The sequence below is a fragment of the Pseudogemmobacter blasticus genome (assembly GCF_003071405.1).
GTDB classification, from domain to species: domain Bacteria; phylum Pseudomonadota; class Alphaproteobacteria; order Rhodobacterales; family Rhodobacteraceae; genus Pseudogemmobacter; species Pseudogemmobacter blasticus.
The window spans coordinates 2,696,284-2,752,171 of the sequence record NZ_CP020470.1 but is presented as its reverse complement, the minus strand read 5'-3'; the positions used below and the strand labels follow the sequence as shown (position 1 = coordinate 2,752,171).

Here is a 55,888-nt window from a genome sequence, read left to right as displayed (position 1 = left end):
GGGCCCGGTCAGGGGCTTGTCTTGTGGCGTCCCGTCCATGCGCGTCCTCACGCCTTCCCACCGCTCCAACCGTTGACGCAGCGCTATCGCAAAGCGCCGCCATCGCCAATGGAACGGACTTTCGTATTCAGGGTTCGCCAGAGAAGGTTGTTCTCCGGCACGGGCACGGGCTCGGCCGCCTCGGGGCCAAGCGCGGCCGACCAGTCGGGCTGTTCGTCCCGCCGCGCCACCAGCGCCCCGCGTTCCCAGGCCTGACGCGGCAGATCCAGCCGGCGGACGGCGGGCAGCTCCCCGCGCACCTCGGGGCGGGCCAGCAACCAGCCCGCCCGGGCGTCAAGGCGGCCGAAGCCGATCAGCAGGAAACTGTCGAACACCTCGTCCAGCGCCTTGAGCCGCCACAGAAGCGGCGCCAGCAGGGTGTCCAGCAGGCTGAACCCGGAGCCAGAGGTTGCCTGCGCCGATGCCAGAAGCGTCTCGATCCGGGTCAGGCGGCTACGCAGCAGGTGGATCGCCAGATCCAGTTCGCGCGGCGCCTTGGCGTTGCAGACCTGATCCAGCACGGGAAACACCGTCCTGACCAGCGCCAGACCTTCGCGATGTTCGGCCCGGCGGACCGGGTCGCGGGGGTGCAGCGGCTGGTCGGGGTGCAGATCTTCGGTCAGATCCAGCATCGCCAGCGGGTCGCGCAGCACGACCTGCGGCTGCGCCGCGCGGCGGCAGGTCAGCCGCAGCGCCGTGTCATCTGCCAGATCGACCGGCTGGCGCAGCGGCACCCGCTCCAGCGAGGTGCCGCGCACCGCCAGCGAGATTGCCACCGCCTGCGCCAGCGGGTGGCCGTCCGGGGCGGCCAGGCTGAGCGATGGCGCGGTCATTCCGCGGCCACGCGCTGCGCCCCGGCCGCCGCCAGCGCCTGATCCAGATCGGCAAGGATGTCGTCGATATGCTCGATCCCGACCGACAGCCGCACATAGCCCGCCGTCACCCCGGTCTTCGCCTGATCCTCGGCGGTCAACTGGCTGTGGGTGGTCGAGGCCGGATGAATGGCCAGACTGCGCGCATCGCCGATATTGGCAACGTGGTAGAACAGCTTGAGCGCGTCGATGAAGCGGCGGCCCGCCTGATGCCCGGAAGCCAGTTCAAAGCCGACCAGCCCGCCATAGCCGCCGCGCAGCACCGCATCGGCGCGGTTGCGGGCAACCCCTGTTTGCAGTCCGGGGTAGATCACGCGCGAAACCTCGGGCCGGCCGGCCAGCCATTCGGCCACGCGGGCGGCATTGCTGCTGTGCCGTTCGATCCGCAACGGCAGCGTTTCAAGGCCCTGCAACGTCTGCCAGGCGTTGAACGGCGACAGCGCCGCGCCCAGATCGCGCAGCAGCGTGGTGCGGGCCTTGATGATGTAGGCCACCGGACCCAGCGGTTTCGTCGCCTCGACCCAGACCGCGCCGTGATAGCTGGCATCCGGCGTGTTCAGCGCCGGCTGGCGTTGCGGATGCGCCGCCCAGTCGAAGGTGCCACCATCGACGATCAGCCCGCCGATGCTGGTGCCATGCCCGCCCAGATACTTTGTCGAGGAATAGACCACGATCGCCGCGCCATGATCGAAGGGCCGCGCCAGCAGCGGGGCGGCGGTATTGTCCACGATCAGCGGAATCCCCAGCGGACGGCCCAGATCGGCCACCTCGCGGATCGGGAAGACCTCAAGCTTGGGGTTGGGCAGGGTTTCGGCATACCAGGCGCGGGTGCGGTCATCGCTGGCGCGGACAAAGGCATGTGGATCGCGCGGATCGACGAAGCGCACCTCGATGCCCTGATCCTTCAGCGTGTTGGCAAACAGGTTCCAGGTGCCGCCGTACAGGTCGGTCGAGGACACGATGTTGTCGCCCGCCCGCGCCAGGTTCTGGATCGCGAAGGCCGAGGCCGCCTGACCCGAGGCCACCGCCAGCGCGGCAACCCCGCCTTCCAGCGCGGCGATGCGCTGTTCCAGCACATCGGTCGTGGGGTTACCGATGCGGGTATAGATATTGCCCAGTTCGGCCAGCGAGAACAGCGCGGCGGCATGTTCCGTGTCGCGGAACTGGTAGCTGGTGGTCTGGTAGATCGGCACCACGACCGACCCGGTGGCAGGGTCGGCCCGATAGCCGGCGTGAAGGGCAAGGGTCTCGGGGTTCAGGGTCATGGCTGTTTTCCTTCAAAGTTCGGTTGTTGTCGGTTCGCCCAGTCCCAGCGTCAGCCGGACCGTCCAGTTCATCAGCGCGGCGGCCAGGATCAGATCGACGATCTCAAGGTCGTCGAGCCGCTCTTCCTCAAGCCGCCAGATCTCGCGGCGGGTCAGGCCGGGGGGCACCGCGCTTAGCGCCCCGGCGGCGCTGACAATCGCCCCCAGCCGCCCGGTCAGCGGCGAGGGAAGCCCCTCTTCCAGCAGCACCCGCACCTCTCGCGGGCGTTTCAGCCCTTGCACGGCGGCCTGTGCCTGTTCCGCCGTCTGTGCAAAGCAGCCCAACCGCCGGGCCACCGCCGCAGCCGCCAGCGCGCGTTCCCCCGGGGCAAGCCCGGCGCGGCCACCGTCCTGCACCGCCTGCGTCAGGGCAGTTGCCGCCGCATGTGCCATGCCCGCGCGGGAAAACAGCCGGTCCGAGGCCGGGATGCCCGCGCCGCCGCCCGGTTCAAGCCAGGGCAACCAGCCGACCGGCGCGCGATCAAAGGCGGTGGGGCGCCGGTTGGCAGGGCGATGCAGCACGGTGTCAGCCATCCGCCGCCGCCCCTATTCGGCGGCCAGCAGGCTGGCCTGCCGGGCGGCAAGATAGCTGCGCAGCCCGGCCACCACCCGGACCTGGAAGCTGACCAGCCCGATCACCTGCGTCAGCACGACAATGCCATCCCGGGTCCATCCGGCCCGGAGCAGCGCCTCCAGCGCCTCGGGGCCAGCATCGCGCGGATGCAGCGCCAGAAGGTGGGCATGTTCCAGCGCCGCTGACAGCCGCTCGCCAAGCTCAAGCCGGGTCGCGTCATCGACAACATAGACCGGCCCGTCCAGGCTTTCCGCCGACAGCGGGCCTTCGGGAAAGGCGCCATAGGGGCCGGGATGGGCGCTGCCATCGGCCTCATGCGCAATCAGGCGGGCCAGCGGCGCCAGGGCCGGATCGGTCTGGCGCAGCAGGGCCAGGAAATGCGCCCGCGTTTCGGGTTCGTCCTGCAGGGCGGCCACGAAGGCCGCAACCGCGCGACGCTCCAGCAGCGAGACAGGGCCGGCCACCTCGGGGAACAGCAGCAGTTGATAGCTGCGTTCCGACTGCGCCCGCGCCTCGGGCCGGGCGCGGAAGGCACGGCCGACCGGGCTGCCCGGGGCCACACCGGCCAGACGTTCGATCAGGGTCAGGTCATGGTGGGTCATCTTGGGTATGCCTTCATGCCGGTTGCGGGGGTATTGTCCCCTCAAGGTTGCACGGGATGGCGCAAAAGACGACAAAACAGGGCGTGTTTTTTGCGGGCGGTTTGGGGAAGGATCATGCCCGACCGGGCGATGCCAGAGATGGAAGGCGCTGCCGGCGGTTCCTGCCCGGCGAATCGCCTTAATCCAGACGGCCAAACCCGGACTGCAGTTGCAGTTCCGCCGCGCGCAGGGCGGGCAACAGCGCGTCGGGGACCGAAGCCGCGAACCCGGCCCGGGCCAGCCGTTGCAGGGCAACGGCAACCAGTTGATCTTCGCTCAGCAGCCAGGGCGGCGGCAGGATCAGCAGGCGGCGGGCGCGCTGCAGCGCCCCGTCCCGCCCCCACAGGATATCGGCCTTCGGTCCGGCGAAACGCACCGACCAGCCAGCCTGAAAGGCCGGCGCCAAAGCGGCGGCCAGCGCGGGGCGCCGGGCCAGAAACCGGGCGCGGCAGGGCCGTGTCAGCAGCCGCAGCGCAAGGCCGTGGGCAGGTCGGCGTGTCCTGACGCTGGCTTCCATCATCGCAGCCCTGCCCCTGATCCGCGTCGCGGGAAGGCAGGCCGGCCCCATCGCGGCCGGCCTGCCTTCATCTTGCCTGTCATGCCTTTGCCAATCGCCGCACCACGGCGATGAAGCGGTCCACCTCTTCACAGGTGTTGTAGAAGGCCAGGGAGGGGCGCACCGTCGTCTCAAGCCCGAAGCGCCGCAGGATCGGCTGGGCGCAGTGGTGCCCCGACCGGACGGCGATCCCCTCATCATTCAGGGCGCGGCCCACCTGCTCGGTCGTCTGCCCGTCCAGCACGAAGGACAGGACGCTGGCCTTTTCCGCGGCGGTGCCGATGATCCGCACCCCCTTGATCGGGGCCAGATGCTGCGTGGCATAGGCCAGAAGGTCATGCTCATAGGCGGCAATCGCCTCAAGCCCCAGCTTCTGCACATAATCCAGCGCCGCCCCCAGCCCGACGGCATCGGCGATATTGCCGGTGCCCGCCTCGAACTTGTTGGGCGGCGGTTGATAGAGGGTCTTCTCGAAGGTCACGTCGGCAATCATGTTGCCGCCGCCCTGCCAGGGCGGAATGGCATCCAGCACGGCCTTGCGGCCATAGACCACGCCAATTCCCGTGGGGCCAAAGACCTTGTGCCCCGAGAACACGAAGAAATCGGTGCCGATGGCCTGCACGTTGACGCGCAGATGGCTGACCGACTGCGCCCCGTCCACCACTGTCGTCACCCCGGCGGCCTTGGCCAGCGCCACGATCTCATGCACCGGAACCACGGTGCCAAGCGCGTTCGACACCTGCGTGACCGAGAGCAGCTTCGTGCGGGGGGTCAGCAGGCGGGTGTACTCATCAAGGATCACCTGGCCGGTATCGTCAACCGGGATAACGCGGATCTTCGCCCCCTTGCGCGCGGCCAGCATCTGCCAGGGCACGATGTTGGCGTGATGCTCAAGATGCGAGACGATGATTTCGTCGCCCGCGCCGATATTGGCCTCGCCCCAGGTGTTGGCGATCAGGTTGATCCCCTCGGTCGCGCCGCGGACAAAGACGATCTCTTCGCTTGAGGCGGCCCCCAGGAAGAGCCGCACCTTGTCGCGCGCGCCTTCATAGGCATCGGTCGCGCGGGCGGCCAGTTCATGCGCCGCGCGGTGGATGTTCGAGTTTTCGTGTTCGTAGAACCGGGTCAGCCGGTCGATCACGGCCTTCGGTTTCTGGGTGGTCGCGGCATTGTCGAACCAGACAAGCGGCCGCCCGTTCACCCGTTCCTGCAGGATCGGGAAATCGCGGCGGACGGCGTTGACATCCAGCCCGTGATACGGGGCCGAGGCAGGGGCCGCCCTGGGGGTTGCGGGGGCGAAATAGTAATCCGCCCCCGGCGCGGCAGACCGTGCCGGTTCCGCCAGAAGATGCGCCAGATCGCCCTGCCCCGGCAGGCCGAAGCCTTGCGCCGAAACAAGGTCTGGTCCGGGCGGCACCGTCGAAGCCGGGGCCGTCGGCGTGCCGACCAGGAAGTAATAGGCTGGGACAGGAGGGTGCGCAGGCGCGACCGGGGTCGAAACCGGGGCGGCAGCCGGGGCCGGAACGCCCAGCGAATGGCCCCCGAAGCGGCCATTGATGGCAGGCGGCGCGATGGCGGCCAGATCGGGCAACCCGTTCACCGCCACCGCCTTGGGAACCAGCGCCGGGGCCGAAGCGACCCCGGCCACCCCCGATTGCGGCGAGGTTGGCGCCAGATTTCCCCCCGGCACCAGCGCCCCCGGCAGCACCGGCCCCTTGGCAAAGGGGCCAGGGTTCAGCCCGCCGGGCAGCGGATCTTCGGGCACCGGGTTTGAAGGCAGCACATTGCCCCCGCCGCCGGGCAGCGCGGCAAAGACCTGTGCCGCAAGCTGCGTCAGCGTGGCCACATCCGGCAGCCCGGCCGCCCCCGGATCATGTCCGGTAGGTGTCGGGATAGTCATGGAATTTTCCGATCTCAACATCTTCAAGCACGGCCAGCGCATCGGGCGATTGCACCACGAGGCTGCAGTAAAGGCTGATCAGGTATGAGGCGATGGCCGCCCGGTTGATGCCCATGAAGCGCACCGACAGGCCCGGCGACTGTTCCCCCGCAAGACCGGGCTGATACAGCCCGATCACGCCCTGACGCTTGTCGCCCACGCGCAGCAGCAGGATCTTGGTCTTGCCGCCCACCACGGGAATCTTGTCCGACGGCACCAGCGGCAGCCCGCGCCATGTCAGGAACTGCGAGCCGAACAGGCTGACGGTCGGCGGCGGCACGCCGCGGCGGGTACATTCGCGCCCGAAAGCGGCAATGGCATCGGGGTGCGCCAGAAAGAAGGCCGGCTCCTTCCAGACCTTGGCGATCAGCAGATCCAGATCGTCGGGCGTGGGGGCGCCGGTGCGGGTCTTGAGCACCTGCCCCTGCGCGACATTGGCCAGCAGCCCGTAGTCCGGGTTGTTGATCAACTGGCCTTCCTGGGTTTCCTTGATCGTCTCGATTGCCAGCCGAAGCTGTTCCTTCACCTGGTCGAAGGGGCTGGAATACAGGTCCGAGACCCGCGTATGCACATCCAGCACCGTCGAGACGGCATTCAGGAAGTACTCGCGCGGTTTCTCGTCATAGTTCACGAACGTGGTCGGCAGGTCCGATTCATCGCGGCCCGCGCAGGCCACCTCGACGTTTTCGGGGTTCTTCACCGTGTTCAGCCGGTAGATGCCCGCCTCAACCGGCACCCATTGCAGCAGATGCACCAGCCAGCGCGGGCTGATCGTCGGCAGGATGGGCGCGGTCTTGGTCGCATTGGCAAGCTGGCGCGCGGCGTTGTCGCTCAGCGCAGCCTGCGGAAGAAATTCAGCCATGTCTGTCTTGGGCTCCTTTGGGGGTCACAGGGGTAAGAACGGTGGTGGCGACGCCGGGCCGGGGCGGGCGGACGCAAGGGGCGGGCATGGCCGCCCTGCCCGCCAACGGCTGCCGCCCCATCGCTGGCCCGCCTGGCCGGGCGCAAACGTCACGACAGCGCGGCCAGCAGCAGCGCGACGGCGACGTAGCCAAGGCCAAGCGCCAGCGCCACGACCCGCGCACCGCGCGAGGCCTGCGGTTCGATCTCGTCCGGCTCGCCTGCAAGCAGGGCCACAAATTGGGGGTCGTAACCGTTCCAGTACATGTGATGTCCTTTCTTGCCTTGGCCCCGGGCGGGATGAAGCGGAATGCCGGGCCATCAAGAAAAGACTATTCGACTGGTCGTGATTTATTTTTCCAAAGACACAGGTCTTTCAAGAAGATCGTTCTCCTGAAGCGACCGCCGCCTGCGGTTTCATCCTAAAAATAGTGTCGGGACGATCGGTCGCGGTCGGCCTGAGATGCGGGGAGCAAGGCTCGACAGGCGCCAGCCCGGTTGCTGCTTGCGCGCGGTGTCAGGGTTCGTTCCGGATCAGGGCGCAAAGTTCGTTGACCTTGCGGTCCAGCAGCACGCGGTCTGCGCGCGTCTCGACGTTCAGGCGCAACAGGGGTTCGGTGTTCGAGGAGCGCAGGTTGAACCGCCACGCCCCCATGTCCAGCGACAGGCCATCGGTTTCGTCGCGCCCGCAGGCCCCGGCGGCATAGGCGGCATCCACCCGCGCGCGGACGGCTGACGGGTCTGCGACGACAAAGTTGATCTCACCCGAGGACGGGAACGCTGTCTGGCGGGCCGCGACCAGAGACGCCAGCGACTGGCCCGACCGGCCCATCAGCTCGATCACCAGAAGCCAGGGGATCATGCCGCTGTCGCAGCAGACGAAATCGCGGAAGTAGTGATGCGCGGACATTTCGCCGCCATAGACGGCATCATGGTCGCGCAGCGCGGCCTTCAGGAAGGCATGTCCGGTGCGCGACTGGATCGCGGTGCCGCCGGCCTGCGCCACCACGTCGCGCGTGTTCCAGATCACCCGCGGATCGTGGATGATGCGCGCGCCCGGTTCGCGGGCCAGGAAGGCCGCGGCCAGCAGGCCGACGATGTATTCGCCGTCGATGAACCGGCCCTCGGCATCGAAGAAGAAACAGCGGTCGAAATCGCCGTCCCAGGCAATTCCAAGGTCTGCCCCGGCCGCGCGAACGGCTTCGGCGGTGACCGGCTGGTTCTCGGGCAGCAGCGGGTTGGGGATGCCGTTCGGAAAGCTGCCGTCCGGCTCATGGTGCATCCGCAGGATCTGGAGCGGTGCGCCCCGTGCGGACAGGGCCGCCGCGATGGCATCGAAGGTCGGGCCGGCCGCGCCATTGCCGGCATTGACCACGATCTTCAACGGCCGCAGCGCCGCCACATCGACAAATTTCAGCACGGTTTCAACATAGGCGGCCCGCGCCGTTGCGGCGACATCGACGCGCCGGCCACCGGCCCGCGCGGGGCCAAACTCATCAGCCTCGGCCAAGGCCCGGATCGCGGCAAGGCCGGTGCCGCTGTCCAGCGGCGCCGACCCTGCCCGCACCATCTTCATGCCGTTGTAATCCATCGGATTGTGCGAGGCGGTGACCTCGATCCCGCCGTCGGCACCGAAAAAGGTGACGGCGTGATACATCTCCTCGGTCCCGCACAGGCCAAGGTCCAGCACTTCGACGCCCTCGTCGATCAGCGCCCCGGAAACGGCGGCGGCCAGTTCCTCGCTTGAGGCGCGGATGTCGCGGCCCAGCACCACACGCCGCGCCGTCAGCGCCCGCGCAAAGCCGCGGCCAATTCGGCGGGCAATCCCGGCATCCAGATTGTCGCCCAGCCGCCCGCGCACGTCATAGGCCTTGAAGCAGGTCAGCGTCGCCATCAGCCCTTCGCCCCCTGACCCCGGGCGTAGATGTCGTCGTAGCGCACGATGTCATCTTCCCCCAGATAGCTGCCGGTCTGCACCTCGATCAGCACCATCGGCACCTTGCCGGGGTTTTCCATCCGGTGAACGGCCCCAAGCGGAATGTAGACCGACTGGTTCTCGCCCAGAAGCTGCACCTTGTCGCCAACCGTGACCCGCGCCGTTCCTTCGACCACGATCCAGTGTTCCGACCTGTGATGGTGGCTTTGCAGGCTAAGCGCCGCGCCGGGATTGACAACGATCCGCTTGACCTGGAAGCGCGGGCCAAGAACCAACGTTTCATACCAGCCCCAGGGACGATAGTCGCGCGGCAGGGTTTCGGCCTGGCGCTGGCCACGCGCCTTCAGCAGATCGACCGCCTTCTTCACATCCTGCGCCCGGTCCTTCGGCGCCACCAGCACGGCATCCGGCATGGCCACGGCAATCATGTTGTCCAGCCCGATCCCGATAAGCACCTGGCCCTCGGATTCCGCGCGCAACAGGGTGTCATGGCAGTCGATCGCCGCGGCAGGGCCGGACAGCGCCACCCCGTCGGCATCTGCCGGCTGTTCGCGCCAGACGGCATCCCAATCGCCCAGGTCGGACCAGCCGGCCGAGAAGGGCACCACGGCCAGATTGGGCGCCTTTTCCATGACGGCATAATCAACCGAGATCGAGGGCGCCTGTGCAAAGGCCGCAGGGTCAAGCCGCAGGAAGCCAAGGTCGGCGCGGGCGGCGGCCAGCGACCGCTCGACTGGGGCCAGGACATCGGGCGCATGTTGGCGGAAGGCGGCCACCAGATCAGAGGCCCGGGCCAGGAAGATTCCGGCATTCCAGAGGAAGTTGCCCGAAGCCAGCATGGCCCTTGCGCGGTCTGCCTCGGGCTTTTCGACAAAGCGCAGCAGATCGACGGGGGCCCCGTCTGCCCCCGGACGGGCCGCAAGTTCCAGATAGCCATAGCCTGTCTCGGGCCGGTCGGGGGTGATCCCGAACGTCACGATCTTGCCCTGTGCCGCCGCCACCCGCCCCCGCGCCACGGCATCGCCGAAGGCCGCGCTATCGGGGATGGCATGGTCCGACGGGGCGATCAGCACGATCGGATCGGGCGCATCCGGGTTCCGCGCCACCAGCGCCAGAACGGCCACCAGAATGGCCGGCGCCGTGTTGCGCGGTTCGGGTTCGATCAGAATCGTGCCGGGGCGGATGCCCACCTCGGCCAGTTGTTCGGTGACGATGAAACGGAAGTCGGACCCCGTCACGATCGTCGGCGCCGCAAACCCGCCTTGCCCGAACCGCAGCGCGGCCTGCTGGAACAGCGATCTGTCCCCCAGAATCTGCGCGAACTGCTTGGGATACGACTTGCGCGACAACGGCCAGAGCCGGGTTCCCGAGCCGCCGCAAAGGATGATGGGACAGACTTGGTCAGGTTCGGTCATGCTTTTCACACAAGCGCGGTTTCCGCATCAAATCAAGGCCGCAAGCCCTAGCGCCGCGCCACAGGCAGCGCCTTGAGGGTCCATCCCGGCGCGGTGATGCGGCGGGCCTCTGCCTCAGGCCCACTTGCCTTCGAAATCCGCCGGAACCAGCAGGTTCTGCGGGCCAAGATGCGCCACGTCGCGTTCGCCGCACAGCGCCATGGTGACATCCAGCTCCTTGCGGATCACCTCCAGCGCCTTGGTCACGCCGGCCTCGCCCATGGCGCCCAGACCGTGGATATAGGCGCGGCCGATCATCGTGCCGGTCGCCCCCAGCGCCAGCGCCTTCAGCACGTCCTGCCCCGAGCGGATGCCGCTGTCGAGCCAGATCTCGGTCTTGCCACCGACCGCCCGCACGATGGACGGCAGCATCCGGATCGACGACAGCGCCCCGTCCAGTTGCCGCCCGCCGTGGTTCGACACCACGATGGCATCGGCCCCGGCGTCCACCGCCATCTGCGCATCCTCGGCGTCAAGGATGCCCTTCAGCACCAGCTTGCCGCCCCACTGGTCGCGGATGCGGGTCACCTTCGACCAGTCAAGCTTGGGATCGAACTGCTCGTTCGTCCAGGCCGACAGGTCGGCCAGGTTGGTCACGCCCTTCACATGGCCCACGATGTTGCGGAACTGCCGGCGCGGGGTTTTCAACATCCCCAGCGACCAGCGCGGCTTGGTGGCCATGTTCAGGATGTTCGGCAAGGTCAGGCGCGGCGGGCTGGTCAGTCCGTTCTTCAGATCCTTGTGCCGCTGCCCGATGATCTGCAGGTCCAGCGTCAGCACCAGTGCGCTGCATTTCGCCGCCCGGGCGCGTTCGATGATGCGGTCCACGAAATCCTCGTCCCGCATGACGTAAAGCTGGAACCAGAACGGATCGGGGGTCGCCGCCGCCACATCCTCGATCGAACAGATCGACATGGTGGACAGGGTGAAGGGCACGCCGAACCTTGCCGCCGCCCGGGCGGCCAGGATTTCGCCGTCGGGGTGCTGCATCCCGGTGCTGCCCACCGGCGCCAGCGCCACCGGCATGGTCACCGCCTGGCCCAGCATCCTGCCCGACAGAACCCGGTCCGACAGATCACGCGCCACCCGCTGCCGCAGCCGGATCAGCGAGAAATCCGCGCTGTTGTCGCGAAACGTCTGCTCGGTATAGCTGCCGCTTTCGCAGTAATCCCAGAACATCCGCGGCGTCCGCTTCCGGTGCAGGCGCTTGAGGTCTTCGATGCAGGTGATCACAGGCATGCACGGCTCCTTCGCGGGCTGTCCTCCGCCTGTTACCAACGGTGCGAAGGCGCGTCTATGGGGAGCGGGGGGAGCGGGGGGGAAGCGGACGTTCGCTGCTGCCCTAGTGATCACGGTTGCTGCGCCACCCAAGCTTCGGCCTCTTCGCGCGTCTTGAAGCCGACGTCGTACCGCTTATGCAGCACGTCGCGCCCTTCGATCTGCACGACGTCGTACACATCGAATTGTAAGACTTCGCGCCCGTCTGGTGTTCGAAGCTTCTGTTCTTGGATGGTCAGGCGGGAAGGCATGAAGGAACCTAACTTATGATAAACAGTGATCATTGATCGAAGAGCGTTCGTGGTCCAATACTGGCTTCATATTCAGAGTATTGCCCAAGTATGGCCCGGACGGCGGCGGGTGGTAGGGGGTCTGCCAGTTTGTCACCGTTGAATTCCAGAACGCGAAGGACGCGACGGTTCTTTGGGCGTCCATCGGTGTTCTGGAAAGCCCACTGCACTTTCAGGTTGTCCAACACCTCCACATGAAGGGCCTTGTGCTTAACCTTGTGCCAGAATTCGGCGTCTTCGATCACGAAGTAACAGTCCCGTCTGATCTGGTCTTTGCCCTTCCACTGCCGGGTCTTCTGGTCTTCCTTATCCCAGTTCGGTGAGGTGACGTAGATGCTTTCAATAGACACGGACCATCCGGGCGGCTCTTCGTCTTTGGGCTTTCTGGCTGGCTTTTGGGCGCGTTCGGGGAATGAGTTGCGCGGAATCGGGAAGTCGTCGTCTGGTGTGAAGCCCACCCGCTTCACGTCGCGGTCTTCGATACAAGCGGCGTAGAAGTCTGCCCGCGCATCCACGGCATCCGGCAGCGCACCAACATCCATTCCCACCTTCTGGAGTTCCTCGGGGCTTTTCTCAAGGACGCCCCGTGCCATAGCTGCCACGATTTGCGCTGCCTCTTTGCAGGCTTCATCGGCGCTAATCGGCAAGGCTTCTGGGGGACCTTCGATCACGTCAAAATCGGTTTCATCCACCGGTGTTTCGCTTTCCTCCAGGACGCTGTCTATCCGGGCGCGGTGGTCTTCCCCGAAGGACTGCGCCCATTCCGCCGGTGTTCGCCCGGTTAGGCCTTCGACATAGGCCGAACCGACATCGGTATTCAGAAAGCCGAAGACTGCGGCTGTACCGCCCGAAACCCACATGGCGAGGTTTGAAAGGAATGTACCTTCTGCCGGTGGCAATACGATCAGTTCGTATTCAAGACTGCCGTTGAAGAAGGTTTCGTCCAGAGCGTCAATCACCTTCCGGGCACTTTCCGCCGTCTTAATGAAGGTATCCAGCTTCAGGAAATGGTCGCTGACGTCGAAATGAATGTAGAGGCGGTCAGAACGCCCGTCGAATTCCCAAACCAATACGTCTGTCATGCAGCGAATACCCTCCACCGACACACAAAAGCGTAAGGCGCGAAAGCCGTGCCGAGCAAGACAAACTTGACTTGTGCAGGCCATTAGAATGGTCGCACTCGTCGGAGCACGATCAGCATCCGCCGGGCTCGACCGTCCGCAAAGGGCCGAACAACCCCTCCCGCCGCCTCCGCTCCCTCGCCTCAGGCCGAATGCGCGCCTGCGGCCAGGGCGGCCACCTTGGTCAGCACTTCGGCCACGGGTTTGCCCTCGCCGATGTCCTTGACGATGGCGGAGCCCACCACGCAGCCATCGGCGATGCCGGCAATCGAGCGGGCGGAGTCGGGCGTGTTGATGCCGAAGCCCACAATGACCGGCAGGCTGGTAGAGCGTTTGATCCGGGCCACTTCCGGCGCCACATCGGCCGCCTGTGCGGCCGCCGCGCCGGTGATGCCGGTGATCGAGACGTAATAGACGAAGCCGCTGGTGTTCTGCAGCACCTTGGGCAGGCGCTTGTCATCGGTGGTGGGCGTGGCCAGCCGGATGAAGTTCAGCCCGGCCTTCTGCGCCGGCAGGCACAGTTCGTCATCTTCCTCGGGGGGCAGGTCCACCACGATCAGCCCGTCGATCCCGGCCTCGGTCGCGTCTTTCAGGAAGCGGTCGACCCCGCGGGAATAGATCGGGTTGTAATAGCCCATCAGCACGATCGGGGTGGTCTTGTCCCCATCGCGGAAGGCGCGGACCATGGCCAGCACGCGGTCCATCGTCATGCCGCCTTCCAGCGCCCGCTGGCCCGCGGCCTGGATGGTGGGGCCATCGGCCATCGGGTCGGTGAAGGGCATCCCCAGTTCTATGATGTCGACCCCTGCGCCGGGCAGGCCCTTCATCACGGCAAGCGAGGTGGCCTCATCCGGGTCGCCGCCCATGATGTAGGCGACGAATGCCTTCTTCCCCTGCGACTTCAGTCGCGCGAAGGTATCGTCGATCCTGGTCATGGCCGTCCCCGTAGCACCTGTGCGCCTTGGGGTTTCGCACGGGCGCACGGGAAAGATCAATGGCCCTCAGCCCTGCCGCCAGGGGGCCGAGATCATCCAGTGCGTTCCGAACCTGTCCTTCAGCATCCCGAAGCCGTCGGACCAGAAGGTCGGGGCAAACTCCATGATCACCTCGCCCTCTTCGGCAAGGGCCGCGAACACCCGCTTCGCTTCGGGCACCGAGCCGGCGATATGGCTGACCGAAACCGCCTGCTGCGGATCGCCCTTGAATCCCGGCGGGAAATCCGAGGCCAGCAGCATCCGCCCGTCCGTCAACAGCATCCCATGCATGATGGCGTCCGAAGCCTTCATTTCGGCCGTCGCGTCGGGCGCGTCGCCATAGCCCATCAGTTGCAACTCGCCGCCGAACACGGCCTGATAGGCCGTCATCGCCGCACGGCAGTTGCCCTGAAAATGCAGGTAGGGGTCGAAGGACATCGCGGGATACTCCTGTAAACACGTCACGCCACCAGCCTAGCCCTGAGTGACTGAGTCGGAGAACTTGATCCTTCGCCCGCCCGCCCGTAGAAGCGGCCCGTCGCCAATGGAGGGCAAGATGGGTTTCAAGATGGGCATCGTGGGGCTGCCGAACGTCGGCAAGTCCACCCTCTTCAACGCGCTGACCCGCACGGCGGCGGCGCAGGCGGCGAATTTCCCGTTCTGCACTATCGAACCCAACGTGGGCGAGGTGGCGGTTCCCGACCCGCGGCTTGAGGTTCTGGCGAAGATTGCCGGATCGAAGCAGATCATCCCCACGCGGATGACCTTTGTCGATATCGCCGGCCTGGTGCGCGGCGCGTCCAAGGGCGAAGGTCTGGGCAACCAGTTCCTGGCCAATATCCGCGAATGTGATGCCATCGCCCATGTGCTGCGCTGCTTTGAAGACGGCGACATCACCCATGTCGAAGGCCGCATCGACCCGGTGGCCGATGCCGAGACCATCGAAACCGAGCTGATGCTGGCCGACCTTGATTCGATCGAACGGCGCCGCGCGAACCTGGCCCGCAAGATCAAGGGCGGCGACAAGGACAGCCTGGATCAGGACCGGCTGCTGGCCCAGGCCGAAGCGGCGCTGAGCCAGGGACAGCCGGCACGCACCATCAAGGTGGCGGAAGACGATGCGCGGGCCTGGCGGCTGCTGCAACTGCTGACCGCGAAGCCGGTGCTTTATGTCTGCAACGTCGAGGAAGCCTCGGCCGCCACCGGCAACAGCCAGTCGGCCCGCGTGGCCGAGATGGCGGCGAAGCAGGGCGCCGGCACCGTTGTGATCTCGGCCCGGATCGAAGAGGAACTGGCGCAGCTTCCCGAAGAAGAGGCGGCGGTGTTCCTGGAAGAGATGGGCCTGCACGAAGCCGGCCTTGACCGGCTGATCCGGGCCGGCCACGAGCTGCTGGGCCTGCAGACCTATTTCACCGTCGGCCCCAAGGAAGCACGCGCCTGGACCATCGCCAAGGGCACGCTGGCCCCGCAGGCGGCCGGTGTCATCCATGGCGATTTCGAAAAGGGCTTCATCCGCGCCGAAACGGTTGCCTATGACGATTATGTTGCCGGCAAGGGCGAGGCCGGCGCCAAGGAAGCCGGCAAGTTCCGTGTGGAAGGCAAGACCTATGAGGTGAAGGACGGCGACGTCCTGCACTTCTTGTTCAGCGGCTGAAGCCGACCGCAGCCCGACATCACCGCAGCGGACCAGCCCTCGACTTGTTTGGCAGAGGGTTCGCCGTTCCCCATGCGCCCCCTTCCCCGGGGCCGCCGGAGCTTGGCGCGCGCCGGGGCCCGACGGCCGGGCACTGTCTTTGGCACAGGATGCGGAAGCTGCGGCAAATCCACCGTCCCCCATGCCTTTCCGCTTGCCCCCGCCGGCCTTCCCCAATAAACACGCCGGCGGAGACGTGGCCGAGTGGTCGAAGGCACGCCCCTGCTAAGGGCGCAGACCTCTAAAGGGTCTCGAGGGTTCGAATCCCTTCGTCTCCGCCACTTCCCTGCCAACCTGCTGATATAAAGCGATACAACGGTTCGGGAAGGCCGAAGCCTGTGTCGTGGCACAGCAAGCCTCCCTGACACCCCGGCCCCGCACTCTGCGCAACAGATCCGGGTCGCCGCACAGTTGTGGCTCTTGCAATTTGATCAAATCATCCGGCATAGTGTCTGGCGACCAGAGGTGCCAACATGACCGCCGAAACCATTGCCGGACTCCGCAAGGATCGCCTTGACGCCTTTGCCGCGCGTGAGGCGCGGCGCTTTGCGCAAGGCCGCCCGAAATCGGCCGAAGCTCAGGCCGAAGCCGCCGGTTTCTGGCTGGGCGGGGTGCCGATGCACTGGATGGCCGACTGGCCGATGCCGCACCTGCCGGTCATCGCCAAGGCCGAGGGCGCCCGCATCACCGACATCGACGGCTATCAGGTTGATGACTTCTGCCTGGGCGATACCGGCAGCATGTTCGGCCACAGCCCGAAGCCGGTGGCGAAGGCAATCCGCCATCAGGCGCGGCGCGGGCTGACCTATATGCTGCCCTCGTCGGACACGGCCGAGGCGGGACGGCTTCTGTCCGAACGCTTCGGCCCCTTCCGCTGGCAGATCGCCACCACGGCGACCGATGCCAACCGCTTTGCCCTGCGGGTGGCGCGGGCGGTGACGGGGCGGCGCAAGGTGCTGGTGTTCAACGGCTGCTATCACGGCACCGTCGATGACGCGATGGTCACGCTGGATGGCAAGGGCCGCACCATCACCCGGCCGGGCCTGCTGGGCCAGTTTGCCGATCTGGCCGAAGGCGCGGTCTGCGTTGAATTCAATGATCTGGCCGGAGTCGAAGCCGCGCTCAAGGCCGGCGACGTGGCCGCCGTGCTGACCGAGCCGGTGATGACCAACAGTTGCATGGTGCTGCCCGAAGCAGGCTTCCATGACGGGCTGCGGCAGTTGACCCGCCGCTACGGCGCCCTGCTGATGATCGACGAGACGCATACGCTGTCTTCGGGTCTGGGCGGCTATACCCGCGTTCATTCGCTGTCGCCCGACATGTTCATCGTCGGCAAATGCGTGGCCGGCGGGATGCCGACCGCCGTCTGGGGCATGACCGATGACGTGGCCCGCCGCTATGCCGAGGCGAACGCCAACCGCGCCTCGGGCCATTCCGGCATGGGCACCACGCTTTCGGCCAACCCGATGCAATTCGCCTGCCTGCGGGCGAACCTGTCCGAGGTGATGACGGAAAAGGCCTATGCCCATATGGAAAAGGGCGCGGACCGGCTGTCGCATGGGCTGTGGAAGGCGATCGAGCGGCATGGCCTGCCCTGGCATGTGGTGCGCGTGGGCGCGCGGGTCGAATTCATCTGCGCCCCCGGCCCGCTGAAGAACGGCGCCCAGGCGGCAACCGCGCATCAGCCCGCGGTCGAGGCGGCGCTGCATGTGGGCCTTCTGAACCGCGGCAGCCTGATCGCCCCCTTCCACAACATGATGCTGGTCAGCCCGGTCACGAAAAAGGGCCAGATCGACCGGCTGATCGCCAGCTTCGATGAAATCCTTTCCGACCTTTGCCCGAAAGACTGACATGACCGCCGCCGACGCCAGCCCCTCCGGTTCGACCCTTGCCGAAGCCGAGGCCTTTCTTGCCGCCCACCCCGAGATCGAGGCCTTCGACATCGTGCTGCACGATGCCAATGGCATCGGCCGGGGCAAGATCATCCGCCGGCATGAACTTCTGTCGTTCTACAAATCGGGGCGGCACCTGCCGATCTCGATCCTTGGCCTCGACATCGTGGGCGAGGATGTGCACGAGACCGGCCTGATCTGGGATCAGGGCGACGGCGACCTGCGGGCCTGGCCCATTCCGGGCACGCTGGTGCCGCTGCACAACACCACGCCCCCGCGCGGCGAGGTGTTCATGTCTATGTACACGCTGGACGGGGTCAAGATGACCTCGGACCCGCGCCACGCGCTGCAACGGCAGGTGGACGCGCTGGCGGCGGAAGGGTTGCACCCGGCGGGTGCGTTCGAGCTGGAATTCTTCCTGTTGGACAATGACCGCGGGCCGGATGGCAAGATGCAGCCCGCCCGCGACGTGCTGGACGGCCGCAAGTCGCGCAAGACCGAGGTCTATTCGGTGGACCACCTGCACGGGATGATGCCGCTTTTCAACGACATCTATGCCGGCGCCAAGGCGGCCGGGATCACCGCCGAGACGATGATCAGCGAATACGCCCCCGGCCAGTATGAACTGACCCTGCACTACCGCACCGATGTGATGCAGGCCGCCGATGATGTGGTGCGCCTGAAGCGGATCGTGCGGGCGCAGGCGCGGGCGCATGGCGTGACGGCCTGTTTCATGGCCAAGCCGAACGAGGATTATGCCGGTTCGGGGATGCATTTCCATGTGTCCATGCTGGATGATGCCGGCAAGAACGTCTTTGTCGAGCCGGTCGAGGGCCAGTGGAACCCCACGCTTCTGCACGCTCTTGGCGGGTTGCGCGACACCATGGCGGAATCCATGCTGGTCTTTGCCCCTCACGCGAATTCCTGGCGCCGCTTCGCCAGCCAGAGCTATGCGCCGGTCAGCCCAAGCTGGGGCGTCAACAACCGCTCGGTCGCGCTGCGCATCCCGGCGGGCGACATCCGCGCGCGGCGGATCGAACACCGGCCCTCGGGCGTGGATGCCAACCCCTATCTGGTGGCCGCCACCGTTCTGGCGGGCATCCGGCACGGGCTGGCCAGCCGCATCGACCCCGGCCCCGAAACCACCGGAAACGGCTATGAAGACGGGCCGGACCATGCCGGCATCCCGTCCGACTGGAAATCCGCCATCGACGCGGCCAGGGCCTCGGCCTTCCTGAAGGATGCGCTTGGCGAGGACATGCACCGCACCTTTACCGCCATCAAGGCGGCGGAATACCAGCGGGTGATGCGGACGGTCAGCGAAGTGGACTTCGACCTTTATCTGCACACGGTCTGACGCCGGTCACGCCCAGCGGCAGGCCCCGGCGCAGACCGGGGCGGCGGCCACAATCGCGCGGGCGATCAGCGCCGGCACGTCGGGGTGCTGCCCGACAGCGGGCAGCAGGCGCCCGCCAAACCCGGCCTCGGCCAGCGCGGCGGGCAGGTCGGTGGTGACATGGCCGCCCGGCATGGCAAAGAACGGCAGGCAGACCGCATCGGCGCCATAGCCCGTGGCCAGTGCCAGCCGCGGGGTCTGGTCAATGAAGGCGGCCGCAGCCTCGGCCCCGGTCGCGGCGGTGATGCGGGCGGCAAGGTGCCGGGCAATGGCCGAGGGCGCGGGAGATTTCGAAGATCCATGCGCTGCCAGCAGCACCCGCGCGGCACGGCTTTGCGCCGCGATGCGCACCGCCAGATCCTGCACCGCCGGATCGCAGCCGAAGGGTTCCAGCACCTGCCAGCCTGTCGCCCCCGCTTCGGCCAGACGGGCGGGGATCAGGTGGCGGGTGAACCATCCCCCGGCCATGAACAGCGGAAACACCACGCCGGGCGCCCGCCCCGCCGTGGCCCGCGCCAGCGCACCGGGTTCCGCCAGCGTGGCGGCGGCAAGGTCATGGTTCGGCAGCAGGGCGGCCACCCGGTCGGCCAGCCGCGCCAGTTCGGCCGCCGCAGGCAGCGGGTCCGAGGGCTGGCCATGCGCCACGATCAGCGCGGCGGTCATGCGGGCGCCCCGCCGGCCAGCCGGTCGCGGCAATGGTCGATGAAGGCGCGGATCGTCAGCGCGCCCTTCGCGCCCTCGGTCAGCACCAGCCCCAGATCCAGCGGCGGCGGCCCTTGCAGCGGCACCGTCACCAGCGGCTGCCCGTCCGGCGCGGTTTCCGGTGCGGGGCGGATATTGGCGATGGAATAGCCGAACCCGTTGGCCACCATGGCCCGCATCACCCCGATGTCGCGCGTGCGTTCCACGATCTGCGGCTTCCGGCCCAGCGGGCGGAAGGTTTCCAGGAAGTAGTCGGTGGAAAACGGCAGGTCGAGCAGCACCATCGGCAAGGGCGCAAGATCGGCGGGCGTCACGCTGGCACGGGCGGCCAGCGGATGCCCCACCGGCAACAGCGCATAGGGCGGCAGGCTGATCAGCGGCACGAAGGACAGGTCGGGCGGAATGTCCAGATCGTAGGTCAGCGCGACATCCAGCCGGGCCTGCCGCAACCCTTCAAAGATTTCGGCCTGATGATGTTCGGACTGGCGGAAATCCACCTCGGGGAAACGGGCGGTGAAGCTGCGGCGTAGGCCCGGCAGCAGCACCTGCGCAAAGGTCACAAGGCAGCCCACCGACAAAGGGCCGCGCACCTGCCCGGTGATGGCATTGGCCAGATCGTTCAGCCGCCCCGCCGCGGCCAGCACGGCACGGGCCTCGTCCACGAACTGCCGCCCGCCTTGCGTCAGCGACAGGCCCTGCGCATGGCGCCGCACGAACAGCGGCAGCCCGAATTCCTGTTCAAGCTGGGCAATCGCGGTCGAGATCGAGGGCGACGAGACATTCACCCGATCCGCCGCTGCGGCGATCGACCCGGTCTCGCCGACGGCAACCAGGTATTCCAACTGTCGAAGGGTGAAGCGCAGCGCCATGCCGCGCAGGCTATCCGCCCGGCGGGCGGCGGGAAACCCCGTTTGTCACAGCCTATTCGTCGCCCGGCACACCGTACGAAGGCGCCGCGCGCGGGTCACGGGCGCGCTGGACATAGGCCGCCATCTGCGGCGCATAAACCGCCCAGGCGCGGGCAACCTCTTCGATGGGCGTGGCGGCATCGGACCAGTCGGCGCGCAGGCTGGCCACCGGCCAGCTTTCGCGGTCAACGATCAGCAGCCCGGCGGAATGAACAGGCCCCGCTTCGCCCCCGGCGGCGGCCCCGGCCTGCAAGGCGGCGACCAGCCGGTCCCCGAAATCGCCAGCGGCGGCGGCAAAGCCCGCAACCATGGCCTGCGGCACGGTCGGGTTGGCCAGCAGGTTGCCCCCCGCCACCACCCCCGGCCCTTCGGCCAGCGCCCAGACCCCCAGCGTCTGCGCGCCGGAATGGCAAGCGGTGCGGCCCTGCGCATCAACGCACAGAAGCTGGCGATAATCGACATGTGGCGCCTCGGCCACCACCTGCGCCATGGCCTGCGGCGCAGTCGCCCCGGCCTGCATCAGATCCAGCAAGCGCGGCCCAAGGGCGGGATCGGTGATGTTCTGCGTCGCCGCCACCCCCACCCCGGCGCGGGCATGTGCGCAACGCGCGGCAACCGCCGGCGATGAGGACGAGATCACCATGCCGAAACGGCCGGTCGTCGGGCAGCGGGCAAGCAGGGAAAAGGTCATGCGGCAGCTTTCCGGGGCTGGCCGCCGGGGGCGCTTCGCCCCCCGGCGGCGGAAGGGTCAATCGGGAATGACGGCGGTGGCGTCGATCTCGACCAGCCATTCGGGGCGGGCCAGGGCCACCACCACCAGGCCGGTACAGACCGGATGCACGCCGCGGATATAGTCGCCCATGGTGCGATAGACCGCTTCGCGGTGGCGGACATCGGTCAGATAGACCACCAGCTTGGTCACATGTTCCATCCGGCCGCCACATTCCTCGACCAGTTGGCGGATGTTCTGCATCACCTTGTGGGTCTGTTCGACCGGATCATGGCTGTCGATGTTTCTGGCGGTGTCCAGATCCTGCGGGCACTGGCCGCGCAGGAAGATGGTGGTCCCGCGGGCCACCACGGCCTGCGCCAGATCATTGTCCAGCTTCTGCTCGGGGTAGGTGTCTTTCGTGTTGAACTTGCGGTGGCGGATATGGGCCATCATGGTCCTTTCGGGGTGTCTTGCGGCGTCTTGCGGGCCCGGATTCAGGGCATCCGCGAGGCGATCCAGCGGGCGAAATCGTAGTTCGGGCGCTCCAGGTGGCTCAGGGCGCCCGGCGCGGACAGGTCGGCGCAGAGGCCGCGATAGACCCGCTCGACACAGCCCTTGTCTTCCAGGTTCACCTCATCCAGCAGGGTCTTCAACTGCGCCAGATGCGCCGGCGCCTCGGGGTCGGCGATCCAGTCCGCGCTCATCCCGCCGCCGAACAGCACATGCACCCGGCCGGGGCCTTTCGGTGTCAGCGACAGATACCAGAAATAGCCCGGCGTCAGGGTGATCAGCAGGCTGGGATAGATCGCCAGCAGCCAGGTGATCCGGCGTTCGTCGCCTTGCAGGGCGGTGTTCGACGGATGCGCCAGCGACAGCGGCAGCGAATCGTTCTTGACGATCCAGTGGTGGTTGAAGGCGGCATCGCCTTCAGGGCAGGTCATCAGGTTCAGGTCGCAGGTGCCGCCGATGGTGGCCTCATGGCAGACCGGCAGGTGGTAGCTTTCCATGAAGTTCTCGGCCAGCACCTTCCAGTTGGTGTCCCAGTCGAACTCTTCGCGGAAGACCTCGGAATAGGTTTCCATCGGCAGATAGCCGACCAGCCGGTCCACCGCGGCCAGCGTTTCCGCCGGGGGCGGCGCGTCGGGGTTCAGCGTGACCATGATCCAACCGCGCCAGTTTTCCACCCGGATCGCCGGCAGGCGAATCTGGTCGCGGCAGAAACTTTCGTTCCGGGCCATCGCCGGGGCGCCGCGCAGGCTGCCATCCAGGTTGTAGGTCCAGGCATGGTAGCTGCAGACGATGCTGCGCACATTGCCGCGGCCTTGCAGCAGGGTGCTCATCCGGTGGCGGCAGACGTTCGACAGGCCGCGCAAACTGCCGTCACGGTCGCGCAGGATGATGACCGGCTCGCCCGCGATCTCCATCGTCAGATAGTCGCCGGGGTTCGGCAGCGCCTCGGCCCGGCCCGCACACAGCCATTCGGCGGCAAAGATATGGCGGGTTTCCAGCTCGGCAAATCCCGGCGAGGTATAGACCGATTTCGGCATGGCCTGCGCACGTTCGAACGGCAGCGCGACATTGGCACGCAATTCCTGCAAGGCGGGGTCATGGGCGGTCATGTGGCGGCCTTTTGCGAACGGGGATCAGGGGACACAGGAAAGAAATCACCCAGATTCACGTTTTGGAAAAGGACGTTGTGGCAGAGCCGTGATTAGGTTGCTCCTAAGCAAGGGCGAAATGCCGGCGCACGGCGGCGGCCACCGCCTCGGCCAGCACGGGGTTCGCCTCGGGGCCATAGTGAACGCCGTCGATCGGGCTGACGCGAACCATGGCTCCGGCATCCAGCCAGGGCACGCCGATGCGCTGCGCCATCTCGGCGATGCGTGCGCCCAGAACCTGAGATTTCGCCGCCCCGCCCCGGAACATCCCGGCCAGCACGCCGACCTCAAGAACAGGCGGCGGCGCGATCAGCAGAACACCGGGGGCGGCCCCGCCCGGGCCTGCGCCCGAGGTGCGGATCACCCCGACCAGCCGTTCCAGCGACAGGGCGATGTCATCGGCATTGACCGAAAAACGCTCTTTCAGGTCATTGGTGCCCAGCATGACCACCACCGCATCAACCGGGCGATGCGATTCCAGAAGCGCGGGCAGCACCCGCAGCCCGTTGCGATGCGCGCCTTCGATCGGGTCGTCATGCAGCGTGGTGCGGCCGGGATGGCCCTCGGCAATCACCTCCCAATCGGGCAGCAGGGCGCGCAGGCGGCCGGGCCAGCGTTCGCCGGGGCCATAGCGGCCCTGATCGCCCAGCGATGCCACCGGCATCGTGCCATGGGTGTTGGAATCGCCAAACAGAAGCAGGGTGCGTGTCATGTGGTCCCTCATGCAGCCGGGCGCCCAGCTTAACCGGGTCTGGCGGCAGGGAAAGGCCCCAAGCCCTTTCCACTTGGCCAAATACCCCTGGGGGGGGCGCGGAACGCGCGCGGGGGGCAGCGCCCCCGTTGCCCGCTGTTACCGGGGCCGCAGCGCCAGCAGATCCTGCACCGTGCCGGCCGGGCGGCACAGACGGGTGCCCCAGGGCGTGGCAACGAAGGGGCGTTCCACCAGCGTCGGATGCACGATCATGGCCTCGATCAGCCCCTGTTCCGACATCTCGGGCGCGGTCAGGCCCATGTCTTCCGCCGGCGTGCCGCGGGTGCGCAGCGCCTGCCGCGCGGTCAGCCCGGCGTCGGCGAAAAGCCTGCGCAGGTCTTCCGCCCGCCAGCCCGGCTTGCGTGCATCCACCACCTGCGGGGTCAGCCCCGCCTCGCGCAGGGCGGCCAGCACCTTGCGCGAGGTGCCGCAGTTCGGGTTGTGCCAGATCGTGACGGTCATGGGATCACCTCGAATCTATCGACATCCACCAGCCCGTGATCGGTGATCTTGAGATGCGGGATCACCGGCAGGGCCAGGAAGGCCAGTTGCAGGAAGGGTTCCTCCAGCGTGACGCCAAGGCTGTGGGCGGCGGCGCGCAGGGGGATGAGGGCATCGCGCACCTCTTCGAAGGACAGCAGGCTCATCAGCCCGGCCACCGGAAGGGCCAGTTCCGCCAGCACCTTGCCGCCTTCGGCCACGACGAACCCGCCCTCGATCTCGGTCAGGCGGTTGGCGGCCAGCGCCATGTCGGCGTAATCGGCGCCCACGACGGCGATGTTGTGATGGTCATGGCAGACGGTCGAGGCGATGGCGCCGCGTTTCAGCCCGAAGCCCTGCACGAAGCCGGTGGCGCGGTTGCCGTTGCGGCCATGGCGTTCGATCACCGCGATTTTCACCAGATCGCGGTCCAGATCGGGGCGCTTGTCGCCATCGACCGGCGGGATGTCGAAGGTCAGGTGCGGCGTGATGATCTTGCCGGGCAGGATGCCGATCACGGGGGTTTCCACCCGGTTGCCGCCGGTGCGGAAATCCTGCGGCGTCACCCGTGGCGCCTTGACCGAGGCGCGGGCGACGGGCGCGGTGGTCGGCCTTGCGGCAAAGGCGGCGGGGGTCAGTTCCACCCCACGGGCAAAGACGCGGCTGGCGTGGCAGGTTTCCAGACTGTCGATCACCGCGATGTCGGCGCGCTTGCCCGGCGCGATCAGCCCGCGATCCTTGAGTCCGAAGGCCTCGGCCGCCGAGAGGCTAGCGGCGCGATAGACGGCAAGCGGCGGGCAGCCCAGCGCAATCAGGCTGCGGATCATGTAATCCAGGTGGCCATGTTCGGCGATGTCCAGCGGGTTGCGGTCATCGGTGCAGAGGCAGAGATAGGGCGAATGGCGTTCCGTCAGGATCGGGGCCAGCGCGTGCATGTCCTTGGAAACGCTGCCTTCCCGGATCAGGACGCGCATCCCCTTGCGCAGTTTTTCCAGCGCCTCGGCCGCCGTGGTCGCCTCATGCTCGGTGCGGATGCCGGCGGCGATATAGCCGTTCAGATCGGCCCCGCGGAGGAGGGGGGCGTGGCCGTCGATGTGGCGGCCGCGGAAGGCCTGCAGCTTGGCGAGGCAGGCTTCGTCTTTCATCAGAACGCCGGGGAAATTCATGAATTCCGCCAGGCCGATGACCTGCGGATGGTCCTTCAGCGGCAGGAGATCGGCGGCCTCAAGCCGGGCCCCGGCGGTTTCCATATGGGTCGAGGGCACGCAGGAGGACAGTTGAACCCGGATGTCGATCAGGGTTTGTGCTGCGGAATCAAGGAAGTACCGGATGCCGGTCAGGCCGCAGACATTGGCAATTTCATGCGGGTCGCAGATCACCGTGGTCACGCCGCGCGGGCCGACGCAGCGGTCGAATTCATGCGGGGTGACGAGCGAGCTTTCGATATGCAGGTGGGTGTCGATGAAACCCGGCACCAGCACCTGACCGGAAACGTCTGTTTCGCGTATGCCTGTATAGCTGCCAAACGTACCGACGATGGTGTCACCACAGATCGCCACGTCGGTTTCGACCAGATCGCCGGTGATCAGGTCGAAGACGCGGCCGCCCTTCAGCACCAGGTCGGCGGGGGTCAGGCCACGGCCCTGGTCGATCAGGCGGGATAGCGGTTCTTGCATGGGGCACCTCCGGGCGGACAGCAAAGCCGCAAGGCAAGGCGGCGTCCAGAGGGATTGCGCCCCGGCGGTCCGCGTGATTCATCGTAACCGGAAGGAGACCGCGATGCCCACCCATGACCGGCCGCTGCGCGGCATTGCGCTGAAACTTGGCTCGGTGCTGATCTTCATCGTGATGTCGGCGATGATCAAGACGACCTCGGCCCATGTGCCCGGCGGGCAGGCGGTGTTCTTCCGGTCGTTCTTTGCCATTCCGGTGATCGTGGGCTGGCTGCTGTGGCGGCGCGAGCTGTCATCGGGGCTGCGGACGGACAACCCGCTGGGCCATGTCTGGCGCGGCTTTGCCGGGACGGTGGCCATGGGCCTTGGCTTTGCCAGCCTGGGCTATCTGCCGCTGCCCGAGGTGACGGCCATCGGCTATGCCGCGCCGCTGCTGACGGTGATCTTTGCCGCGATGTTCCTGGGCGAGGAAGTCCGCGCCTTCCGCATCGGGGCGGTGGCGCTGGGGCTGCTGGGGGTGCTGATCGTGCTCAGCCCCCGGCTTTCAGTGCTGCACGGCGCCGAGACCGGCCATGCCGAGGCCTTCGGCGCCAGCCTTGTGCTGACCAGCGCGGTCTTTGCCGCCCTGGCGCAGGTGTTCGTGCGGAAGCTGGTGCAGACCGAAAAGACCCCGACCATCGTGTTCTGGTTTTCCGTGACCGCAACCGTGCTGTCGCTGGCTACCCTGCCCTTCGGCTGGGTCTGGCCCACCCCGGGCGAGACGGCGTTCCTTGTCGCCTCGGGGCTGCTGGGGGGTGTGGGGCAGATCCTGCTGACCTCCAGCTATCGCGAGGCGGATGCCTCGCTGGTAGCGCCGTTCGACTATGCCTCGATGATCTTTGCGCTGCTGATCGGCTATTTCATCTTTGCCGAGGTGCCGACGCTGACCATGCTGGGCGGGGCGACGCTGGTCATTCTGGCGGGCATCCTGATCATCTGGCGCGAACGCCGGCTGGGGCTGGAACGCGCCCGCCAGCGCAAGGCGATGACCCCGCAGGGATAGGCTACCCCTGCCGGACGGGGGCGTTCTGGTCGATCAGATAGCGGTGCGACAGGGGAATGGCCGCCGCGCCAAGGGCGCGGGCATCGGCCCCCACGGTGCCTTCGCGGATTACGGGCGGATCGACGCCGGCCAGATCCAGCGCCTTGAACGCCGCTTCGGTGGCCTGCACCAGTTCGGCGCGCACCGAGACAGGCATCCAGCCATCCAGAATGACGGCCTCGATTTCAACCAGGGCGGCGGCGTTCAGCGTGGCATGGGCCAGGCCCTGCGCGGCGCTGGCAAGCCAGCGGTCCAGCAGCGGGCGCGACACCTGCCAGTGCTGGTGCTGTTCCCAGATATGGTCGCTGGATTCGCCCGCCTCCTCCATCGTTTCGGCCAGCACGTTCAGCGAGGCCACTTCCAGCAGCCGAAGCAGGCGGCCATCGGGACCGGGCACCAGCATGGGGCCAACGCCGGCGGCATTGCCGGTGCGGCCCAGGAAAAGCTGGCCGTTCATCACCAGCCCGCCACCGATGAAGGTGCCCAGGTAGAAATGCAGGAAATCCTTGGGCCGGTCGCCGGTGCCGAAGATCAGCTCGGCCCCGCAGGCCGAGGTGGCATCGTTCTGCACATGCACCGGCAGGCCCAGCAGGGCCGACAGGTCGGCGCCGATGTCGCGGTGGCGCCAGGCATCCATCGCCTGTTGCGGGGCGCCGATGATGGTGACCCAGTTCCAGAGCTGGAACGGGATCGCCACCCCCATGCCGGTGACGCGGGCGCGTTCATCCGCGCCCAGCGGGGCCACCAGGGCGGGCGCGGCCTCGGCCACGAAGGCCACCACGGCATCGGGCGTGGGGTAGCGATAGGTCTTGCGGCGGGCGGCGCGGATGCGACCGAGAAAGTCGATCAGGATCAGATCGGCCGACCGGCGCCCGACCTTGAGCCCGAAGAAGAACGCCCCCCCGGCGGCCAGCGACATGGGCACCGAGGGCTGGCCCACCCGGCCCCGGATCGGTTCGCCCCGGGTCAGCAGCCCGTCCTGTTCCAGTTGCCGCATGATGACCGACACGGTTTGCGCCGAAAGCCCGGTCATGCGGGCGATGTCGGATTTCGCCAGCGCCTCATGCCGGCGCACCAGGCTGAGGACCAGGCGTTCGTTATGCGCCCGCATCCCTGACTGGTTGGTGCCGCGCAGACCCGCCTCATCCGGCACGGGTCGCAGGTCGGCGGCGGTGTCGACGGCGTATCTCACGTTTCCCCCCAATCCCCGCCGGTGCGCGGGGTCTGACCAGAGTGCGGAAGAAACGGGCAATCTGTCAATAATAAATCAGAGTGATTTAATTATCTTGACGCAAGGCCGGGAATCGGCTTTCCTGTGCCCGTCGCAGCGGGAGAGACGGGCTGCGCCAGGAATCGAAACGGGGGGCGCCTGCCCCCCTTCCGTGGGAGGAAGCAGATGAAATTCACCACCAAGGCCCTGATGGGCGCGGCCACTGTTGCGCTGCTGTCGGCGGCGCCGGCGCTGGCCGATGGCGTGACCGCGTGCCTGATCACCAAGACCGACACCAACCCGTTCTTCGTGAAGATGAAGGAAGGCGCCGAGGCCAAGGCCAAGGAACTGGGCGTCACGCTGAAAGCCTATGCCGGCAAGGTGGACGGCGACCATGACAGCCAGGTTGCGGCGATTGAAAGCTGCATCGCCGATGGCGCCAAGGGCATCCTGATTGCCGCCTCGGACACCAAGGCGATCGTCGATCAGGTGAAGAAGGCGCAGGCCGCCGGCATGGTGGTGATCGCGCTGGACACGCCGCTTGACCCGGCCGATGCCGCCGACGCCACCTTCGCCACCGACAACCTTGAGGCCGGCAAGCTGATCGGGGCCTGGGCCGCCGCCACGCTGGGCGACAAGGCCAAGGATGCCAAGGTGGGCTTTCTGGACCTGACGCCGTCGCAGCCCACGGTGGACGTGCTGCGCGACCAGGGCTTCATGATCGGCTTCGGCATCGACCCGAAAGACCCCGCCAAGATTGGCGACGAGGACGATCCGCGCATCGTGGGCCATGACGTGACCAACGGGAACGAGGAAGGTGGCCGCAAGGCGATGGAGAACCTTCTGCAGAAAGACCCCGACATCAACGTGATCCACACGATCAACGAACCCGCCGCCGTGGGCGCCTATCAGGCGCTGAAGGCCGTGGGCAAGGAGAACGACGTGCTGATCGTGTCGGTCGATGGCGGCTGCCCCGGCGTGGCGGCGGTGAAGGACGGCCAGATCGGCGCCACCTCGCAGCAATACCCGCTGATGATGGCCGCTCTGGGCGTGGAAGCGATCAAGAAATGGGCCGACGAAGGCGTGAAGCCGCAGCCGACCCCGGGCAAGGACTTCTTCGATACCGGCGTGACCCTGGTCACCGACAAGCCGGCCGAAGGCGTGCCCTCGGTCGATACCGCCAAGGGCACCGAGTTGTGCTGGGGCTGAGGCGGACCGCCTGATCCGAAAATCTTGTGCGGGGGCCGGTGCCCCTGCATGATCCCGCTCGGGGAGGAGGGCGGCCTTCTGGGGCCGCCCTTGTTGCAAGCGTCGGCAGGTTTGCCGGGGGACAAGGGGGGAAGATGAGCCAGCCACAGGAATTCGAGAAGGTTCTGACCGGCAGCGCGACGACCGTCGCACAGTTCGAGGAGCCGAAAAGCGGGCTGAAGAAGTTGCAGCACATGCTGCACGGCAACCCGGCCCTGGTGCCGCTGATCGTGCTGGTGGCGCTGGTGCTGTTCTTTGGCATTGCCAAGGGCGAGCGGTTCTTTTCCGCCTATACGCTGACGCTGATCATGCAGCAGGTCGCGGTGGTGGGCATCCTGGCCGCGGCGCAGACGCTGGTGGTGCTGACGGCGGGGATCGACCTGGCCATCGGCGTGATCATGGTCTTTTCCTTCGTCATCATGGGCAACGCCGTGCTGTCCTATGGCCTGCCCTGGCCGCTGGCCATTCTGGCCGGCTTTGCAATGGCGGGCTTCTGGGGCTTCGTGAACGGCTTCCTGGTGTCGCGGCTGAAGCTGCCGCCGTTCATCGTGACGCTGGGCACCTGGAACATCGTGATGGCGATCTGCCTGATCTATTCCGCCAACGAGACGATGCGCGAAGCCGACCTGACCGCCATCACCGGGGCGCTGCACATCTTCGGCACGCCGATCAAGATTGGCGGCGCGGTGATCACGCTGGGCGTGCTGGCGATGATCGGGCTGTATGTCGCGCTGTGGTACATGCTGAACTACACCGCCTTCGGCCGCCACATCTATGCCGTGGGCGATGATTCCGACGCCGCCGACCTGGCTGGTATCCGCAGCAACAACATCCTGCTGAAGACCTATACGCTGGCGGGGCTGATCGCAGGGCTGGCGGCCTGGGTGTCGATCGGGCGGAATGGGTCGATCTCGCCTTCCACGGTGACGACCGACTACAACCTTCAGGCCATCACCGCGACGGTGATCGGGGGCATCTCGCTGTTCGGCGGGCGCGGCTCGATTCTGGGGGTGCTGTTCGGCACGCTGATCGTGGGCGTGATGAGCATGGGCCTGAACATGCTGAACGCCGATCCGCAATGGAAGGTGCTGCTGACGGGTGGGCTGATCATCGGCGCGGTTGCCGTGGACCAGTGGATCCGCAAGGTCTCGGGCTGAGGGAGAGCGACAGATGGAACCCATTCTCACCGGACGCGGGCTGGTCAAGCGTTATGGCCGCGTGACCGCGCTGGACCATGCCGATTTCGACCTGTACCCCGGCGAAATCCTGGCGGTGATCGGCGACAACGGCGCCGGCAAGTCGACCCTGATCAAGGCGCTGTGCGGTGCCGTGATCCCGGACGAGGGCGAGATCATGCTGGAAGGCAAGCCCGTCCAGTTCACCAACCCGATGCAGGCCCGCGATGCCGGCATCGAGACGGTGTATCAGACGCTGGCCATGTCACCGGCGCTGTCCATCGCCGACAACATGTTCATGGGGCGCGAGTTGCGCAAACCGGGCGTGATGGGCAAGGTATTCCGCCAGCTTGACCGCCCCCGGATGGAGGCTTTTGCCAGGGCGAAGCTGTCGGAACTGGGGCTGATGACGATCCAGAACATCAACCAGGCGGTGGAAACGCTGTCGGGCGGCCAGCGGCAGGGCGTGGCCGTGGCGCGGGCCGCGGCCTTCGGGTCCAAGGTGGTGATCATGGACGAACCCACCGCCGCGCTGGGGGTCAAGGAAAGCCGCCGCGTGCTGGAGTTGATCCTGGATGTGAAGAAGCGCGGGCTTCCGATAATTCTGATCAGCCACAACATGCCGCATGTGTTCGAGGTGGCCGACCGCATCCACATTCACCGCCTGGGCAAGCGGCTGTGCGTGATCGACCCCAAGGAATACACCATGTCCGACGCGGTGGCCTTCATGACCGGCGCCAAGGTGCCCGAGCATGTGATGGCATGACGCCAGACGGGCTGACAAAACTGATCCGCGCCCGCGCCGATGGGCCTGGGCGGTTTCTGGTGGCGCTGGCCGGGCCGCCGGCCAGCGGAAAATCGACGCTGGCGGCCCGGCTGGCGACCGACCTGTCGCCGGGCGCCCGCGTGGTGCCGATGGACGGTTTCCATTATGACGACGCGGTGCTGACCGCGCGCGGCCTGCGGGCGCGCAAGGGATCGCCGCCCACCTTTGATGCCGCGGGCTTCGTTCACCTGATCCGCCGCCTGCGGACCGAGGATGAGGTGGCCATCCCGATCTTTGACCGCAGCATGGAACTGTCGCGCGCGGCGGCCGATGTGGTGGGGCCGGACGACCGCATCCTGATTGTCGAGGGCAATTATCTGCTGCTGGATCAGGCGCCGTGGAACGCGCTGCCGGCGCTGTTCGACCTGACGGTGTTCCTTGACGTGCCCGAGGTTGAACTGGTGCGCCGTCTGACCGCGCGCTGGCGCGACCACGGCAAGGACGACGCGGCCGCGCGCGACTGGATCGCGTCGAACGACCTGCCGAATGCGCTGACCGTGATCCGCGAGTCCCGCCCGGCCGAGATTGTTCTTCGGGGCTTCTGACGCGGTTTTCGGGCCGCAAACCCTTGACACCCCCCGCGATGTGCCCAAGTTGAGGCGAAACCCGCCGCGACGCGCGCGACAGCCGCCCGCCACGCCACGACGAGGAACACCGCCCGCATGTCCCCTGCCCTGATCGCCGCGCTTCCGTTCCTTGGCGCGCTTTTGCCTGCCATTGCCGCGCGGGCGGGCCGGTCGGCGGCGGCGCTGGCGGCGGGGGCCGTGACACTGGCCGCGCTGGCGGGGCTGCTGTCCCATGCCCCGACGGTGCTGGCCGGCGGGGCAGTCACGGCGCATCTGGACTGGGTGCCCTCGCTGGGGCTGGCCGCCAGTTTCCGGCTGGACGGGCTGTCGCTGATGTTCGCCGGGCTGATCCTGGGGATCGGGGCGCTGATCATCCTGTATGCCCGGTTCTACCTGGCCGAGGATGAGGATGTGGGGCGGTTCCTGTCCACGCTTCTGATGTTCCAGGGCGCGATGACCGGGGTGGTGCTGACCGACAACATCCTGATGCTGCTGGTGTTCTGGGAACTGACCTCGCTGTCGTCCTTCCTGTTGATCGGCTGGTGGCAGGACCGGCCCGAAGGCCGGCAGGGCGCGCGGATGGCGCTGGCGGTGACGGGCGGCGGCGGGCTGGCAATGATTGCCGGGATGATGATCCTGGGCCAGATCGCCGGGTCTTACGAGATTTCCGAAATCGTCGCCCGCGGGGCCGAGATCAAGGCAAGCCCGCTGTATCTGCCCGCGCTGGTGCTGATCCTGATCGGGGCCTTCACCAAATCGGCCCAGTTCCCGTTCCATTTCTGGCTGCCCCATGCCATGGCCGCGCCGACGCCGGTGTCGGCCTATCTTCATTCTGCCACCATGGTAAAGGCCGGGCTTTACCTGATGGCGCGGCTGTGGCCGGCGCTGGCGGGCACGCCGGAATGGACGGCGATTGTCGCCACCGCCGGGCTGGTGACCATGCTGGTCGGCGCCAAGATCGCCTTTTTCAAGGACGACCTGAAGGCGCTGCTGGCCTTTTCCACGGTCAGCCATCTGGGGCTGATCACCTTTCTGCTGGGGCTTGGCACCAAGGCGGCGGCCACGGCGGCGATGCTGCACATCCTGGCCCATGCCAGCTTCAAGGCGGCGCTGTTCATGGTGGCGGGGATCGTCGATCACGCCGCGCATACCCGCGACATCCGGCGGCTGGGCGGCCTGGCCCGCGCGATGCCGGTGACCTTTGCGCTGGCCGCGGTGGCCGCGCTGTCGATGGCGGGGATACCGCCGCTGAACGGCTTTCTGTCGAAAGAGGCGATGCTGACCGAGGCGGCGGCAAGCGGGCTGCTGGTGGCGGCGCTGGCGACCATCGGGGCGATGTTCTCGGTGGCCTATTCGCTGCGTTTTCTGGCGCATACCTTCCTGGGCCAGCCGCGAAAGGCGCTGGCGCATCCGCCGCATGACCCCGGCCCCGGCCTTTGGGCGGCGCCGGCGGTGCTGGTGGGGATCGTCATCGCCTCGGGCCTGCTGCCGATGGCGACCTTCGGGCCCTTTGTCGATGCGGCGGCCAGCGCGGTGACGGGCGGGCCGGTCCATGCCCATCTGGCGCTGTGGCACGGGCTGGAACCGCCGGCGCTGTGGCTGTCGCTGGCGGCGGTGGGCGGCGGCCTGATGGTGCTGGGCGGCTGGCCGCGCCTGCGGGCGCTGTGGGATGCCGCCCCGCGCCCCGAGGCGAAGGCGATGTTCGATGCCACGCTGTCGGGGCTGGTGTCGCTGGCCCGCATGGTGACAGACGCGCTGCACGGCGGCGGCCTGCCGCGGGCGCTGGCGATCACCACGGCGGCGCTGCTGGCGGGCGGGGCCTGGGCCTTCCTGACGGGCAGCCACAGCCCCGGCACCCGCGCGATGCTGCCGCTTGAGGCCGCGCCGATGGTGATCTGGGCCGTCCTGATGGCGGCCACGCTGGCGGTGGCCGCGCTGCACCGCAACCGCCTGCTGGCGTTGCTGTTGACCGGGATCGTCGGACTGCTGCTGGCGGCGGCCTTCGCCTGGGCCTCGGCCCCCGATCTGGCGCTGACGCAGATCGCGGTCGAGGTGGTGGCGATCCTGCTGATGCTGCTGGCGCTGAACTTCCTGCCGCGCCAGACCCCGGTGGAAAGCAGCCGGCTGCGCCGCGCGCGCGATCTGGGGCTGGCCGCGCTGGCCGGGGTGGGCACCGGGGCGCTGGCCTTTGCGCTGATGACGCGCGAGGCGGCCTTTGCGCCGATTTCCGCCTTTCACTGGGCGCAGTCCAAGCCGGGCGCGGGCGGCACCAATGCGGTGAACACGATCATCGTCGATTTCCGCGGCTACGACACCTATGGCGAGATCATCGTGCTGGGCATCGCCGCGCTGGTGATCTTTGCGCTGGCCGAAACGCTGCTGGCCAGCCGCAGCGCCACCGCGCGGCTGGCCGCGCTGGACACCGGCGGCAATGCGGGCGATCCGCATCCGGTGATGACGGCGATCGGCCTGCGCTTCCTGCTGCCGATGGCGCTGATGGTGGGGGTGTATCTGTTCCTGCGCGGGCACAACCTGCCGGGGGGCGGCTTTGTCGCCGGGCTGGTCTTCGCCATTGCGCTGCTGCTGCAATACCTGGCCTCGGGCTATGTGTGGTCGTCGCGCCGCCGGCGGTTCGACAGCCATGCGCTGATCGGGGCGGGCGTGCTGGTCGCCACGGCCACGGGGGCCGGGGCCTGGGTGTTCGGCCTGCCGTTCCTGACCTCGGGCTATACCTATGTGAAACTGCCGGGGATCGAGAAGTTCGAGCTGGCCACCGCGGCGCTGTTCGATCTGGGCGTGTTCTTCTGCGTGCTGGGCGCGGTTCTGCTGGCGATTGCCACGCTGTCGCGGCTGGCCCAGCACACGCCCGACCGCGAAAGGAGGGGTGGCTGATGGAGGCCCTGTTCGCCATTGCCATCGGGGCGCTGACCTTTACCGGGGTCTATCTGATGCTGCGGCTGCGCAGCTTTCCGATGATCCTGGGGCTGACCTTCATTTCCTATGCGGTCAACCTGTTCCTGTTCATCTCGGGGCGGCTGCGCAGCGGGGCGGCGCCCATCGTCGGCACGACCGACACGCCGGCAGACCCGCTGCCGCAGGCGCTGGTGCTGACCGCCATCGTGATTTCCTTCGGCATGACCGCCGTCATCGTGATGATGTCGCTGGGCGCCAGGTTCGAAGGCGGCGATGACCGGGTGGATGGCGGCAGCGACGGGCCCGGCAACCGGCCGGAGAAGACGCAATGACCGGCGACTGGATCATTGCCCCCGTGGTGCTGCCGGCGGCGCTGGCCGGGCTGGCGCTGCTGTTCGCGCGGCGAAACCTTGCGCTGGCGCGCGGCATTTCGCTGGCGGGAACGGGCGCGCTGCTGGCGCTGGCGATCTGGGCGGTGGCCACGACCGGCGACCCGCAGGTTTACCGGCTGGGCAACTGGCCCGCGCCCTTTGGCATCGTGCTGGTGCTGGACGGGCTGTCGGCCTTGATGCTGCTGCTGACGGCGGGGCTGGCCCTGACGGTTCTGGTGCAGGCCGTGACCACCGGGCGCGACCGGAAGGGGCCGCATTTCCACGCGCTTTGGCTGTTTCAGGTGATGGGGCTGAACGGCGCCTTCCTGACCGGCGACGCCTTCAACCTGTTCGTGTTCTTCGAAGTGCTGCTGATCGCGTCTTACGGGCTGATGGTGCATGGCGGCGGGGCCGGGCGTTACCGCGCCGGCATTGCCTATATCGCGGTCAATCTGGTGGGATCGACGCTGTTCCTGTTCGCGCTGGCCACCGTCTATGCGGTGATGGGCACGCTGAACATGGCCGATCTGGCGGTGAAGCTGGCCGAGTTGCCGCCGGGCGATCAGGCGCTGATGCGGCTGGCGGCGGTGCTTTTGCTGATGGTCTTTGCGGTCAAGGGCGCGCTGGTGCCGTTGCAGGTCTGGCTGCCCGGCACTTATGCCAATGCGCCGGGTGTGGTGGCGGCGCTGTTTGCGGTGATGACCAAGGTTGGCGCCTATGCCGCCATCCGCTTTGGCACGCTGGTGTTTCCGCCCGGCAATGCCGCCACCGGCGACATCCTGTCTGACCTGATCCTGCCGGCGGCGGTGCTGACCATGGCGGTGGGCGGGCTGGGGGTGCTGGCGTCGCGCGGGGTGGCGCGGGTGGCGGGTTATGCGGCGATTGCCTCGATGGGCACGGCCTTTGTCGCCATCGCGGGCTTTACCGCGCCCGGCCTTGGCGCGGCGCTGTATTACATCGCCCATTCCACCTTTGCCGGGGCGCTGCTGTTTCTGGTGTCCGACCTGGTGACCGCCCGCAAACGCGGCGCGCGGCTGCCGGGCGGGCTGGCCGCGCTGTTCCTGATTGCCGCGGTTGCGGTGGCCGGTCTGCCGCCGCTGTCGGGCTTCATCGGCAAGCTGTTCGTGATGCAGGCCACGGCGGACCATGCCGCGCTGATCTGGTCGGCGGTGCTGGGCACTTCGTTCCTGCTGGTGCTGGGGCTGTCGCGCTGCGGATCAAGGCTGTTCTGGAAGGCGGACGATGCCCCTGCCCCCCGGCTGAGTGCGGGGGAACTGGTCGGGCCGCTATGGCTGACCGTGACGCTGATCGGGATGACGGTCTGGGCCGCCCCGATCAGGGCGCATCTGGATGGCATCGTGGCCGGCCTGCTGAACCCGGCCGCGATCATCGCCGCCAATACGCTGGGGGCCGTGCCATGATCCGCCGCCTGATTCCGCATCCGGGCCTGTCGGTCTTTCTGGCGCTGTTCTGGCTGGTGCTGGCCAATAGCTGGACGGTCGGCAGCCTGATCGTGGCGCTGGTTCTGGGCATCACCGTGCCGCTGATCACCCGGCCCTGGTGGCCGGACCGGCCGCGCGTGGCGCGGCCCTGGCTGCTGGTGCCCTATGCGGTGCTGGTGCTGTGGGATGTGATCGTTGCCAATTTCCAGGTGGCGCGGGTGATCCTGTTCCTGCCGAAGGATCGCATCCGGTCAACCTTCATTGCCGTGCCGGTGGATCTGACCGCGCCCGAGGCGATTTCCATCCTGGCCGGAACCATCACCATGACCCCCGGCACCGTGACCGCCGACTGGGCCGCCGACGGGCGCACACTGCTGATCCACGCGCTGCACGCCCCCGACCCCGACGCCGTGCGCGACGACATCAAGACCCGATACGAAGCCCGGCTGAAAAGGATTTTCGGATGATCCTCGGATATGCCCTGACCTTTGCCATGGGATGCTTTTCGCTGGCGCTGCTGATGAACCTGTGGCGCATCGCCAGCGCCCCCACCATGGCCGACCGCATCCTGGCCGTGGATACGATGACGGTGAACGTGATCGCGCTGATCACGCTTTATGGTGCCTGGATGGGAACCTCGATCCTGTTCGAGGTGACGATGCTGCTGGCGATGACCGGCTTTGTCGCCACCGTGGCCTTTGCCAAGCACATCCTGCGCGGGAGCATCATCGAATGATCCTGATGCTGCTGGAATGGGGCCTTGCGGCCATGCTGGTGGGAGGCGGGATCTTCGCGCTGATCGGAAGCTGGGGCCTGCTGCGCCTGCCAGACCCGATGCAGCGCCTTCATGCGCCGACCAAGGCCACCACTGTGGGCGTCGGCGCGGCGCTGGTCGCGTCGGGGCTGGGCCTGACGCTGACCGATGGCGTCATCTCGCTGCAAGAGGCGCTGGTGGCGGTGTTCCTGTTCGTGACCGCGCCCCTGTCGGCGCTGTGGCTGGCACGGGTGCATCTGTGGCAGCGGGTGCCAAAGGACAGCCTGCCGCCGCCGGTCAGCGGCGACTGGGCGGTGTTTCACGGGGCCGATGCCGCCGATCCCGCCGGGCGGACCGGCGACAAGCCGCCGCGATAGGCTAGAACAGCGCGGCGTTCAGCAGCAGGTGAACGCCGATGGACGCAAGATAGCCCAGCGCCACCGCCCAGCTCCATTTCAGATGCGCGCCGAAGGTATAGACGCCGCGCGCCTGCCCCATCAGCGCCACCCCCGCCGCCGAGCCGATCGACAGCAGCGACCCGCCGGTGCCGCAGGTCAGCGTGATCAGCAGCCATTCGCCGTCGGACATCGACGGGTCCATCGTCAGCACGGCGAACATCAGCGGAATGTTGTCGATGATGGCCGACAGCACGCCCAGGATGACGTTCGCGGTTGTCGGACCCAGGTCGGTGAACAACAGGTCCGAGGCCAGCGAAAGATAGCCCAGCACCCCCAGCCCGCCGACGGCAAAGATGATGCCGAAGAAGAAGAGCAGCGTGTCCCATTCCACGCGCTGCACTTCCTTGAAACTGTCCAGCACGAACTCTTCGTCGTTGCGGCGCTGGCCGGTCAGCCGCAGCCAGTAGGAGAACATCTGCAACAGCCCCAGCCCCAGCATCATGCCCAGCGCGGGCGGCAGGTGGAGAAAGTTCTTGAAGCTGACGGCAATGGCGATGGTCAGGCCGAACAGCGCCACCACGCCCCACATGCCGGGCTTGGCCTTGGCGCGGTCGGTCACGGCGGGGGGCTTTTCGTTCGGGATGGCGAAATACAGGATCGCCGCCGGCACCGCCCAGTTCACCGCCGAGGGCAGGAACAGATCGAAGAACTCGAAGAAGCTGAGCTTTTCGGCCTGCCAGACCATCAGCGTGGTGATGTCTCCGAAGGGGCTGAACGCGCCCCCGGCGTTCGAGGCGACCACGGTCGAGATGCAGCCCAGCGTGACGAAGCGCGGATTGTCCCGCCCCAGCGCCATGACCACGGTGCCGATGACCAGCGCCGTCGTCAGGTTGTCCAGCACCGAGGACAGGAAGAAGGCCAGCACGCCGGTCAGCAGGAACAGCGGCCGGTAGCCCAGGCCCCGGCCGATCAGCCAGGCGCGCAGCACGTCGAAGGTGCGGCGTTCCTCCATGGTGTTGACGTAGGTGATGGCCACCAGCAGGAACAGGAACAGCTCGCCATATTCCTCGATGATCTCGCGCGCGTGGCGGCCGGCGCTTTCGGTATCGCCCATGCCCAGGAAGGCTAGGCCGATCAGAGCCCAGATCAGCCCCGCCGCCAGCATGACCGGCTTGGATTTCCGCATGTGGGTGGATTCTTCGAAGACCACCAGCAGATAGGCGGCCACGAAAATGATCACCGAGGCGATGCCCGCCCAGTGCGTTGTCAGATCAATCTCAGGCATGATGTCGCGAACCCCTCACGGCCCGTCTTGCGCGGGCGCCGTCGCGGCCAGACAAGGCACCTTTCGCGGGGCACCGTCAAGCGGCGGCGGAAACCTGACCATATGGTCAAAACAAACCGCCAATCCGCTTGCCAGCCGCCGGGCCGTCATGGCATCGTCGGCGCCGCGCTTATGCGGGCGGAGGACCCCCGGTTGACCACGCTTTCCCCTGAAACGGCCGCGACCGGCCTTCTGCCGCAGCTTGCCCATGCCCGCAATCCGGGCATGGCGCTGGATCTGGACTGGGTGGCCGGCGTGCAGGCCAATACCTCGGCCATCGAACGGCGCTGCGCCACGCTGGGCGGGCGGCGGTCGGTCAAGAAGGACTGGCAGGCGGCCTGGCTTTTGAAGGCGATCTCGCTGATCGACCTGACCACGTTGTCGGGCGACGATACCCCCGGCCGGGTGGAACGGCTCTGCGCCAAGGCCCGCCAGCCGGTGCGCCCCGACATGCTGGACGCCCTGGGGATGACCGGCCTGACGGTGGGCGCGGTCTGCGTCTACCATGACATGGTGGAAACCGCCGTGCGCTGCCTTGAGGGCACGCGCATCCCCGTCGCCGCCGTTTCGACCGGCTTTCCCGCCGGCCTGTCGCCCTGGCGCCTGCGCATCGCCGAAATCGGCGAAAGCGTGAAGGCGGGCGCGAAAGAGATCGACATCGTGATTTCGCGCCGCCATGTGCTGACCGGCAACTGGCAGGCGCTGTATGACGAGATGCGCGAGATGCGCGCCGCCTGCGGCGAGGCGCATGTCAAGGCGATCCTGGCCACCGGCGAATTGCAGACGCTGCGCAATGTCGCCCGCGCCTCGCTGGTCTGCATGATGGCGGGGGCCGATTTCATCAAGACCTCGACCGGGAAAGAGGCGGTGAACGCCACCCTTCCGGTCACGCTGACGATGATCCGCGCCATCCGCGACTATCAGGACCGCACCGGCCACAAGGTCGGCTACAAGCCGGCGGGCGGCATTTCCAAGGCCAAGGATGCGCTTCTGTATCTGGCCCTGATGAAGGACGAACTGGGTGCGCCCTGGCTGCAACCCGACCTGATGCGCTTCGGCGCCTCGTCCCTGCTGGGCGACATCGAGCGGCAGTTGGAGCACCACCTGACCGGCGCCTATTCCGCCGGCTACCGCCATGCGCTGGCCTGACATGGCCCCGCAAGGCCGGAGGACGCAGAAGACAGGGGCGCTGCCCTCGCGGCTTCGCCGCTCACCCCGGGATATTTTCGTTCTGAAAGAAGCCCGGCGCTGCGTCTTTCAGAACAGAAATATCCCCGCCGGAGGCGCAGGCCGGGGCCGGGCGATCCCGCCCGGGGTCTGGCACGACTGGAGATGACGGAATGACGATCAAGGAAATCTTCGACTCCATGGCCTATGGCCCCGCCCCCGAAAGCAATGCCGAGGCGCTGGCCTGGCTGGCGAAGCACAAGGCCGGCTTCGGCCATTTCATCAACGGCGCCTTCACCGCGCCCGAGGCCCCGTTCGAGACGCGCAACCCCGCCAATGGCGCGGTGCTGGCCACCGTCTCGCAGGGATCGGAGGCGACGGTCGCCAAAGCCGTGGCCGCCGCCGCGCGGGCCTTTCCGAAATGGTCGACCACGCCGGGGCCGCAGCGGGCGCGCGTGCTTTATGCGCTGGCGCGGCTGGTGCAGAAGCACAGCCGCCTGTTCGCCGTGCTGGAGACGATGGACAACGGCAAGCCGATCCGGGAAAGCCGCGACATCGACATTCCGCTGGTCGCGCGGCATTTCACCTATCACGCGGGCCTTGCCCAGTTGCTGGAAACCGAGCGGCCGGGGATGCAGCCGCTGGGGGTTTGCGCGGCGGTGATCCCGTGGAACTTTCCGCTGCTGATGCTGGCCTGGAAGGTGGCGCCGGCGCTGGCGGCCGGCAATACGGTGGTGCTGAAACCCGCCGAATACACCCCGCTGACCGCGCTGCTGTTCGCCGAGATCAGCCGCGAGGCCGGGTTGCCCAAGGGGGTGCTGAACATCGTCACCGGCGATGGGGAAACCGGCGCGGCGCTGGTGGCCCATCCGGGCGTGGCCAAGGTGGCCTTTACCGGATCGACCACGGTCGGCAAGCGCATCCGCGAGGCCACCGCCGGGCAGGGCAAGGCGCTGACGCTGGAGCTGGGTGGCAAGTCGCCCTACATCGTGTTCGACGATGCCGATCTGGACAGCGCCGTCGAAGGGCTGGTCGATGCGATCTGGTTCAATCAGGGGCAGGTCTGCTGTGCCGGGTCGCGCCTTCTGGTGCAGGAAGGCGTGGCGGACCGCTTCCACGCCAAGCTGAAGCGCCGGATGGACGGGCTGCGTCTGGGCGATCCGCTGGACAAGTGCATCGACATGGGCGCGATTGCCGACCCGGTGCAACTGGAGACCATCACCCGCCTGGTGGACGGTAGCGAAGGCCAGATCTACCGCGCTGCCACGCCGCTGCCGCAGGGCTGTTTCTACCCGCCGACGCTGATCACCGGGCTGACCACATCCTCGCCGCTGATGCAGGAAGAAATCTTCGGCCCGGTGCTGGTCAGCATGACCTTCCGCACCCCGGCCGAGGCGGTGGAGCTGGCGAACAACACCCGCTTCGGGCTGGCCGCCAGTGTCTGGACCGAAAACGTCAACCTGGCGCTGGACATGGCACCCAAGCTGAAGGCCGGGGTGGTGTGGGTGAACGCCACCAACCTGTTCGATGCCGCCGCCGGCTTTGGCGGGGTACGCGAAAGCGGCTTTGGCCGCGAAGGCGGGTGGGAGGGGCTGGCGGCCTACCAGAAGCCTGCCCGCAGCCCGAGGCCGCTGAAACCACTGGCCGCCTTCCCCGAGCCGGCCAGCCCCGAGGTACCGGCCATGGACCGCACCGCCAAGCTGTTCATTGGCGGCAAGCAGGCCCGGCCCGACGGCGGCTATTCCCGCGCGATCTGGTCGCCCAAGGGGCGGCTTCTGGGGCATGTCGGCCTGGGCAACCGCAAGGACATTCGGAATGCGGTCGAAGCGGCCCATGCGGCCAGGGGCTGGGGCAAGGCGACGGGCCACAACCGCGCGCAGATCCTGTTTTATCTGGCGGAAAACCTGTCGGCGCGTGGGGCGGAATTCGCCGCCCGCCTGCGCGACCTGACCGGCAAGCCCGGCGAGGCCGAGGTCGAGGCCACCATCACCCGGCTGTTCACCTGGGCCGCCTGGGCGGACAAATACGAAGGCGCGGCCAAACCGGTGCCGATGCGCGGCATTGCGCTGGCGCTGCACGAACCCGTTGGCGTGATTGGCGCGCTTTGCCCGGACGAGGCGCCGCTTCTGGGGCTGGTGTCGCTGATGGGCCCGGCCATCGCCATGGGCAACACCTGCGTTCTGGTGCCGTCTGACCCGTTCCCGCTGGCCGCGACCGATTTCTATCAGGTGCTGGAAACCTCGGACGTGCCGGCGGGCGTGGTGAACATCGTCACCGGCGCGCCGGACGAACTGGCTAGGGCGCTGGCCAGCCACCGCGACGTGGATGCGCTGTGGTCCTTCGCGGCGGCGCCGCTGTCGGCGATGATCGAGCGGGAAAGTGCCGGCAACCTGAAGCGGACCTGGGTCAACAACGGGCTGGCGCGCGACTGGAGGACGGCGGAGGGCGAGGGCCGCGAATTCCTGGCCCGCGCGACCGAGGTCAAGACGGTCTGGGTGCCCTACGGCGAATGACGCTGCGAACCCGCCTGCGCGATCTGTACGAGGGCGAAGGCGAGGCCGGCGACCGCTTCCGCTATGGGTTGCTGGCGTTCGACCTGCTGACCGTGGCCTATCTTGTGGCGGCCTCGTTCCTGCTGCGGGGGGCGCATACGGTGGCGATCGACATCGCCATCGGGCTGGTGTTCCTGGCCGACCTTCTGGCGCGGCTGTGGATCGCGCGCCGCCCCGCGCATGAGCTGTTCAGCCTGTGGACGCTGGCCGATGTGCTGGTGATCGTCTCGTTGCTGTTTCCGCTTTGGGGCGAAGGGCTGGCCTTCCTGCGGGTGATCCGGCTGTTCCGGGTGTTCCACTCGCCGCAGACGCTGGACCAGTTGCGCGACGACATTCCGGGGTTCCGCCGCAACGAACAGGCGCTGCTGGCCGGGGCGAACCTGCTGATCTTCCTGTTCGCGATGACGGCGCTGGTCTATCAGACGCAAAGCGGCGTGAACGACAAGATCGCGAACTATGTCGATGCGCTGTATTTCACCGTCACCACGCTGTCGACCACCGGCTTCGGCGATGTGACACTTGTGGGCACGGGCGGCAAGCTGCTGTCGGTGGCGATCATGATCGTCGGCATCTCGCTGTTCCTGCGGCTTGTGCAGGTGGTGCTGCGGCCGCAGAAGGCGCATTTCCCCTGCCCCACCTGCGGCCTGCGCCGGCACGACCATGATGCCGTGCATTGCAAGGCCTGCGGCACCATCCTCAACATTCCAGACGACGGGGCGGACTGACACCGCTGCGGGGGCGCTGCCCCCGCCCCCCCGGGATATTTGAGGACAGATGAAAGGGGCAGCGTCAGGCCATCCGCGCAGCCATGTCGAGCATCCGGTTGGAAAACCCCCATTCGTTGTCATACCAGCCGAAGACCCGCAGCATCCCTTGCGGGGTGAGGCGGGTTTCCGGGCAGGCCATGACCACGGATTCCGGTCGCGCCCGCAGGTCGGTAGAGACCAGCGGCCGGTCGGTGAAGCCGATCACCCCGCCGGCGGCGCGGAAGGCGGCGTTCACCGCTTCCGTGGTGGCGGGGCGTTCGGTCATCACCTGAAGATCGACGCAAGAGACGCTGGCGACCGGCACCCGCACCGCCTGCGCGATCAGCCGGCCCGCCACCTGCGGCAGCACGCCATCGAGCAGCCGGGCCGCGCTGGTGGTGGTGGGCACCATCGACAGGGCCGCCGCCCGCGACCGGGCGAAATCGGCCGCCGGGGCATCCACCGTGGGCTGGCTGCCGGTGTAGCAGTGCACGGTCGTCATCGAGCCGGTGACGATGCCCCAGCCTTCGTCGATCAGCTTCGCCAACGGGGCCAGCGCATTGGTGGTGCAGCTTGCGTTCGACACGATCCGCTGGCCCGCCAGCACGGACTCATTCGCGCCCAGAACCACGGTGGCGTCCGCCGCGCCGGACGGGCCCGAGATCAGCACCCGCTCCGCGCCGGCGCGAAGCCCGCGTTCGGCCACGTCGCGCGCTTCGGCCCGGCCGGTACATTCCAGCACCAGATCGACGCCGGACAGGTTCAGGCTGGACAGGTCCGCCGTCCGGTGCAGCGGGATGGGCCGGCCGTTCACCACCAGCGCCCCGCCGTCCAGCGCCACCGTGCCGCGCCAGGGGCCGAACACGCTGTCATATTCGAAGAGATGCGCGCACATCTCGGGTGCGGCGATGTCATTGATCCCGACGATCTGCACCGTCGGCCAACGCTCGGGCGCCTGGGCCCAGGCACGCAGCACCGACCGGCCGATCCGTCCGAATCCGTTAAGGAAAACCTGCATCGCGACCTCCACTTCCGCGGGCAGAGTGACCATGGCCCCGGCGCCGGGCAAGGGCTGTCGCAAAATTTGATCAAACGCTTGCGCGGGGCGAATCACCGGGGCCGGCCGGCCTGATCCGCGGCGCCGCAGGGGCGGACGCTGCCGATTTCCCGGGCGTTTCCCCGGCGGAATTGCAACGAACGCACCGTTTCAGCCGCCAATCCCGGGCCGCGCTGCGATGCGGCATCGACAGCGGGCAGAAAAGCGTTTCCATTTCGCGGAACCGGCAGTCTTGGCCGCTTCTTGGCAGAAGGACAGGCATCATGGCCCAGAAACCCCGCGGTCGGCCGCGCAGCGCGCCCGAAAAGCCCGAACAGGCCACGGTACAGGCGCTGGACCGGGCGCTGGCGCTGCTGGAGCATCTGGCACGCAGGCCCGGCCTGACCCTTTCCGATCTGGCCGAGGAGACCGGCCTGCCCATCGCCACCGTGTTTCGCGCACTGGCCACGCTTCAGGCGCATGGCATGGTCGAGGCGCAGGAACCGGGGCAGTTCTGGCACATCGGCCCCGGCGCCTTTCGCATCGGGTCGGCCTTTCTGCGCCGCACCGATGTGGTGGACCGCGCCCGCGCGCCCATGGAACGGCTGATGCGCGAAACCGGAGAGACCGTCACGCTGGGGGCCGAAGTGGCCGATCTGGTGACGATCCTGGCGCAGGTCGAGGCGCAGGCGGGCATCCGCACCTTCCACGCCCCGGGCAGCACGCTGCCGATGCACGGCTCGGCCCTTGGCAAGGCGCTGCTGGCCTGGCTGCCCGAAGACCGGGTGGCCGGCATCCTGGACCGGCAGGGCCAGGCCCGGCTGACCAGCCTGACGCTGACCAGCGAATCGGCGCTGTTGCGCGATCTGGTCCGCAGCCGCGACCGCGGCTTTGCTATTGACGATCAGGAAGGGGCAGAGGGCTTGCGGGGCGTGGCCGCCCCGGTGTTCAACGCGCAAGGTTTGCCGGTGGCGGCGCTGGCCATCACCGGCCCCGGCTTTCGCTTCGGCCTGTCCGATGCCCAGCGCGCCGGCGCGCTGGTGCACGCCGCGGCAGAGGCGGTGACCGACGGGATCGGCGGCACCGCGCCCTGAGACGCCTTAGCTGACGCCGGCCACCCGGGCCTCAAGGTGCTGCACCAGACCCGGTTCAAGGTTCAGCGCCGCGGCCAGCATGGCCAGATAGCCTTTTTCTTCCAGCGACTGATCGTCGGCCACCAGGAGCGAGGCGGCATAGATCTCGGCCGCTTCCTCAGGCGAGCGGGCCAGGCCGGCGATACGGCGCACGTCCAGCGGGGCATCCAGTTCGGCCTTGATCAGGGCTTCGGCCTCGGCCTCAAGCCCCATGCGCTGCAAGGCCTCGTCGATGCGGGCGCGTTCGTCGGGGGTCACATGGCCATCGGCCTTGGCCACCGACACCATGGCCTGCAGAAGGCGCGCCGACAGGTCGTTCGCGGCGGTGCTGTCGGAGGGCAGGAACACCGTGCCTTCGGCCGCGGGCAGTGTCACCGGGTCTGCGGCCGGTTCCTTGCCCTTCTTCCAGTCCTGCCAGGCCTGATAGGCCAGCCCGCCGATCAGGGCCGAGGCCCCCACCTTGGCGCCGGTGCCCAGGATCTTGCGCCCGCCGCCGGTCAGCAACAGCCCCAGAAGGCCGCCCGCAATGGCGCCCTTGCCCAAGGCGGACTGGCCGTCCCAGGTCTGTTTCGCCTTGTCGGTCAGGCCTTGCACACCCTGACCGCCGGTCAGGTTATCCAGCAGGGATTTCGCGTTGAACATTCTTGCACCTTTCTTGGCAGCATCGGCCCGGTCATGTCGGACCCCGTATGTGGGGTGCCGGAAACAGCCTTGCAACGGTTTCGGCAAGGATATGCCATGGCGGCACGCAGCTCTGGACGGCTTGACGGAAATCAACGACCTTTTCGACTCTGTGATATAGGATTTCGGCACGGGCGCGGCAGGGGTCGCACCCGGTCTCGGATCAGGAGCGCCGGCCCCGGCGCGCCCTGTTCAACGGAGCCTCGCATGGCAAACATCGCCTCTCTCTCCGGCCTGACACCCTTGCAGGACGCGGGCACCTGCCCGCATACGGACTGCCGCTTTGCCTTTCCGCTGCCGGTGTTCCTGGACGAGGACACCGCCGTCGTTGACACCCCGGCCCAGGCCGAACGCCTGCTGCACCGGCTGCGCGCCGTGTTCCGCGCCCGCGGCTACCGGACGGTCACGCCGCGGCTCGTCTCGGTCGAGATTCCGCGGAACGGCCGCTTCCGACTTTGGGTGGACTGGATCGGCCAGGGCGGCACCGGCGACCAGACGCTGTTCCGCACCGTCTGCTTCAACCACGGCACCCTGGAAGACAACGTGACCCACATGATCCGGGTGGAAGGCCTGGCCGCCCGCCGCACCGCCAACCGCCGCAAGGCGGGGTGAGAGGGGGGGGCGGGGCGGAAAGCAGACGGATCACAGGCCGCGTGGTAAACTCGGCACTGGGCAAAACGGTCATTCGCCCAGCACGTTAGGCCGTCCTCCCATCGAGCGTGAAGCCCCATCGCGAACATCCGCCCCGGGCTTCAGTGACGCGAACGGGATGAAGATTTCGCTGCAGAGCTTTATCCTCTGCAGCGAAATATTTCAGACAGCCAGAAAACCATAGCGAGGCGTTACGTGCCAGTTAGACAGCCTTGGGTAGCATCCTATGCATCCCCCTCATTGGGTCTCGGCAATTCACTTTCGACATCTTTTGGATCGCAGTTATCAACGAAGAAGTAAAGCGTCGAATCAATTACCTTTACCCTACGGGTCCCCCGATCGTAATCGAACAAGGGAGGCGATATATTCGCTTTCTCTTGCAGCGCACCTAAGCGTTGCAACATGGCCGTGATGTCGGAGTTTCTAACATTCTCGGAGAGAGGATGGATAGCTTTTATTTTTGAAAGCAACGCTGCCCTCTCGATACCATCCTTCAGCTCATTATAGTCACTGTTTATGATAACAAGAATAAAATAGTAGGGCAGGAAAAGCGCAGCTTTTCCTTCGGTTGCGGTCATCGTTCGCTGGCCGACAGCGATAGATTCCAAGCTGCGAATGTGCCTAGCAGAATATTCAGCAATCTTGGAGGATACAGCAGCTTCCAAGCATTCTACTCGATCAACCTCGAATAGTTCTTTGGGACGCTGATTTATACCGTGCTGGGCGCATGTCTTCTGCAGGAGTTCTTGGGCGACTCCTATACTGCCATGAGCCTTGCTGATTATTCCTCTGCTTATGTCCTCGCTGAACCTAACGTTAAGATGGACTTCTCCGGCATGAATCACCTTGAAAAAATCATCTTCAACCCAAGGCTCAACAGGAACTTCCGCTACCCGATCCTGCAGGTCGCCACAATATTGAGCAAGCCGATTTCCTTCCCGCCAGACTCCCAAGATAATGAATCGGATCCCCATCTCTTCGAAGGTCCTGATGTCGAAGGCAAGCTGGCTTTGGACCTCCGGGCTTAAATAATGGAAATTCTCTAAAACGCAAAACTTCCTTGGTAACTTGAGAAGAAGCTCCGCAACATCCTGAGCAGCTTCCAAGTTAAATTCTATGGTTGAACGTGTTTCCGTATCGGACCGCGCCCGCAAAATTTCTCCAGAGGGGCCGAGCTCCGCGCCTCCGATCCATGGCAACTTAGCCTTAAACTTCGCAATCGCCCCGAGCTTAACACCTGTATCGGCTTTGGTTTGCGTCTCAGTCACAACCTCTACGTCTTGCTGACGAAGGAGAGCCCTATAGATATCGCCTATACTCGATGCAGGCCCGCAATGAACAGTCACTCGATCCTGATGGGGAATGTGCTGATCAAGAAGCGCAGACTTTCCTTGTTTAGACGAGCCGTAGATGACAATCTGCCGGGTGCCCGAGATTGCGTCCTGTAAAGCCTCGTCCACATGTTCTCGTTGCACATAACTCAAAATTGGATCTTTGGACACCCCAAATACTTGCTTCAGTTGAGCCATGCCATTCCTCGGTGCGTCTTGTTACAGAGGATCTTCTACGGGAAACGGTTGGCTCCGTCTAGGAAGTCAATCTATGTTCGCGAAGGCGGGAAAAAGTGTGCTGATGACAAGTCTGCTTAGTCCAATCCGCGACATTGCGGCGGATGCTAAGCTGCCGAAAGGTCAACGTCCCGTTCCGCAACGTGGGCCGGTGTCCACCTGTTGCGCCGACCGTCCGCAAAGGTCCCTCCTCGCCATGCCAAGCTCGATCTTGCAGGGTCGAACCACGCAGCAGCTATGCGTTCAAAACGCAGCGGACCTGCCCCCCCTGCAATGCGTCTGGTTCACCAGCCTGACCAGCCGCCAAGGACGCCTGACATTCGACAACGGGGGAAGGATGGTGGCGAGGGGGGGACTCGAACCCCCGACCCTGCGATTATGAGTCGCATGCTCTAACCAACTGAGCTACCTAGCCACTGGCGGGCGGATTACGCGGGCCGGGTTGGGGCGTCAAGGGGGAAAAGGGCCGCTGCGGGATCGGCCGCCTCGCGCGCGACCCTTGGACGGCCGCTGGCGGTGACGGTCACGGTGGCCTCGACGAACATCCGCTGGCCTTCGATGTCCACCTCGCGCAGGTCGCGGCTGGCCTCGATCCGCAGGTCCATGGCGCCGGCCAGCCGGGCGCGGGCCTCGGCCTCGGCGCGCAGGGCGGTTTCCATCGCGTCCAGCGCGGCGTCGCGGTCGCCCCAGGCGCGGGGGCCTTCGGGCAGATGCGCGACAAAGCGCCCCTGAGCGGGCGAGGTGACAAGCCCCGACACCCGCTGGCTGACCTGCCCCGCCACCGCGCCGATGGCATTGGCCACGCCGGCATGTTCGGGCAGGATCATGTCGCAGCCCAGCCGTTCCCCCACGGCGCCGTAATAGGACGGGGCCGAGGCGCCCAGGCCGATGACCGGCACCGCCAGCCGCGCGGTCAGTTCCACCACGCCGCGGTGGCGGTGCAGCCCGGCCGTGGTCAGCCGGTGGCGGGCCAGCGTCACCGGATCTTCGCCCGCAAAGCCGGGATCTTCGGCAAAGGCGGCTTCCAGCAGGCAATCGGCGGTCTGCTGCGTGACCTGATCGACGATGCGCCGCGCCAGCGGCTCGGGCCCGTCGGCGAACCGCTCTCCCGCGCCGGTGCGGCGGCGGGCCAGCAGGCGCACCGCCTTTTCCGCCGCCAGCCCGTCCCAGGCCTGCAGGCGGCCCAGCACATGGCTGGCGTCCGACGGCGTGACCCCCGAGATCATCACCAGCCCCCGCGCCACCAGCCGTTCCAGCGCCGCCGCTTCAAGCCGGCTGGTCAGCGCCTGGCCCAGCGGCATGGCGGTGGTGATCCGCGCCAGCACCGTTTCCTCACGCGCGGTCAGCCCGCCCGCCTGCGCCCCAGCCATGGGCAGCACGAAGCGGCCGTCGAATTCGCCCGCGGTTTCGGTGGACAGCCAGCGGTCCAGCGCCGTGTGAACCATCGGCCCATGGTCCACCGCCAGAAGCGAAACCGGAATCAGCCGCCGCGGCCCCAGCCGCAGCCCGCCCGTCAGCCCCTCGGTCAGCAGATGCACCTCGCTGTCGCCGCCAAGGCCGGTGGTGCGCATCGCCACGGCTTCCACCATGGTGCGGAAGCCGCCGACGCGGGCGCCCTGCGGATCAATCTCGGGCAGGCCGTCCTTGAGCAGCGCCACATCGGTGGTGGTGCCGCCGATGTCGCTGACCAGCGCATCCTTGGCCCCGGTCAGCCAGCGCGCGCCCACGATGCTGGCGGCCGGGCCGGAAAGGATGGTCTCGATCGGCCGCTCGCGCACCATGGCCGCCGAAATCAGCGCGCCGTCGCCGCGCACCACCATCAGCGGCGCCGCGATCCCCACCAGCGCCAGATGCCGTTCGCAGGCCGCGACCAGCCGGTCGATCATGCCGATCAGCCGCGCGTTCAGCACTGCCGTCAGCGCCCGCTTCGGCCCGTTCAACTGCGCCGAAAGTTCATGGCTGCAGGTGACCGGGCGGCCGGTGGCCTGACGGATGGCGGTGCGCACCGCCACCTCATGCGCGGGGTTGCGGGTGGCGAACCGCCCCGCCACCGCATAGCCCATGACCGAAGTTCCCAACTCGGCAACCGCCGCCGTCAGCGCGGTCAGGTCCAGCGGCCGCGCCTCAAGCCCGGCATGGCTGTGGCCGCCGGTGATGCGGATCACCGGGTCACCCTTCAGCGCCTCGGCCAGACCGGCGCGCGCCAGATCGTCGTCATCAAAGCCGATCGCCACCAGCGCCACCCGGCCGCCCTGGCCTTCGACCAGCGCATTGGTGGCCAGCGTGGTGGACAGCGACACCAGCGCCACATCCGCCGCGGCAATGCCCGAAGCCGCCAGCGCCGCATCCACCGCGCCGCCGATGCCCACCGCCAGATCGTGCCGCGTGGTCAGTGCCTTGGCCTTGCCAAGGATGCGGTTCGCCGCCTCGTCCAGGATCACCGCATCGGTATAGGTGCCGCCGGTATCCACGCCCAGGAAATATGCCATCGTCCGCCGCTTTCGCCCCAGTTCCCCTTCAGCTAGCCCGCAGGGCGCCAAAGGTCACCCCCGGATACGACATATCGGGTCGCGGACCGGCGCTAGGGGCGGCGGGCGGCGCGCTTGCGGGCATGGACCGGGGGAATTCCCAACTGGCCGCGATACTTGGCCACCGTGCGCCGGGCCAGCGGCGTGCCGGCCCCGGCCAGCGCCTGTGCCAGCGCATCATCGGTCAGCGGCTGCGCGGCATCTTCGGCCGCCACCAGCCGCGCCAGCGCCTCGTGCAGGGCAGCGGCGGCGGGGCCGTCTTCCTGCCCCACCGCCTGCGAGAACAGCGCCCGCAGCCACCAGGTGCCGCGCGGCGTATCCACCGCCGCCCCGGCCACGACGCGGCTGACGGTGGTGCGGTGAACGTCCACCGCTTCGGCCACCTCGGCCATCCGCATCGGCACAAGCGCGCCAAGCCCCTGTTCCAGCGCCGCTGCCTGCCGCCGCAGGATTTCCCGCGCGACCTTCAGCAAGGTGGCATTGCGCCCCTCGACCAGCCGGATCAGCGCCCGCGCCTCGGCCCGGCCGGGCCCCTGCCCCAGCGACAGCGACGGCAGCGCCCCGCGATTGAGTGCCACTTCCCACCCGGCCGGCCCGCGCCGCACCGTCAGGTCAGGTTCGGCCACGGGGGCGGCACCATGGGCAAAGCGGGCGCCGGGCTTGGGATCATAGCGGCGCAGCCGCTGGATGGCGCGCAGCACCTGATCTTCGGTGCAGCCCAGCGCCCGGGCGATTCGGCCGGTTTCGCCCTGGGCCACCAGCGGCAGGCGGTCCAGCACCCCGGCCATCACGCCATCCAGTTCGCCCGCCTCGAAGGCCTGCAGGCGCAGACATTCCGCCAGATTGCGCGCGAACAGGCCCGTCGGCTCCAGACGTTGCACCTGCGCCAACACCGCCTCGGCCTCGGGCAGGGGCACCCCGACCTCGGCGGCGATCTCGTCAAGCGGGCGGGTCAGCCAGCCGGCCGGCGCCAGCGCCTCGGCCAGCGTCTCGGCCACGCGCAGGGCGCGGGGGGGCAGCCGCAGCGCCGCGATGCCGGCGGCCACATGCGCCGCCAGACTTGGCCCCGCATCGGCAACCTCAACCACACCGTCACCGCCGCCGCCGCGCATCTGCGCCAGCGCATGGCCCCAGCGCGGCAGCCATTCCTGCACCACCGGGGGCGGTTCCACCACCAGCGCGGGCAGTTCGGCGGCCTGTTCTTCAAGAAAGCGGGTAAGGCCGGCGGCATCGGCCCGCAACACCCGGATCGCCACCGAAAGCGAGGTGTTGAGCGACAGCCGCTGCGTTTGCGCAATGCTGATGCGGGTGCGTGACTTCATCCCCGCCAGCCTATGTCAGCCGATCCCCAAAGAAAACGTTGATGCGGGGCTGCGGCGCACCGCTGGCCTTCCGCGCGGCGCGGGGCTACCACTTGCGACATGATGCCCGCCGCCCCCTTTCCGCTGGTGCGCGACCTTGTCCTTGTGGGCGGGGGCCATGCACATGCGCTGGTGCTGCGGTCCTGGGCGATGGACCCGCTGCCCGGCGTGCGGCTGACCGTCATCAACCCCGGCCCCGCCGCGCCCTATACCGGCATGTTGCCCGGCCTGATCGCCGGCCATTACACCCGGGACGAGATCATGATCGACCTGGTCCGGCTGGCCCGTTACGCCGGGGCGCGGGTGATCCTGGCGCGCGCCACCGGGCTGGACCTGGCCGCCCGCTGCGTGCTGCTGGACAACCGCCCGCCGCTGGCTTTCGACGTGGCTTCGGTCGACATCGGCATCGGGTCGGACCTGCCCGACATTCCGGGCTATGCCGAGCACGCGGTCGCGGCCAAGCCGCTGGGCCATTACGCCGATGCGTGGCAGGCGTTTGTCGCCCGCAAGCTGCCCGCGCCACGGCTGGTGATCCTTGGCGCCGGGGTGGGCGGGGTGGAGCTGGCGCTGGCATCGGCCCACCGGCTGCGCGCCGGCGGGGCAGAGCCGCAGATCACCCTGATCGAACGCGCCGAGGCCGCGCTGCCGAACATTGGCCGCGCCGCCCGCGCCACGCTGTTGCGCCACGCGCAGGCGGCCGGCATTGTCTTTCGCACCGGCACCACCGCCACCGCCATTGGCCCCGGCACCGTTACCCTGTCCAGCGGCGAAACCCTGCCGTCCGATTTCACCCTGGCCGTTGCCGGCACCCAGCCGCAGCCCTGGCTGGCGCAGACCGGGCTGGCCAGCCAGGACGGTTTCCTGGTGGTCGGCCCCACGCTGCAAACCTCGGACCCGGCGATCTTTGCGGCGGGCGATTGCGCCCACCTGTCCCATGCCCCGCGCCCCAAGGCCGGCGTCTTTGCCGTGCGCGAGGCGCCGGTGCTGCTGGCCAACCTGCGCGCCGCGCTGACCGGGGGGCCGATGCGGACCTACCACCCGCAGCGCGATTACCTGAAACTGGTCTCGACCGGCGGCCGGGGCGCGGTGGCCGACAAGTTCGGTCTGCGCAGCGGGGGCGGCTGGCTGTGGCGGCTGAAGGACCGGATCGACCGCCGCTTCATGGCGATGTTCGCCGACTATCCGGCGATGCCCGCGCCGGCGCTGCCCGACCCCGCGCCGCAGGGGCTGGCGCAGGCGATGGGCGACAAGCCGCTGTGTGGCGGCTGCGGGGCCAAGGTGGGCCCGGCGGCGCTGCGGGCCGCGCTGGCCAGCCTGCCCGCGCCACAGCGGCCCGATGTGCTGTCCGGCCCCGGTGACGATGCCGCCCTGCTGCGCGCGGCCCGGGGCGTGCAGGCGCTGACAACCGACCATCTGCGCGCCTTCACCAACGACCCGCGACTGATGGCCCGCCTTGCCGCCGTTCATGCGCTTGGCGACATCTGGGCGATGGGGGCCGCACCGCAGGCCGCGCTGGCGCAGATCACCCTGCCCCGCCTGTCAGAGCCGCTGCAAACCCGCACCCTGTCTGACATTCTGTCCGAGGCCGCGCAGGTGTTCCGCGCCGCCGGGGCTGATCTGGTGGGGGGCCATACCTCGACCGGGGACGAGCTGATGATCGGCTTCTCGGTCACCGGGCTGACCGACCGGCCGGTCGCAAAGGCCGGCGCCCGCCCCGGCGATGCGATCCTGCTGACCAAGGCCATCGGCAGCGGCACCATCCTGGCCGCCGAAATGGCGCTGGCCCGTGTGCCCGGCCTTATTCTGGGTGAGGCGGTGGTGGCTTGCCTGACGGCCATGGCCCGGCCGCTGGGGCCTGCGGCGGAAATTCTTGCGCCGGTGGCCCGGGCCATGACCGATGTCACCGGCTTCGGTCTGGCGGGGCATCTGCTGGAGATGCTTCAGGCCTCGGGCGTTTCGGCCCGGATCGACCTGCGCGCCGTGCCCATGCTGCCCGGCGCGGTGATGCTGGCCGGGGCGGGGCAGGCGTCCAGCCTTGCGCCCGCCAATCGCGCCGCGATCGACTGGCTGGTTGACGCCCCGCCCGGCCCCGAAACCGACCTGCTGTTCGATCCGCAAACCTGCGGCGGCCTTCTGGCCTGCGTGCCAGCCGATCAGGCCGATGCGTTGCTGGCCCGGTTGCGGGCGGCGGGCGATGGCGTTGCGGCCCGCATCGGCACCGTCACCGAAGGCCCATCGAAACTGGTTGTCAGCCGGTCCTGACCCGGGTCAACCCGCCCCTTGGCGCGACACCTGCCAAACCGCTTCGGCCACCCTGTCGGCCAGCGCCGCCAGATCGGCCGGTGCCAGACCGCCGGCCTCGACCTCAACCACCGGCACGGCCATGCGCGCGCGGTGCTTTTCATAGCGCGGGTCATAGTGCCGGGCCATCAGCCCCCCGGCCAGACCGGCGAAATCGCCCTCGGCCGCCATCCCGCGCCAGTCTTCGATCACCTCGGCCGGGTGCAGCGGGCGCAACTGCTGCAACACCGCCGCCAGACGCGCCGGATCGGCGGTCACATCGCGATAGGCCCGCGCCAGATACGCGGCCCGCGCCGCCAGCGGCGCCCGGATCGCCACCCGTGGCGCGGCGATCATCGCCTGCCACAGACGCCCCGGCAGCCGGCGGTCACCCACCTTGCTGCTTTCGGCTTCCACCACCACCGGGCGGCCCGGGTCCAGCGCGGCCAGACCATAGGCCAGCCGCGCCTCAAAGGTTTTCTGTGATGGCTGCGGCCCCATGGCCCCGAACAGCGATCCGCGATGGTTGGCCATGGCTTCCAGATCCAGCACCTGCACGCCGCGCGCGGCCAGCAGGGCCAGCACCTCGGTCTTGGCCGAGCCGGTGTTCCCGTCCAGCACCACCACGGGCGAGGGAACCGGCCGGTCCTGCACCGCCTGCACCACCAGCCCGCGCCACGCCTTGTAACCGCCGGCGATGGTTTCCACCCGCCAGCCGATCTGCGACAGGATCGAGGCGAAGGAGCCCGACCGTTGCCCGCCCCGCCAGCAATAGACCAGCGGGCGCCAGCCGCCGGGCTTGTCGGCCAGGGGGCCTTCCAGATGCCGCGCCGCGTTCCGCGCCACCAACGCGGCGCCCAGCTTGCGGGCAGTAAAGGGGCTGACCTGCTTGTAGATCGTGCCCACCCGCGCCCGTTCGGCATCATCCAGAACGGGCAGGCTGATCGCGCCGGGAATGTGATCCTCGGCAAATTCGGCGGGCGCGCGCACGTCGATCACATCGTCGAAGCCCAGATCGGCAATCTGGCGCAGCGAGGCAAGCGTGATCGCCATGCGCCGCGCCTTACGCCGGAAGCCCGGCTTCCAGCCGGTCCATCAGCGCGGCCAGCATGGCATCGCAGCGGGCAAGCTGTT

General features: G+C 67.6%; 52 protein-coding genes and 2 tRNA genes (1 of these 54 cut by a window edge). 21 read left to right on the top strand and 33 right to left on the bottom strand.

All coding sequences use genetic code 11. The features are described 5' to 3' along the window. Positions 1-83: 83 nt before the first annotated feature. The 15 genes from B6K69_RS13425 to B6K69_RS13360 all read right to left on the bottom strand — a co-directional run bounded on the left by B6K69_RS13425 (position 84) and on the right by B6K69_RS13360 (position 14,316). Entirely contained in the window at positions 84-872 is a 789-nt protein-coding gene (locus B6K69_RS13425) for a glutathione S-transferase family protein (protein WP_108644138.1), read from the bottom strand. Further along, positions 869-2,176, bottom strand: coding sequence for an O-acetylhomoserine aminocarboxypropyltransferase/cysteine synthase family protein (locus B6K69_RS13420; protein WP_108644137.1), 1,308 nt, complete (start codon positions 2,174-2,176; stop codon positions 869-871). The genes B6K69_RS13425 and B6K69_RS13420 overlap by 4 nt, the downstream gene beginning before the upstream one ends. Positions 2,177-2,188: 12 nt before the next feature. Further along, on the bottom strand, positions 2,189-2,749 hold the full coding sequence (locus B6K69_RS13415) for a carboxymuconolactone decarboxylase family protein (RefSeq protein ID WP_108644136.1): 561 nt from the start codon (positions 2,747-2,749) through the stop codon (positions 2,189-2,191). 12 nt (positions 2,750-2,761) lie between these two features. Further along, complete coding sequence (locus B6K69_RS13410) at positions 2,762-3,391, bottom strand: CMD domain protein (protein WP_108644135.1); 630 nt, start codon at positions 3,389-3,391, stop codon at positions 2,762-2,764. A 178-nt stretch (positions 3,392-3,569) separates the two neighbouring features. Next, positions 3,570-3,950, bottom strand: a complete 381-nt coding sequence (locus B6K69_RS13405) for a hypothetical protein (RefSeq protein ID WP_108644134.1) — start codon at positions 3,948-3,950, stop codon at positions 3,570-3,572. Positions 3,951-4,026: 76 nt separating this feature from the next. Next, positions 4,027-5,886 carry a family 2A encapsulin nanocompartment cargo protein cysteine desulfurase gene (locus tag B6K69_RS13400; RefSeq protein ID WP_108644133.1) on the bottom strand — a complete coding sequence of 620 codons (1,860 nt, stop codon included), beginning with the start codon at positions 5,884-5,886 and terminating at the stop codon, positions 4,027-4,029. Beyond that, positions 5,858-6,787, bottom strand: a complete 930-nt coding sequence (locus tag B6K69_RS13395; protein ID WP_107673541.1) for a family 2A encapsulin nanocompartment shell protein — start codon at positions 6,785-6,787, stop codon at positions 5,858-5,860. Before B6K69_RS13395 ends, B6K69_RS13400 begins: the two co-directional genes overlap by 29 nt. 149 nt (positions 6,788-6,936) lie before the next feature. Further along, positions 6,937-7,062, bottom strand: coding sequence for a hypothetical protein (locus B6K69_RS18550; protein ID WP_257791663.1), 126 nt, complete (start codon positions 7,060-7,062; stop codon positions 6,937-6,939). A 280-nt stretch (positions 7,063-7,342) separates the two neighbouring features. Then, positions 7,343-8,719, bottom strand: coding sequence for a phosphohexomutase domain-containing protein (locus tag B6K69_RS13390; RefSeq protein WP_108644132.1), 1,377 nt, complete (start codon positions 8,717-8,719; stop codon positions 7,343-7,345). Next, the gene (locus tag B6K69_RS13385) at positions 8,719-10,176 is read right to left on the bottom strand and encodes a mannose-1-phosphate guanylyltransferase/mannose-6-phosphate isomerase (protein ID WP_108644131.1); all 1,458 of its coding nucleotides are present in this window, start codon (positions 10,174-10,176) and stop codon (positions 8,719-8,721) included. Before B6K69_RS13385 ends, B6K69_RS13390 begins: the two co-directional genes overlap by 1 nt. A 114-nt stretch (positions 10,177-10,290) precedes the next feature. After that, complete coding sequence (locus B6K69_RS13380; RefSeq protein WP_108644130.1) at positions 10,291-11,454, bottom strand: alpha-hydroxy acid oxidase; 1,164 nt, start codon at positions 11,452-11,454, stop codon at positions 10,291-10,293. 110 nt (positions 11,455-11,564) lie between these two features. Then, entirely contained in the window at positions 11,565-11,777 is a 213-nt protein-coding gene (locus B6K69_RS13375; protein WP_108644129.1) for a hypothetical protein, read from the bottom strand. Further along, positions 11,774-12,865, bottom strand: coding sequence for a hypothetical protein (locus tag B6K69_RS13370; RefSeq protein WP_108644128.1), 1,092 nt, complete (start codon positions 12,863-12,865; stop codon positions 11,774-11,776). The genes B6K69_RS13375 and B6K69_RS13370 overlap by 4 nt, the downstream gene beginning before the upstream one ends. 182 nt (positions 12,866-13,047) lie before the next feature. After that, the gene (gene trpA, locus B6K69_RS13365; protein WP_108644127.1) at positions 13,048-13,839 is read right to left on the bottom strand and encodes a tryptophan synthase subunit alpha; all 792 of its coding nucleotides are present in this window, start codon (positions 13,837-13,839) and stop codon (positions 13,048-13,050) included. Between the two features lie 66 nt (positions 13,840-13,905). Then, complete coding sequence (locus B6K69_RS13360) at positions 13,906-14,316, bottom strand: VOC family protein (protein ID WP_108644126.1); 411 nt, start codon at positions 14,314-14,316, stop codon at positions 13,906-13,908. Between the two features lie 118 nt (positions 14,317-14,434). Between B6K69_RS13360 and ychF the strand changes: the two genes are divergently transcribed. From ychF to B6K69_RS13340, 4 genes are all read left to right on the top strand, one after another. After that, positions 14,435-15,532: a redox-regulated ATPase YchF gene (ychF, locus tag B6K69_RS13355; RefSeq protein ID WP_107673630.1), complete on the top strand. Its 1,098-nt coding sequence runs from the start codon at positions 14,435-14,437 to the stop codon at positions 15,530-15,532. Positions 15,533-15,761: 229 nt separating this feature from the next. Beyond that, positions 15,762-15,852, top strand: a tRNA-Ser gene (locus B6K69_RS13350). Between the two features lie 192 nt (positions 15,853-16,044). Then, complete coding sequence (locus B6K69_RS13345) at positions 16,045-17,421, top strand: aspartate aminotransferase family protein (RefSeq protein ID WP_108644125.1); 1,377 nt, start codon at positions 16,045-16,047, stop codon at positions 17,419-17,421. A gap of 1 nt (position 17,422) precedes the next feature. Further along, positions 17,423-18,820, top strand: coding sequence for a glutamine synthetase family protein (locus B6K69_RS13340; protein ID WP_108644124.1), 1,398 nt, complete (start codon positions 17,423-17,425; stop codon positions 18,818-18,820). 6 nt (positions 18,821-18,826) lie between these two features. On the opposite strand, the gene B6K69_RS13335 is transcribed toward B6K69_RS13340, so the two are convergent. The 8 genes from B6K69_RS13335 to ade form a co-directional block, all read right to left on the bottom strand. Then, positions 18,827-19,522 carry a sirohydrochlorin chelatase gene (locus tag B6K69_RS13335; protein WP_108644123.1) on the bottom strand — a complete coding sequence of 232 codons (696 nt, stop codon included), beginning with the start codon at positions 19,520-19,522 and terminating at the stop codon, positions 18,827-18,829. Beyond that, positions 19,519-20,430, bottom strand: coding sequence for a LysR family transcriptional regulator (locus B6K69_RS13330; protein ID WP_107673551.1), 912 nt, complete (start codon positions 20,428-20,430; stop codon positions 19,519-19,521). The genes B6K69_RS13335 and B6K69_RS13330 overlap by 4 nt, the downstream gene beginning before the upstream one ends. Positions 20,431-20,482: 52 nt before the next feature. Beyond that, entirely contained in the window at positions 20,483-21,160 is a 678-nt protein-coding gene (locus tag B6K69_RS13325; protein ID WP_108644122.1) for a DUF1028 domain-containing protein, read from the bottom strand. A gap of 57 nt (positions 21,161-21,217) precedes the next feature. Beyond that, entirely contained in the window at positions 21,218-21,631 is a 414-nt protein-coding gene (locus tag B6K69_RS13320; RefSeq protein WP_107673631.1) for a RidA family protein, read from the bottom strand. A 44-nt stretch (positions 21,632-21,675) separates the two neighbouring features. Beyond that, positions 21,676-22,800: an aromatic ring-hydroxylating oxygenase subunit alpha gene (locus tag B6K69_RS13315; protein WP_108644121.1), complete on the bottom strand. Its 1,125-nt coding sequence runs from the start codon at positions 22,798-22,800 to the stop codon at positions 21,676-21,678. 103 nt (positions 22,801-22,903) lie between these two features. Further along, positions 22,904-23,551, bottom strand: a complete 648-nt coding sequence (locus B6K69_RS13310; protein WP_108644120.1) for a GDSL-type esterase/lipase family protein — start codon at positions 23,549-23,551, stop codon at positions 22,904-22,906. A gap of 138 nt (positions 23,552-23,689) precedes the next feature. Further along, positions 23,690-24,052, bottom strand: coding sequence for an arsenate reductase family protein (locus B6K69_RS13305; RefSeq protein WP_108644119.1), 363 nt, complete (start codon positions 24,050-24,052; stop codon positions 23,690-23,692). Continuing rightward, on the bottom strand, positions 24,049-25,746 hold the full coding sequence (ade, locus tag B6K69_RS13300) for an adenine deaminase (protein WP_108644118.1): 1,698 nt from the start codon (positions 25,744-25,746) through the stop codon (positions 24,049-24,051). Before ade ends, B6K69_RS13305 begins: the two co-directional genes overlap by 4 nt. Positions 25,747-25,849: 103 nt before the next feature. Here ade and B6K69_RS13295 point away from each other — a divergent pair, with 103 nt between their 5' ends. Beyond that, positions 25,850-26,785, top strand: a complete 936-nt coding sequence (locus B6K69_RS13295; protein ID WP_108644117.1) for a DMT family transporter — start codon at positions 25,850-25,852, stop codon at positions 26,783-26,785. Position 26,786: 1 nt separating this feature from the next. On the opposite strand, the gene B6K69_RS13290 is transcribed toward B6K69_RS13295, so the two are convergent. Next, a complete protein-coding gene (locus B6K69_RS13290; protein ID WP_108644931.1) occupies positions 26,787-27,935 on the bottom strand; it encodes an ROK family transcriptional regulator in 1,149 nt (382 codons plus the stop codon). Positions 27,936-28,220: 285 nt separating this feature from the next. On the opposite strand from B6K69_RS13290, the gene B6K69_RS13285 reads away from it, so the two are divergent. The 10 genes from B6K69_RS13285 (at position 28,221) to mnhG (ending at position 37,706) form a co-directional block, all read left to right on the top strand. Then, positions 28,221-29,243: a sugar ABC transporter substrate-binding protein gene (locus tag B6K69_RS13285; RefSeq protein WP_107673558.1), complete on the top strand. Its 1,023-nt coding sequence runs from the start codon at positions 28,221-28,223 to the stop codon at positions 29,241-29,243. Positions 29,244-29,377: 134 nt separating this feature from the next. Then, positions 29,378-30,439, top strand: a complete 1,062-nt coding sequence (locus B6K69_RS13280) for an ABC transporter permease (protein WP_107673559.1) — start codon at positions 29,378-29,380, stop codon at positions 30,437-30,439. 13 nt (positions 30,440-30,452) lie between these two features. Further along, a complete protein-coding gene (locus B6K69_RS13275) occupies positions 30,453-31,223 on the top strand; it encodes an ATP-binding cassette domain-containing protein (RefSeq protein ID WP_108644116.1) in 771 nt (256 codons plus the stop codon). Next, complete coding sequence (locus B6K69_RS13270; RefSeq protein ID WP_108644115.1) at positions 31,220-31,828, top strand: nucleoside triphosphate hydrolase; 609 nt, start codon at positions 31,220-31,222, stop codon at positions 31,826-31,828. Before B6K69_RS13275 ends, B6K69_RS13270 begins: the two co-directional genes overlap by 4 nt. A gap of 117 nt (positions 31,829-31,945) precedes the next feature. Continuing rightward, entirely contained in the window at positions 31,946-34,741 is a 2,796-nt protein-coding gene (locus B6K69_RS13265) for a monovalent cation/H+ antiporter subunit A (protein ID WP_108644114.1), read from the top strand. Continuing rightward, the gene (locus B6K69_RS13260) at positions 34,741-35,094 is read left to right on the top strand and encodes a Na+/H+ antiporter subunit C (RefSeq protein ID WP_108644113.1); all 354 of its coding nucleotides are present in this window, start codon (positions 34,741-34,743) and stop codon (positions 35,092-35,094) included. The genes B6K69_RS13265 and B6K69_RS13260 overlap by 1 nt, the downstream gene beginning before the upstream one ends. Continuing rightward, a complete protein-coding gene (locus tag B6K69_RS13255; protein ID WP_108644112.1) occupies positions 35,091-36,554 on the top strand; it encodes a monovalent cation/H+ antiporter subunit D in 1,464 nt (487 codons plus the stop codon). The genes B6K69_RS13260 and B6K69_RS13255 overlap by 4 nt, the downstream gene beginning before the upstream one ends. Beyond that, positions 36,551-37,042, top strand: coding sequence for a Na+/H+ antiporter subunit E (locus B6K69_RS13250; protein WP_108644111.1), 492 nt, complete (start codon positions 36,551-36,553; stop codon positions 37,040-37,042). The genes B6K69_RS13255 and B6K69_RS13250 overlap by 4 nt, the downstream gene beginning before the upstream one ends. Then, the gene (locus B6K69_RS13245) at positions 37,039-37,311 is read left to right on the top strand and encodes a K+/H+ antiporter subunit F (protein ID WP_108644110.1); all 273 of its coding nucleotides are present in this window, start codon (positions 37,039-37,041) and stop codon (positions 37,309-37,311) included. Before B6K69_RS13250 ends, B6K69_RS13245 begins: the two co-directional genes overlap by 4 nt. Next, entirely contained in the window at positions 37,308-37,706 is a 399-nt protein-coding gene (mnhG, locus tag B6K69_RS13240) for a monovalent cation/H(+) antiporter subunit G (RefSeq protein WP_228156735.1), read from the top strand. The genes B6K69_RS13245 and mnhG overlap by 4 nt, the downstream gene beginning before the upstream one ends. A 1-nt stretch (position 37,707) precedes the next feature. Here the strand turns inward: mnhG and nhaD are convergent, their stop codons facing one another. Next, a complete protein-coding gene (gene nhaD / locus B6K69_RS13235; RefSeq protein ID WP_108644109.1) occupies positions 37,708-39,012 on the bottom strand; it encodes a sodium:proton antiporter NhaD in 1,305 nt (434 codons plus the stop codon). 171 nt (positions 39,013-39,183) lie between these two features. On the opposite strand from nhaD, the gene deoC reads away from it, so the two are divergent. The 3 genes from deoC (at position 39,184) to B6K69_RS13220 (ending at position 43,495) form a co-directional block, all read left to right on the top strand. Continuing rightward, the gene (gene deoC / locus B6K69_RS13230; RefSeq protein WP_108644108.1) at positions 39,184-40,200 is read left to right on the top strand and encodes a deoxyribose-phosphate aldolase; all 1,017 of its coding nucleotides are present in this window, start codon (positions 39,184-39,186) and stop codon (positions 40,198-40,200) included. Between the two features lie 191 nt (positions 40,201-40,391). Continuing rightward, the gene (locus tag B6K69_RS13225; protein WP_108644107.1) at positions 40,392-42,731 is read left to right on the top strand and encodes an aldehyde dehydrogenase family protein; all 2,340 of its coding nucleotides are present in this window, start codon (positions 40,392-40,394) and stop codon (positions 42,729-42,731) included. After that, entirely contained in the window at positions 42,728-43,495 is a 768-nt protein-coding gene (locus B6K69_RS13220; protein ID WP_206340518.1) for a potassium channel family protein, read from the top strand. The genes B6K69_RS13225 and B6K69_RS13220 overlap by 4 nt, the downstream gene beginning before the upstream one ends. A 64-nt stretch (positions 43,496-43,559) precedes the next feature. Here B6K69_RS13220 and B6K69_RS13215 read toward each other — a convergent pair whose 3' ends face one another. Then, positions 43,560-44,567 carry a type I glyceraldehyde-3-phosphate dehydrogenase gene (locus B6K69_RS13215; protein ID WP_108644106.1) on the bottom strand — a complete coding sequence of 336 codons (1,008 nt, stop codon included), beginning with the start codon at positions 44,565-44,567 and terminating at the stop codon, positions 43,560-43,562. 269 nt (positions 44,568-44,836) lie between these two features. On the opposite strand from B6K69_RS13215, the gene B6K69_RS13210 reads away from it, so the two are divergent. Further along, positions 44,837-45,646, top strand: coding sequence for an IclR family transcriptional regulator (locus B6K69_RS13210; RefSeq protein ID WP_108644105.1), 810 nt, complete (start codon positions 44,837-44,839; stop codon positions 45,644-45,646). 6 nt (positions 45,647-45,652) lie between these two features. On the opposite strand, the gene B6K69_RS13205 is transcribed toward B6K69_RS13210, so the two are convergent. After that, positions 45,653-46,327, bottom strand: a complete 675-nt coding sequence (locus tag B6K69_RS13205; RefSeq protein ID WP_108644104.1) for a tellurite resistance TerB family protein — start codon at positions 46,325-46,327, stop codon at positions 45,653-45,655. A 246-nt stretch (positions 46,328-46,573) separates the two neighbouring features. Here B6K69_RS13205 and B6K69_RS13200 point away from each other — a divergent pair, with 246 nt between their 5' ends. Then, positions 46,574-46,978: a hypothetical protein gene (locus B6K69_RS13200; RefSeq protein ID WP_123876569.1), complete on the top strand. Its 405-nt coding sequence runs from the start codon at positions 46,574-46,576 to the stop codon at positions 46,976-46,978. A 263-nt stretch (positions 46,979-47,241) separates the two neighbouring features. Here the strand turns inward: B6K69_RS13200 and B6K69_RS18015 are convergent, their stop codons facing one another. The 4 genes from B6K69_RS18015 to B6K69_RS13180 all read right to left on the bottom strand — a co-directional run bounded on the left by B6K69_RS18015 (position 47,242) and on the right by B6K69_RS13180 (position 52,435). Further along, on the bottom strand, positions 47,242-48,546 hold the full coding sequence (locus B6K69_RS18015) for a hypothetical protein (protein WP_123876568.1): 1,305 nt from the start codon (positions 48,544-48,546) through the stop codon (positions 47,242-47,244). 377 nt (positions 48,547-48,923) lie between these two features. Further along, positions 48,924-49,000: transfer RNA gene (locus B6K69_RS13190), tRNA-Met, on the bottom strand. 13 nt (positions 49,001-49,013) lie between these two features. After that, on the bottom strand, positions 49,014-51,074 hold the full coding sequence (locus B6K69_RS13185; protein ID WP_108644102.1) for a hydantoinase/oxoprolinase N-terminal domain-containing protein: 2,061 nt from the start codon (positions 51,072-51,074) through the stop codon (positions 49,014-49,016). A gap of 92 nt (positions 51,075-51,166) precedes the next feature. Then, positions 51,167-52,435 carry an RNA polymerase factor sigma-54 gene (locus tag B6K69_RS13180; protein ID WP_108644101.1) on the bottom strand — a complete coding sequence of 423 codons (1,269 nt, stop codon included), beginning with the start codon at positions 52,433-52,435 and terminating at the stop codon, positions 51,167-51,169. Positions 52,436-52,537: 102 nt separating this feature from the next. On the opposite strand from B6K69_RS13180, the gene selD reads away from it, so the two are divergent. Beyond that, positions 52,538-54,736, top strand: a complete 2,199-nt coding sequence (selD, locus tag B6K69_RS13175) for a selenide, water dikinase SelD (protein WP_108644928.1) — start codon at positions 52,538-52,540, stop codon at positions 54,734-54,736. A gap of 6 nt (positions 54,737-54,742) precedes the next feature. Here the strand turns inward: selD and mnmH are convergent, their stop codons facing one another. Both mnmH and argE read right to left on the bottom strand, forming a co-directional pair. Beyond that, positions 54,743-55,807 carry a tRNA 2-selenouridine(34) synthase MnmH gene (gene mnmH / locus B6K69_RS13170; protein WP_108644100.1) on the bottom strand — a complete coding sequence of 355 codons (1,065 nt, stop codon included), beginning with the start codon at positions 55,805-55,807 and terminating at the stop codon, positions 54,743-54,745. Positions 55,808-55,817: 10 nt separating this feature from the next. Further along, positions 55,818-55,888, bottom strand: partial view of an acetylornithine deacetylase gene (argE, locus tag B6K69_RS13165; RefSeq protein WP_108644099.1) — the 3' portion only. The gene runs 1,090 nt beyond the window's last position; 71 of the gene's 1,161 nt are visible here — the last part of the coding sequence; the start codon falls outside the window, past its right edge; the stop codon is at positions 55,818-55,820.

Bases quoted from the DNA above. Each gene is read 5' to 3' on its own strand.
- B6K69_RS18015 (WP_123876568.1), bottom strand. From the start codon at position 48,546: ATGGCTCAACTGAAGCAAGTATTTGGGGTGTCCAAAGATCCAATTTTG.
- B6K69_RS13250 (WP_108644111.1), top strand. From the start codon at position 36,551: ATGATCCGCCGCCTGATTCCGCATCCGGGCCTGTCGGTCTTTCTGGCG.
- B6K69_RS13410 (WP_108644135.1), bottom strand. From the start codon at position 3,391: ATGACCCACCATGACCTGACCCTGATCGAACGTCTGGCCGGTGTGGCC.
- B6K69_RS13265 (WP_108644114.1), top strand. From the start codon at position 31,946: ATGTCCCCTGCCCTGATCGCCGCGCTTCCGTTCCTTGGCGCGCTTTTG.
- B6K69_RS13185 (WP_108644102.1), bottom strand. From the start codon at position 51,074: ATGGCATATTTCCTGGGCGTGGATACCGGCGGCACCTATACCGATGCG.
- B6K69_RS13330 (WP_107673551.1), bottom strand. From the start codon at position 20,430: ATGGCGCTGCGCTTCACCCTTCGACAGTTGGAATACCTGGTTGCCGTC.
- B6K69_RS13260 (WP_108644113.1), top strand. From the start codon at position 34,741: ATGGAGGCCCTGTTCGCCATTGCCATCGGGGCGCTGACCTTTACCGGG.
- B6K69_RS13315 (WP_108644121.1), bottom strand. From the start codon at position 22,800: ATGACCGCCCATGACCCCGCCTTGCAGGAATTGCGTGCCAATGTCGCG.
- B6K69_RS13390 (WP_108644132.1), bottom strand. From the start codon at position 8,719: ATGGCGACGCTGACCTGCTTCAAGGCCTATGACGTGCGCGGGCGGCTG.
- nhaD (WP_108644109.1), bottom strand. From the start codon at position 39,012: ATGCCTGAGATTGATCTGACAACGCACTGGGCGGGCATCGCCTCGGTG.
- B6K69_RS13205 (WP_108644104.1), bottom strand. From the start codon at position 46,327: ATGTTCAACGCGAAATCCCTGCTGGATAACCTGACCGGCGGTCAGGGT.
- B6K69_RS13210 (WP_108644105.1), top strand. From the start codon at position 44,837: ATGGCCCAGAAACCCCGCGGTCGGCCGCGCAGCGCGCCCGAAAAGCCC.
- B6K69_RS13400 (WP_108644133.1), bottom strand. From the start codon at position 5,886: ATGACTATCCCGACACCTACCGGACATGATCCGGGGGCGGCCGGGCTG.
- B6K69_RS13370 (WP_108644128.1), bottom strand. From the start codon at position 12,865: ATGACAGACGTATTGGTTTGGGAATTCGACGGGCGTTCTGACCGCCTC.
- B6K69_RS13325 (WP_108644122.1), bottom strand. From the start codon at position 21,160: ATGACCTTTTCCCTGCTTGCCCGCTGCCCGACGACCGGCCGTTTCGGC.
- B6K69_RS13305 (WP_108644119.1), bottom strand. From the start codon at position 24,052: ATGACCGTCACGATCTGGCACAACCCGAACTGCGGCACCTCGCGCAAG.
- B6K69_RS13290 (WP_108644931.1), bottom strand. From the start codon at position 27,935: ATGCGGGCGCATAACGAACGCCTGGTCCTCAGCCTGGTGCGCCGGCAT.
- B6K69_RS13385 (WP_108644131.1), bottom strand. From the start codon at position 10,176: ATGACCGAACCTGACCAAGTCTGTCCCATCATCCTTTGCGGCGGCTCG.
- selD (WP_108644928.1), top strand. From the start codon at position 52,538: ATGCCCGCCGCCCCCTTTCCGCTGGTGCGCGACCTTGTCCTTGTGGGC.
- B6K69_RS13270 (WP_108644115.1), top strand. From the start codon at position 31,220: ATGACGCCAGACGGGCTGACAAAACTGATCCGCGCCCGCGCCGATGGG.
- mnhG (WP_228156735.1), top strand. From the start codon at position 37,308: ATGATCCTGATGCTGCTGGAATGGGGCCTTGCGGCCATGCTGGTGGGA.
- B6K69_RS13220 (WP_206340518.1), top strand. From the start codon at position 42,728: ATGACGCTGCGAACCCGCCTGCGCGATCTGTACGAGGGCGAAGGCGAG.
- B6K69_RS13335 (WP_108644123.1), bottom strand. From the start codon at position 19,522: ATGACCGCCGCGCTGATCGTGGCGCATGGCCAGCCCTCGGACCCGCTG.
- B6K69_RS13310 (WP_108644120.1), bottom strand. From the start codon at position 23,551: ATGACACGCACCCTGCTTCTGTTTGGCGATTCCAACACCCATGGCACG.
- B6K69_RS13380 (WP_108644130.1), bottom strand. From the start codon at position 11,454: ATGCCTGTGATCACCTGCATCGAAGACCTCAAGCGCCTGCACCGGAAG.
- ade (WP_108644118.1), bottom strand. From the start codon at position 25,746: ATGCAAGAACCGCTATCCCGCCTGATCGACCAGGGCCGTGGCCTGACC.
- B6K69_RS13415 (WP_108644136.1), bottom strand. From the start codon at position 2,749: ATGGCTGACACCGTGCTGCATCGCCCTGCCAACCGGCGCCCCACCGCC.
- B6K69_RS13285 (WP_107673558.1), top strand. From the start codon at position 28,221: ATGAAATTCACCACCAAGGCCCTGATGGGCGCGGCCACTGTTGCGCTG.
- B6K69_RS13275 (WP_108644116.1), top strand. From the start codon at position 30,453: ATGGAACCCATTCTCACCGGACGCGGGCTGGTCAAGCGTTATGGCCGC.
- B6K69_RS13405 (WP_108644134.1), bottom strand. From the start codon at position 3,950: ATGATGGAAGCCAGCGTCAGGACACGCCGACCTGCCCACGGCCTTGCG.
- B6K69_RS13395 (WP_107673541.1), bottom strand. From the start codon at position 6,787: ATGGCTGAATTTCTTCCGCAGGCTGCGCTGAGCGACAACGCCGCGCGC.
- B6K69_RS13225 (WP_108644107.1), top strand. From the start codon at position 40,392: ATGACGATCAAGGAAATCTTCGACTCCATGGCCTATGGCCCCGCCCCC.
- B6K69_RS13360 (WP_108644126.1), bottom strand. From the start codon at position 14,316: ATGTCCTTCGACCCCTACCTGCATTTTCAGGGCAACTGCCGTGCGGCG.
- B6K69_RS13340 (WP_108644124.1), top strand. From the start codon at position 17,423: ATGACCGCCGCCGACGCCAGCCCCTCCGGTTCGACCCTTGCCGAAGCC.
- B6K69_RS13255 (WP_108644112.1), top strand. From the start codon at position 35,091: ATGACCGGCGACTGGATCATTGCCCCCGTGGTGCTGCCGGCGGCGCTG.
- B6K69_RS13280 (WP_107673559.1), top strand. From the start codon at position 29,378: ATGAGCCAGCCACAGGAATTCGAGAAGGTTCTGACCGGCAGCGCGACG.
- B6K69_RS13180 (WP_108644101.1), bottom strand. From the start codon at position 52,435: ATGAAGTCACGCACCCGCATCAGCATTGCGCAAACGCAGCGGCTGTCG.
- B6K69_RS13215 (WP_108644106.1), bottom strand. From the start codon at position 44,567: ATGGTCACTCTGCCCGCGGAAGTGGAGGTCGCGATGCAGGTTTTCCTT.
- B6K69_RS13200 (WP_123876569.1), top strand. From the start codon at position 46,574: ATGGCAAACATCGCCTCTCTCTCCGGCCTGACACCCTTGCAGGACGCG.
- B6K69_RS13420 (WP_108644137.1), bottom strand. From the start codon at position 2,176: ATGACCCTGAACCCCGAGACCCTTGCCCTTCACGCCGGCTATCGGGCC.
- B6K69_RS13295 (WP_108644117.1), top strand. From the start codon at position 25,850: ATGCCCACCCATGACCGGCCGCTGCGCGGCATTGCGCTGAAACTTGGC.
- B6K69_RS13375 (WP_108644129.1), bottom strand. From the start codon at position 11,777: ATGATCACTGTTTATCATAAGTTAGGTTCCTTCATGCCTTCCCGCCTG.
- B6K69_RS13345 (WP_108644125.1), top strand. From the start codon at position 16,045: ATGACCGCCGAAACCATTGCCGGACTCCGCAAGGATCGCCTTGACGCC.
- deoC (WP_108644108.1), top strand. From the start codon at position 39,184: ATGCGGGCGGAGGACCCCCGGTTGACCACGCTTTCCCCTGAAACGGCC.
- mnmH (WP_108644100.1), bottom strand. From the start codon at position 55,807: ATGGCGATCACGCTTGCCTCGCTGCGCCAGATTGCCGATCTGGGCTTC.
- ychF (WP_107673630.1), top strand. From the start codon at position 14,435: ATGGGTTTCAAGATGGGCATCGTGGGGCTGCCGAACGTCGGCAAGTCC.
- B6K69_RS13425 (WP_108644138.1), bottom strand. From the start codon at position 872: ATGACCGCGCCATCGCTCAGCCTGGCCGCCCCGGACGGCCACCCGCTG.
- trpA (WP_108644127.1), bottom strand. From the start codon at position 13,839: ATGACCAGGATCGACGATACCTTCGCGCGACTGAAGTCGCAGGGGAAG.
- B6K69_RS13320 (WP_107673631.1), bottom strand. From the start codon at position 21,631: ATGGCCCATATCCGCCACCGCAAGTTCAACACGAAAGACACCTACCCC.
- B6K69_RS13245 (WP_108644110.1), top strand. From the start codon at position 37,039: ATGATCCTCGGATATGCCCTGACCTTTGCCATGGGATGCTTTTCGCTG.